Source organism: Streptomyces sp. NPDC059695 (genome assembly GCF_042733785.1).
Lineage (GTDB): Bacteria > Actinomycetota > Actinomycetes > Streptomycetales > Streptomycetaceae > Streptomyces.
This window is the reverse complement of sequence record NZ_JBHWFF010000014.1, coordinates 54,986-110,257: the sequence shown is the minus strand read 5'-3', so window position 1 is coordinate 110,257 and position 55,272 is coordinate 54,986. Positions and strand designations below refer to the sequence as shown.

The following is a 55,272-nucleotide window of genomic DNA, read 5'->3' as shown; positions in this document are numbered from 1 at the left end:
GGGCGCGGGGAGCGCTCGGGGGGCGTGAGGCCCCGCACCCGCTCGACGACGTGGCGCAGGTGCTCGGGCGTCGAGCCGCAGCAGCCGCCGACCAGGGAGAGGCCGTAGTCGCGGACGAAGTTCTCCTGCGCGTCGGCCATCTCCGGAGCGGTGAGCGGGAAGTACGCGCCGTCCTTGGTGAGCACGGGCAGGCCGGCGTTCGGCATGCACATGAGCGGTGTACGGGAGTGGCGGGCGAGGTAGCGCAGGTGCTCGCTCATCTCGGCCGGGCCGGTGGAGCAGTTCAGGCCGATCAGGTCGATGCCGAGGGGCTCCAGGGCGGTGAGCGCCGCGCCGATCTCGGAGCCGAGCAGCATGACGCCTGTGGTCTCGAAGGCGAGCGAACAGATCAGCGGCACGTCCACGCCGAGGGCGTCCATCGCGCGGCGCGCGCCGACGATGCTCGACTTGGTCTGCAGGAGGTCCTGGGTGGTCTCGACGATCAGGGCGTCGGCGCCGCCGGCGAGGAGGCCCTCGGCGTTCTGCTGGTAGCCGTCGCGCAGCACGTCGTACGCGATGTGGCCGAGCGAGGGGAGCTTGGTGCCGGGGCCGATCGAGCCGAGCACCCAGCGCTGGCGGCCGTCCTTGGCGCCGAACTCGTCGGCGACCTCGCGGGCGATCCGGGCACCCGCCTCGGAGAGCTCGAAGATCCGGTCGGCGATCTCGTACTCACCCGCGGCCGAGTGGTTGGAGCCGAACGTGTTGGTCTCGACGCAGTCGACGCCGACCTCGAAGTACGCCTCGTGGACCGAACGGACGATGTCGGGCCGCGTGACGTTGAGGATCTCGTTGCATCCTTCGAGGTCCTGGAAGTCCTCGAGGGTGGGGTCCTGGGCCTGGAGCATGGTGCCCATGGCTCCGTCGGCGACGACGACTCGGCTGGCGAGTGCCTCGCGGAGGGCGGCGGCGCGGGTCCGGCTGTCAGCGGAAGGGGTCGGCGACGAGGCCATGGATGAGCTCCCTGGGATGCGACGGCTGTCGGCTTTGCGCCCTCGGTGGAGGGTGCACGGGGCCAGCGTAACCGCGTGCGGGCCGGGGTGGACACGGCGTCCCACGGGCCGGACGGCATCCTGTGTGCGGGGACTCCCGGTTCTGCCCCTCCTTGGCCGACACTGTGTGGTGTGACGCAAGGTCGGCATCGACCGATAGTGTTCAGCATTGTCGAACAGTGTGAGAAGGGTGAGGGGCCGGGCGATGGCGAAGAACATCCAGTCGCTTGAAAGGGCGGCGGCCATGCTGCGACTGCTCGCGGGCGGCGAGCGCCGGCTCGGCCTGTCCGACATCTCGTCCTCGCTCGGGCTCGCCAAGGGGACGGCCCACGGCATCCTGCGCACCCTCCAGGCGGAGGGCTTCGTGGAGCAGGACGCGGCCTCGGGCCGCTACCAGCTGGGCGCGGAGCTGCTGCGGCTCGGCAACAGCTACCTGGACGTCCACGAGCTGCGGGCGCGCGCCCTGGTCTGGACGGACGACCTGGCGCGGTCCAGCGGCGAGAGCGTGCACCTGGGGGTGCTGCACCAGAAGGGCGTGCTGATCGTGCACCACGTCTTCCGGCCGGACGACAGCCGTCAGGTCCTGGAGGTGGGGGCGATGCAGCCGCTGCACTCCACGGCGCTCGGCAAGGTCCTGTCGGCGTACGACCCGGTGGCGCACAGCGAGGTCCTGGAGGTCGAGCGGGAGGCGTTCACGCCCCGGACGACCACGGAGCTCGTCGACTTCGAGTCGCTGCTCGACATGACGCGGGCCCGGGGCTGGGCGGCGGACGTGGAGGAGACCTGGGAGGGCGTGGCGTCGGTGGCGGCGCCGATCCACGACCGGCGGCGGATGCCGGTGGGCGCGGTGGCGGTCACGGGCGCCGTGGAACGGGTGTGCCCGGCCGGGGAGCTGCGTCCGGAGCTGGTGGCCGCGGTGCGGGACTGCGCCCGCGCCGTCTCCCGGGACCTGGGGGCCGGCCGCTTCTGACCAGCCCCAGGAGCGGCGGCCCGCCCCTCCCCGTACAGAACCGAACCCGCCGGTAACGATCGCGTTATCGGCGGGTTTTTCACTTCCCAGACCCTTGACGTGCTGTTAACCCGGGGGCAAAACTTCCGTTCATCGGTCGGCATTGTCGAACAGCTAACGGCAATACACGCTATGGTGTGGCAGTGCCAAGGGCCGGCAACGCCCTCACACGAGGGCGCGGACCACCGGAGGGACCCGGGGTTCGCCTTCCCCTGGACGAAGGACAAAGGAGTCGCGGGTGTCCAGCTCCGACATCTTCCTCGGCGAGACCATCGGTACCGCCGTTCTCATTCTGCTCGGCGGCGGTGTGTGCGCCGCCGTCACGCTCAAGAGCTCCAAGGCCCGCAACGCGGGCTGGCTCGCGATCACCTTCGGGTGGGGCTTCGCCGTCATGACGGCGGTCTACATGACCGCTTCCCTCTCGGGAGCCCATCTGAACCCCGCCGTCACGGTCGGAATCGCGATCAAGGACGGGGAGTGGGACAACGTCCCCGTCTACATCGCCGGCCAGATGCTCGGCGCGATGATCGGTGCGGCGCTGGTCTGGGTGGCCTACTACGGCCAGTTCCGGGCCCACCTCACGGACCCGGAGACCGTCGGCGAGAAGCCGATCGAGGGCCCCGGCCCGGTGCTCGGCATCTTCTCCACGGGCCCCGAGATCCGTAACACCTGGCAGAACCTGGCCACCGAGATCATCGGCACGGTCGTGCTGGTCCTCGCCGTGCTCACCCAGGGCCTCAACGACAGCGGCAAGGGTCTCGGCGTCATCGGCGCCCTGATCACCGCCTTCGTCGTGGTCTCCATCGGCCTCTCGCTCGGCGGCCCGACCGGTTACGCCATCAACCCGGCCCGTGACCTCGGCCCGCGCATCGTGCACGCCCTGCTCCCGCTGCCGAACAAGGGCGGCTCCGACTGGAGCTACGCCTGGATCCCGGTCGCCGGTCCGCTGATCGGTGGCGCCGTCGCCGCGGGTATCTACAACATCGCGTTCGCCTGAGCCGTCCTTCTTCCAGACCTCCCTTGGAGCACACCGTGACCGACGCACACACCTCCGGCCCGTTCATCGCGGCCATCGACCAGGGCACCACGTCCTCGCGCTGCATCGTCTTCGACAAGGACGGCCGGATCGTCTCGGTCGACCAGAAGGAGCACGAGCAGATCTTCCCGAAGCCGGGCTGGGTCGAGCACGACGCCGCCGAGATCTGGGCCAACGTCCAGGAGGTCGTCGCCGGCGCCCTGAGCAAGGCGGAGATCACCGCCGCCGACGTCAAGGCCATCGGCATCACCAACCAGCGCGAGACCACGCTGCTCTGGGACAAGAACACCGGTGAGCCCGTCCACAACGCCCTCGTCTGGCAGGACACCCGCACCGACTCGCTCTGCAAGGAGCTCGGCCGCAACGTCGGCCAGGACCGCTTCCGCCGCGAGACCGGCCTGCCGCTCGCGAGCTACTTCTCCGGCCCGAAGGTCCGCTGGCTGCTCGACAACGTCGAGGGCCTGCGCGAGCGCGCCGAGCGCGGCGACATCCTCTTCGGCACCATGGACTCCTGGGTCATCTGGAACCTCACCGGCGGCGTCGACGGCGGCCACCACGTCACCGACGTCACCAACGCCTCCCGCACCATGCTGATGAACCTCCACACCATGGGCTGGGACGAGAAGATCCTGCAGTCCATGGAGATCCCGGCCACCGTGCTGCCGGAGATCCGCTCCTCCGCCGAGGTGTACGGCACGGTCAGGGGCGGCGTCCTCGACGGCGTCCCGGTCGCCTCCGCGCTCGGCGACCAGCAGGCCGCCCTGTTCGGCCAGACGTGTTTCGCCGAGGGCGAGGCGAAGTCCACGTACGGCACCGGCACCTTCATGCTGATGAACACCGGCGACAAGATCATCAACTCCTACAGCGGCCTGCTGACCACGGTCGGCTACCAGATCGGCGACGCGAAGCCGGTCTACGCCCTGGAGGGCTCGATCGCCGTCACGGGTTCACTCGTGCAGTGGATGCGCGACCAGATGGGCCTCATCAAGTCCGCCGCCGAGATCGAGACCCTCGCCTCCTCGGTCGAGGACAACGGCGGCGCCTACTTCGTGCCGGCCTTCTCCGGCCTGTTCGCCCCGTACTGGCGCTCCGACGCGCGCGGTGTCATCGCCGGCCTCACCCGTTACGTCACCAAGGCGCACATCGCACGCGCCGTCCTGGAGGCCACCGCCTGGCAGACGCGCGAGATCACCGACGCCATGACGAAGGACTCCGGCGTCGAGCTGACCGCGCTCAAGGTCGACGGCGGCATGACCTCCAACAACCTGCTGATGCAGACCCTCTCGGACTTCCTGGACGCGCCCGTCGTGCGTCCGATGGTCGCCGAGACCACCTGCCTCGGCGCCGCCTACGCCGCCGGCCTGGCCGTCGGCTTCTGGCCGGACACCGACGCGCTGCGCGCCAACTGGCGCCGGGCGGCGGAATGGACCCCTCGCATGGACGCCGACAAGCGTGATCGCGAGTACAAGAGCTGGCTCAAGGCCGTCGAACGCTCCATGGGCTGGCTCGAAGACGGATCTGACGAGGAGTAGATCGATATGACCACCCTGCAGAGCGTCCCTGCCCTCGGGACGCACCCGGCTGCCGGTTCCCTGCCGAGCCGCGCCGAGACCCGGGAACAGCTTTCCAAGGCGACGTACGACCTCCTGGTGATCGGAGGCGGCATCCTGGGCATCTCCACCGCCTGGCACGCCGCGCAGTCGGGCCTGCGGGTGGCCCTGGTGGACGCCGGCGACTTCGCCGGCGCCACCTCCTCCGCCTCCTCCAAGCTCCTCCACGGCGGCCTGCGCTACCTGCAGACCGGCGCGGTGAAGCTGGTGGCGGAGAACCACTTCGAGCGGCGTGCGGTCTCCCGTCAGGTGGCACCGCACCTCGCCAACCCGCTCACCTTCTACCTGCCCGTCTACAAGGGCGGCCCGCACGGCGCGGCCAAGCTCGGTGCCGGTGTCTTCGCGTACAGCGCCCTCTCGGCGTTCGGCGACGGCGTCGGTCACCTGCTCTCCCCCGCCAAGGCCGCGCAGGACGTGCCGGAGCTGCGCACCGACGACCTGAAGGCCGTCGCCGTCTACGGCGACGACCAGATGAACGACGCGCGCATGGCGCTGATGACGGTCCGCGCCGCCGTCGACGCCGGTGCCACCGTCCTCAACCACGCCGAGGTCACCGGCCTGCGCTTCACCCGCGGCCGGGTCACCGGAGCGGAGCTGAAGGACCGCACCACCGGCGACGAGTTCGGTGTGGACGCCCGCCTCGTGCTCAACGCCACCGGCCCGTGGGTCGACCACCTGCGGAAGATGGAGGACCCCGGCGCGGCCCCCTCCATCCGCCTCTCCAAGGGCGCGCACCTGGTCCTCAAGCGGACCTCGCCGTGGAAGGCAGCACTGGCCACCCCGATCGACAAGTACCGCATCACCTTCGCCCTCCCCTGGGAGGACATGCTGCTCCTCGGCACCACCGACGAGGAGTACGAGGGCGACCCCGGCCAGGTCGAGGTCACCGAGAAGGACACCGCCCAGATCCTGGACGAGGCCGCCTTCTCCATCCGCGACCAGCAGCTCTCCCGCGACCTGATCACGTACTCCTTCGCCGGACTCCGGGTGCTCCCCGGCGGTCCCGGCGACACCTCCAAGGCCAAGCGCGAGACGGTCGTCACCGAGGGCCGCGGCGGCATGCTGTCCGTCGCCGGCGGCAAGTGGACGACCTTCCGCCACATCGGCCGCACGGTGATGAAGAAGCTGGAGCAGCTCCCCGGCCGCCCGCTCGGTGAGGACTACGAGCCGGTGTCCGCCCTGCCGAAGCGGCTGCCGCTGCCCGGCATAGCCAACCCGAACGCGGTCGCCCACCGGCTGCTCGTCGACGGTCCGGCGCCCGGCCCCCGGATGGCGGCCGACACCGCCCGGCACCTGGCGACCCACTACGGCTCGCTCTCCTTCGACATCGCCCGGATGGCGAACGAGAACCCGGAGCTGGCCCGCCGGATCCACCCGGACGCGCCGGAGATCTGGGCCCAGGTCGCCTACGCCCGTGACCACGAGTGGGCCGAGACGGCGGACGACGTGCTGCGCCGCCGTACGACGCTGACCATCCGCGGTCTCGCGACGGACGAGATCCGCGCCGGCGTCGAGTCGATGCTGCGCAAGTAACCCGCCTGCGGGCGCGGGCGGTTCCTCTCCGGAGGGCCGCCCCTCAGGCGTGCCACGCGCCGTCCACACGCCCGCAACACTCGGCGCGCAGAGTGGGGGCATGAAGTTTCAGGTGCTCTCGATCGTCCACCACTCCCCGCACCCGCTCACCGGCGAACTGCTGTCCGCCGCCGACCGGCTGGAGCAGGTCGTCACGCTCGGCGAGACCGCCGAACGGCTCGGCTTCGACGCGTACGCGGTCGGCGAGCGGCACGCGGGCGCGTTCCTCTCCTCCTCCCCGACCGTGCTGCTCGCCGCGCTGGCCGCCCGCACCCGCCGGATCAGGCTGCTCACCGGGGTCACCGTGGTCGCGATCCTCGACCCCGTGCGGGTCGCCGAGGACTACGCGACCCTCGACCAGCTGTCCCGCGGGCGGCTCGAACTCGTCGTCGGCAAGGGCGCGGAGGCCGGACACTTCGACCTCTTCGGCCTGGACGAGGAGCGGCAGTGGGACCTCCAGAAGGAGAAGTACGAGCTACTCCGCCGCCTCTGGACGGAGGAGGGCGTCGACTGGGAGGGCGAGTTCCGGCCCGCGCTGAAGAACGTCACCACGGTCCCCCGTCCGTACGCCGGTGCCCCGCGGATCTGGCACGGCTCGGCCACCAGTCTCAACTCCCCCGAGCTCGCGGCGAAGCACGGCGATCCGCTCTTCACCGCGAACGCGATCCAGCCGCGCGAGGCGTACGCGAGGCTGATCGCGCACTACCGCGAGAAGTTCGAGGAGTACGGGCACGATCCGGCACGCGCGCGCGTGGCGGCCGGTTCCGGCGGGCTGCTCATCGCCGACACGCCCGAGCAGGCCGTCGGACGGTACAAGGAGCTGTACGAGGCGAAGGTCCGGCAGAGCTTCAAGCCGCACCTGGAGGGCAGGGCCGGATACAACACGCCGTTCCGCACGATCGAGGACGCGATCGCCGACGGCCCCCAGCTGATCGGCTCGCCGCAGCAGATCATCGACAAGATCCTCGGCTACCACGAGCACTACGGGCACGACCTCCAGTCGATCACGGTCGACACCTTCGGCCAGTCGACGGCGGAGCAGGAGGAGACCCTCCAGCGCTTCGCCGAGGAGATCGCCCCGGTGGTCCGGAGGGAGGCGCCGAGCACCCTGTGGGAGGAGTGACTCCGCCGTGTGCGGAGGTGAGTTCCTGGGTAGTCGATCAAGGCCGCACGGGTTTTCGGGGATGTCCGGGGACTGCGGGCGGCCCGCCGGAAAGCCGTAAGGTGGGGCCGTACGACAGGAACTTCGAATAAGGAGGCGCTGGGTGATCGAGCTCGAGGGGGTACCCGAGCTGATCGACCCGGTCATGGTGGCAGCGTTCGAGGGCTGGAACGACGCCGGCGACGCCGCCTCCACCGCGGTCGCCCATCTCGACCGGGAATGGAAGGGCGAGGTCTTCGCGGCGCTCGACGCCGAGGACTACTACGACTTCCAGGTCAACCGCCCGACGGTCTTCCTGGACAACGGGGTCAGAAAGATCACCTGGCCGACGACCCGGCTCTCGGTGGTCCGGGTCGGCGGCGACAAGCCCCGTGACCTGGTGCTCGTGCGCGGGATCGAGCCCTCGATGCGCTGGCGCTCCTTCTGCAACGAGCTGCTCGCCTTCGCGCACGAGCTGGGTGTGGAGATGGTGGTGATCCTCGGCGCGCTGCTCGGGGACACCCCGCACACCCGGCCGGTCCCGGTCAGCGGGGTCACCTCGGATCCGGATCTGGCCCGGACGATGGACCTGGAGGAGACGCGGTACGAGGGCCCGACGGGCATCGTGGGCATCCTCCAGGAGGCGTGCACGCACGCGGGCGTGCCCGCGGTGAGCCTGTGGGCGGCGGTGCCGCACTACGTGTCGCAGCCGCCGAACCCGAAGGCGACGCTGGCGCTGCTCAACCGTCTGGAGGACCTGATCGGGCTGCGCATCCCGCTGGGTGAGCTGCCGGAGGACGCGCGGGCCTGGCAGGTGGGCGTGGACCAGCTGGCCGCCGAGGACAGCGAGGTCGCGGAGTACGTGCAGACCCTGGAGGAGGCGCGGGACACCGCGGAGCTGCCGGAGGCCTCGGGCGAGGCGATCGCCCGGGAGTTCGAGCGGTATCTGCGGCGGCGTGAGCCGGGCACGGGCCCGGGCGCCGGTCCGGGGGTCGCGACGGAGGGCGGTGACACGTTCCTGCGGGACCCGGGGAGCGGCCGGACGCGCCCGCCGAGACGGGATCAGCCGGCCCCGGAGCCGGGCTCGGGGACGGACCGCTCGGAGACGGGGCCCGAGGCGGGCCCGGACACGGACCCCGAGGCGGGCCCGGAGGCAGGCCCCGAGGCGGCTCCGGAGGCGGATGCCTCCGAGGGATCCGACGGCCCTCCCGGTGACGGGGAGGGCGGCGGACCCGAGAGGTCTGGCGACGGATCGCCCGGCGGGGACGGCGGAGCCGGGTCGTAGCGGCCCGAGCGGCGGACGGAACGGGAGGGGTGCCCGAGGGCGCCCCTCCCGTTCCGTGCGTCAGGCGCAGCCGAACCGGGCCGCCGCCCAGTCGCCGTGGTCGCCGCTCTTCGAGCCGTTGGTGTCCGTGACCTTGAGCCGGACGTGCCGGGCGCCGGTCACGTCGACGTTCACCGGCAGGGTCGCGGAGGCCCCGGTCAGCCGGGGCGAGGTCCACAGGACCCGGCCGTCCGCCTCGACGGAGAAGGCCACGTCCCCGTAGCCGTTGATCTCGTCGTCGATGCCGACGTCGGCGGTGAAGGTGGTGCAGCGGCCGCCGAGGTAGACCTCGATGTCGGAGTCGGCGTGGGCGCCGATGCCCTTCTCGTAGGTCTTCCCGGCCAGGGTGAGCGCGCGGCCGTCGGCGGCGCCGGACTCGCCGTTGGAGCGGTCGCGTTCCGGCGGTCCCCAGCCGTTGGTGGCGCGCAGCCAGGTGAGGTCGCTCGCCCAGGCGTCGGTGGTGGGCGCCGGGGGCATCACGCCGACCGCGAACCGCTGGACGGCGGTGCGGTCGGTGCCCGCGGCCCGGTGCCGGACGGTCGCCGTGAGGGTGGTGTCGCCGGTCTTCGCGCCGGCCGCCGGGGTGACGGCGACCTGGACCCGGCGGGTGGTGCCGGCCGGGAGGCGGGTGATCGGGGCGGCCGGGGTGACCTGCCAGCCGGCGGGGGCGTCGAGGGAGACGCGGACGTCGGTGGCGTCCCGGGTGCCCGCGGTGACGTCCACGGCGACGGTGCCGGGGGTGCCGGCGCCGAGCTCCTGACCGGTGGGGGCGGCGAGGACGGCGGAGGCGCCGGGTACGGTCCCGCCGACGGCGCTGGTGTCGGTCAGGCGCAGTTCGAAGGCGCGGTCGGTGGACCGGTCGGCGGTCTTGATCCGGACCACTCCCCCGCGGTCGTCGCGGTCGTACCACCAGCCCTCGGAGGCCGCGTCGAGGGCGGCGCGGGAGGTGAGGGCGGTCAGCTTGCGCCCGTCGAGCTTCACCGTGCCGGGCGCGTCGCCGGTGTGGACGGTGAAGGCGTACGGCCGGGCGGCGGGCTTTCCGGTGTACGAGCCGGTGCTGGCTCCGACGCGGACGGTGACGTCGCCGGGGCCGGACTGCGGGGCGCGGACCTCGGCGCGCTGGGTGGCGTACTTCCCGGTGCGGTGCGCGCGGGTGACGCCGTCGTCCTCGTACAGGTCGAAGGACGAGGTGCCCTTCGGGTAGACGTCCCAGGCGATCGGGTCGCCGGGGGCGCGGTCCTGGTAGGAGCGGACGGAGCCCGGCCACATGGGGACGGTGGCCCCGGCCCGTACGAACAGGGGCAGGGTGTCGAGCGGGGCGCTGTAGTCGTCGACGGTGACGGGGCCCTGGTAGGTGCGGCCGCTCCAGTAGTCGATCCAGGTGCCGGCGGGGAGGTAGATGCCGTCGCGCTCGACGGCGTCCTGGTAGACGGGGGCGACGAGGAAGTCCTCGCCGCTGAGGAACTCGTACTTCGCCGCGTCGCTCGCGGCCTTCGGGTCGTCCGGGTATTCGAGGGCGAGCGGGCGGGCGAGGCCGACGCCGGTCTTCGTGGCCCGGTGGGCGTGGCTGTAGATGTACGGGAGCAGGGCCTCGTGGAGCTTGAGCGAGGCGCGGTTGATGCTGGTGTAGGGCTCCCCGTACCGGAAGGGCTGCTTGTCGTTCGCGGCCCAGCCGTCCATGGTCATGGTGACGGGCAGGAAGGTCTTCCACTGGAGGTCGCGGGTGTAGGTCTTGGCGCTGCCGCCGAAGATGCCGTCGACGTCACCGGTGGTGTAGGCGAGTCCGGACATGGACGCGCCCGCGTAGGTGGGGATCTGCCAGCGGATGTACTCCCAGCTGCCGGACTGGTCTCCGGACCACTGGACGCCGCAGCGCTGGGCGCCGGACCAGCTCTCGGGGGCCCAGGTGAAGCCGCGGGCGTCGCTGTTGGCCTCGATGCCGGCGTGGGCGTCCTTGCAGCCGTCGAGGGCGAACTTGTAGCCCTCGCCGACCCAGGCGACGTCGAGCTTGGCGACCCGCTGGCCGGCCTTGACCTGGTCGGCGAGCTTGTCGATGCCGTCCTCGGTCCACAGGCCGAGCTTCATCCTGCGGTCGGCGAGTCCCGCCGTGGTCTCGGCGAGGTTCTCGTAGCCGCAGCCGTAGCCGTCGTTGACGAGCATCCAGCCGTTCGGCATGTCGTTCTCGACGTAGCCGTCGGCGACGTCGAGGGCGTCGAGGGTGTGGCGCTCGCCGCGGTTGGCGTTGTGGAGGTAGCAGTCCGAGTCGCCTATCTCCAGGCCGTACACGGGCGGCATGAAGGGCTTGCCGGTGAGCTCGGTGTACTGCCCGATGACGTCCTTGAGGGCGTCCTTGCCGTCGCCGGCGAAGTAGTAGGCGTCGAAGCGCTGTTCCTTGGCGCTGGTGGTGACGGGTTCGGTGAACGCGTAGGTGTTGGGCGCGTAGGTGTTGCGGTACACGCCGTATCCGGCGGAGGAGAGGTAGAAGGGGACGGAGTTGGGGTGGCCGCCGTCGTTCCAGTTGTAGTCGACGCCGACCTCGACGGTCTTGCCGCGGTGGGAGGTGTTGCCGCGGCCGTTCTGCATGCCGGCGCCGTAGAACTGCTCGTCGGCGCCGCGGGCGAGGGTCTGGACGGTGCGGTCCTGGTTCCAGGTGAGGCCCTGGGTCTCGCTCCAGAGCACGGTGCCGTCGGCGCGTACGGCCGAGAAGCGCAGCGGTGACTTGGTGGCGCGCAGGGTCACCTTGGCGGTGGCGAGTTCGTAGCGGTCGCCGAGGTCGCGCCAGCGGGTGGCCGGGGGCGGGCCCTGGGGCAGGGTGATGTCGGTGCCGGTGGGGTCGGTGAACTTTCCGTCGGGAGCGAGTTCGATGCGGAAGGTGTCGGCGGTGACGAAGGAGACGCGGGCCTCCGTGTGGCCGGCGGTCAGCCGGTAGACGGGCCCGTCGGCGGCGAAGCCGGTGACATCGCCGACGGTGGTGTCGGACGGGACGGCCGACGCGGTGGAGCCGGGTCCCGCGAGGGCCGCGAGGAGCCCGAGGACGGCTCCGGCGAGTGCAACTTTCATGCGCGATGATGATTGCATGGAGGTTGTTTAGCGCAGGAACGAGCATGTCCGCCAGGACAAAACGGAACCGCCCTCGGACTTCGACGAGAAGTCCGAGGGCGGTTGCCTGAAAGCGCGTTGCGCGGTCCTGCTCGTTACAGGGCGACACCGAGCAGTGCGTCGACGGCGCGGGAGACGAGACCGGGTGCGGAGTCGTCCGTGCCGCCCCCGGCCGTCTGGAGCGCGGCCCAGCGGTCGACCGCGGCGAGCGCGGTGGGCGTGTCGAGGTCGTCGGAGAGCGCCTCGCGGAGCTCTTCGACGAGCGCGTCGGCCGACGGGCCGTCGGGGCGCGAGACGGCGGCGCGCCAGCGGCCGAGCCGCTCCACGGCCGTCTCCAGGATCTGGTCGGTCCACTCCCAGTCGTCGCGGTAGCGGTGCGAGAGCAGCGCCAGCCGGATGGCGGCCGGGTCGACGCCGTCGCGGCGCAGCCGGGAGACGAAGACCAGGTTGCCCTTGGACTTCGACATCTTCTCGCCGTCCAGGGCGACCATGCCGGCGTGGACGTACGCCTTGGCCATGGGGAACTCGCCGGTGAGGGCCTGGGCGTGGGAGGCGCCCATCTCGTGGTGCGGGAAGATCAGGTCGGAGCCGCCGCCCTGCACGTCGAAGCCCATGCCGAGGTGGTCCAGGGCGATGGCGACGCACTCGATGTGCCAGCCGGGGCGGCCGGCGCCGAGGCTGCCGCCGTCCCAGCTCGGCTCGCCCTCGCGGGCGGCCATCCAGAGCATCGGGTCGAGCGGGTTCTTCTTGCCCGGACGGTCCGGGTCGCCGCCGCGCTCGGCGGACAGGTGGCGCATCAGCTCGGTGTCGTAGTGCGAGACCTGCCCGAAGTGCGGGTCGGCGTCGACGGAGAAGTAGACGTCGCCGTCGAGCTCGTAGGCGGCGCCGGAGTCCCGGAGGCGCTCGACGAGCGGGACGATGCCCGGTATGGCCTCGACCGCGCCGATGTAGTGCTGCGGGGGCAGCATCCGCAGGGCGGTCATGTCCTCGCGGAAGAGGGCGGTCTCGCGCTCGGCGAGGCCGACCCAGTCGACGCCGTCGCGGATCGCGCGCTCCAGGAGCGGATCGTCCACGTCGGTCACGTTCTGGACGTAGTGCACCTGCCGCTTCGTGTCGAGCCACACGCGCTGAACGAGGTCGAACGCGTTGTAGGTCGCCGCGTGACCCATGTGGGTCGCGTCGTACGGCGTGATGCCGCAGACGTAGATACGGGCGACGGGGCCGGGGGCGAGGGTGACTCGTCCACCGGTCGCGGTGTCGTGGATCCGGAGGTCGCGGCCCTTGCCGGGCAGGGCGGGGACCTCAGAAGCGGGCCAGGCATGCATGACCCGAGCGTAACCGGACAGGTGTTCCGGATACGAACCGGATCCGGGATCTTGACCGATTAGGCGCTCTTGCGGGTGAGAGGCGTGCGTGCATACCCCCCAGGGGTGCTCACCCCTCCGAGGACCCTGGCCGAAACTTTTCGGTCGGGGATCAGACCGGCGGCCAGGGGATCGCGGGCCACTGCCCCGAGGGCTCCGGATGCCGCCCGGTGGCCAGCAGCGCCTCCACGCGGGCGCGTACGGCCGCGACCTCGGCACCCGTCAGGAGTTCCGCCAGTCGGGTGGCGAGCGGCGCTCCCGGGGCCAGGGAGCGGCCGAGCGAGGTCAGCACGGCGGCCGCCTCGGCGGGCAGCTCCTCGCCCGCCCAGCCCCACAGCAGGGTCCGCAGCTTGTCGTCGACGTGGAAGGTCACGCCGTGGTCGATGCCGTACAGGTGTCCGCCCGGGGCCGGCAGCAGATGCCCGCCCTTGCGGTCGCCGTTGTTGATGACGGCGTCCAGGACGGCGAGCCGGCGCAGCTCGGGGGTGTCCGCGTGGACGAGGAGCGCGGTGCGGTCCTCGTCGATCTGCGCGGGCCCCACGGCCTTCCAGCCCTCGCCCGCCTCCTCGTCCTCGGTGAGCGCCAGGAGCCGCGCCGCGGGATCGGCCTCGATCCACAGCTGGACCATGCCCTCCCCGTACGGCCCGTCGCGGAGCACCGTCGGCGGGACCAGGCCCCAGCCGGTGGCCTCGGAGATCTCGTACGCGGCGACCTCGCGCTGGGCCAGGGTGCCGTCGGGGAAGTCCCACAGGGGCTGCTCCCCCGCGACCGGCTTGTAGACGCAGGCCGCCTCCCGGCCCTCGTGGGCGACGGAGCAGTACAGCACGGCGTTGGAGGCCTCGCGGACCCGGCCGCGCACGGTCAGCTCACCGCGCGCGAGCAGCTCCGTGTCGCGTGCGCTCTCGGGGCTGGTCATGCTCCGCGGCGGTATCCGTTCTGGCGCGGGCAGACGTGCCCCTCGGGGTCGAGCGGCAGGCTGCACAGCGGGCAGGGCGGCCGGCCGGCGTTGACGACGTCCAGGGCGCGCTTGGCGAACGCCCGGGCCTGGGCCCCGCTGAGGCGGACCCGGAGCATCGGCGGGCCGTTCTCCTCGTCCTGGAGCAGCCGCTCCTCGGCCTCGGCGAGGTCCTCCTCGGAGTCCGCGTCGAGCTCGACGAGCGCCTGCGCCTCGACGATCATGCGCTGCTCCTCGCCGTCCCAGGCGAGGGCCATGGTGCCGACCCGGAACTCCTCCTCGACGGGCGCGTCGAGGGGGGCGGTGTCCGCGATCTCGGCGGGGGCGACCGCGGGCACCGGAGCGTTGCCCCCGGTGCGGCGGACGACCTCGTCGAGGAGTTCGTCGATGCGCTCGGCGAGGGCCGCGACCTGGGTCTTCTCCAGGGCGACGCTGGTGACCCGGCCGGACGCGGACGCCTGGAGGAAGAACGTCCGCCGGCCAGGCAGCCCGACCGTGCCGGCCACGAAACGCTCCGGTGGGTCGTAGAGGAACACCTGACGGGACACGTTCCCGGCTCCCTTGCGTCTCGACAGTCGTACTACAGCGGCGCGTCCACCCTACTGCGCGTGGGGATCACGGTGCGCCCGCACCACCACCGACCTCCGCCGCCCCGCTGCCCCCGGGGTGCTCCCGGGGGGCGAACCCGGCGAAGTCCCCCGTGTCGCCGAGGCGGAGGAGGAAGGGGCGCAGGCGCGTGTAGCGGATCGCGGTGACCGAGCAGGGGTCGACGTGGATGCGCTGGAAGAGGTCGAGGTGGAGCCCGAGGGCGTCGGCGACGATCGCCTTCACGATGTCGCCGTGGGAGCACATGAGGTACGTGGCGTCCTCGCCGTGCTCCGCCTCGACGCGGGCGTTCCACTCCCGGACGGCCTCGACGGCGCGGTGCTGCATGGCACGCATGGACTCGCCGCCGGGGAAGGCGGCGGCGGAGGCGTGCCCCTGGACGACCTCCATCAGCGGTTCGTCGCCCAGCTCGGCCAGCTTGCGGCCGGACCAGTCGCCGTAGTCGCACTCGTTGATCCGCTCCTCGACGTGGAGCGGAAGCCCGGGGCGGGCGTCCAGGAGGGGCCGCAGGGTCTCCCGGCAGCGCTGGAGGGGGCTGGTGACGGCGGCCGCGAGCGGGACGTCCGCGAGGCGCCCGGGGAGCGCGGCGGCCTGGGCGGCCCCGCGCTCGTCGAGCGCGATGCCGGGCGTGCGCCCGGCGAGGACACCGGAGGTGTTGGCGGTGGAGCGTCCGTGCCGGACGAGGATCAGGGTGGCCATGCGGGCCAGCCTAGGCTGCCGCACGCGTGCGTGTCGGGGCCGTTCGGGGGAGAATGCGCGGCGTGATCGTCGACTCTGCCATCTACCGGGACGGGCGCCGCACGGACGGACCCGCCGACCTCTCCGACGCCCTGGAGGAGGCGCGGGCGACGGGCGACGCGTTCCTGTGGGTGGGGCTGCACGAGCCGTCGGAGGCGGAGTTCTCCCACGTCGCCTCGGAGTTCGCGCTGCACCCGCTGGCCGTCGAGGACGCCTTGAAGGCCCATCAGCGGCCCAAGCTGGAGGTCTACGACGACTCGCTGTTCGTGGTGCTGAAGCCGATCGTGTACGAGCCGGAGAGCGACCGGGTCTCCTCGGGCGAGCTGATGGTGTTCATGGGCGACTCGTTCGTCGTGACGGTCCGGCACGGCGAGGGCGCGCCCCTCGCGGAGGTCCGCCGGCGTCTGGAGGCCGAGCGGGAGGTCCTGAAGCACGGGCCGACGGCGGTGCTGTACGCGGTGAGCGACGCGATCGTGGACCACTACCTCGACGTGACGGGCGAGCTGCAGGTCGACCTGGAGGAGCTGGAGGCGGACGTCTTCGCGCCCAGCGGGGGCAATCCGGCCAACACCGCGGAGCGGATCTACACGGCGAAGCGGCAGGTCCTGGAGTTCCGGCGGGCGAGCGGTCCGCTGGCCGGGGTGATGGCCCGGCTGACGGCCGGTTCCGTGCCGTTCGTGAACGAGCGCTCGCAGCCCTTCTTCCGCGACGTCAACGACCATCTGCTGCGCTCCAACGAGCAGGTGGAGGGCCTCGACCGGCTCCTGTCCGACGTGCTGTCGGCCCATCTCGCGCAGATGGGGGTCCGGCAGAACGACGACATGCGGAAGATCTCGGCGTGGGCGGCCATGGCCGCGGTCCCCACGATGGTCGCGGGGATCTACGGGATGAACTTCGACCACATGCCGGAGCTGCACTGGGTGGGCTCGTACCCGGTGGTGATCGTGGTGATGGCGGGCGTCGTCGTCGCGCTGTACCGGATGTTCAAGCGGCGCGGCTGGATGTAGGCGCGCGGGCGGCTCCGCTCAGAAGGCGGGAGCGGGGGTCGCGGGGCCGCCGAGGGCGTTCAGCCGCTGGGGCATCCGCAGGTCGACCATCTTGTGCCAGCCGGCGGCGCGCTCGTACGCGTACGTGGCGTGGATCCCGGCGGCGAGGACGGCCGCCTTGGGCTTCGGCCAGTCCAGGATGCGGCCCATGTGCCGCATCACGGCGAGGCTGACGTCGCGGTAGACCCGGATCTCGGCGAGGGCGGAGTCGCGCAGGGTCCGCTGGATGAGCCGGCCGTGACCCTGCCGGGCGAGCCGGAGCAGTTCCTCGTGGCAGTAGGCGAGGTGGTTCGCCTCGTCGTTGTCGATCATGTGGATGGCCTTGCCCAGCTCCGGGTGGTCCCCGAAGTACGTGACGAGCATGTCCATCTGGTCGGCGGCGCGCTGCTCGGTGACCCGGCTGTGGGCGAGGTAGACGACGACGTCCGCCTCGGTGAGCGGCCGGTCGGCGCGGAGCTTCTCGTGCGCGAGGCCGATGCCGCGGTGCTCCAGGAGCATCGTGTAGTCGGTGTCGGGAGGCACCGGGACGGGTTCGAGGCCGCGTTTCCTCATCAGCGCCCGGAAGATCCGGCCGTGCTTGTCCTCGTCGGCGCCGTGCCGCGTGATCTTGGGCGCGAGGGAGCGCATGCCGGGTGCGACGAGGGCCGCGATCCGGGCGTTCTCCCAGCCGCCCTGGGACTCGCCGCTCGCGGCGATGGAGCAGAAGAGCCGGAAGGACTCGTCGTTGTCGATGATTTCCTGGAACAGGCCCTTGGCCGTGAGCATCCGCCACCTCCGTGCGGACGCACGCACTCCGGTACGTCCGGGAGACCGAGTCAAGTCCGGTCCCGGGCGGCGGGCAACAGGAGGGCCGGAACGGCTCGGCCGAAAGAGTGAGTCCCCAGGGCGTAACCGGGGGCCCGGTGGAGCGTTGTGCTGCATGACGGCCGTGGCGGGGAAGACCCCCGAGCCCCCACCACGGCCGCGGGTTTCCGGCCCGGGGCGAAGCCCTAGAGTCCGGCGCGCTCCATCGCTTCCACGCCCGCCCGCAGGGCCGCCACCCGCTCGTCCAGGGTGAAGCCGGCCGGGGCGAGGGTGAGGGTGGTGACCCCCGCCTCCGCGTAGGCCGTCATCCGCTCGGCGATGCGCTCGACGGAGCCGAGCAGCGTGGTCTGGTCGATCAGGGAGTGCGGCACGGCGGCCGCGGCCCCGGCCTTGTCGCCGGCCAGGTACTTGTCCTGGATCTCGGCGGCCTCCTTCTCGTACCCCATGCGCCGGGCGAGCTGGTTGTAGAAGTTCTGCTTGCGGCTGCCCATGCCGCCGACGTACAGCGCGGTGTACGGGCGGAAGACGTCGGCGAGCGCGTTCACGTCGTCGCCGAGGGCGAGCGGCAGGGTGGGACAGACGTCGAAGCCGTCCATGGTCAGGCCGGCCTTCTCGCGGCCCGCGCGCAGGTGCCGCAGCGCGGTCTCCTCCAGGTGGTCGGCGGACGGGAAGATCAGCAGGGCGCCGTCGGCGATCTCGCCGGTCTGCTCCAGGTTCTTCGGCCCGATCGCGGCGATGTAGAGCGGGATGTGCTCGCGCTGCGGGTGGACGGTGAGCTTGATGGGCTTGCCGGGGCCGCCGGGGAGCGGCAGGGTCCAGTGCTCGCCGTCGTAGCTGAGCCGCTCCCGGGTCATGGCCCTGCGGACGATCTCGACGTACTCGCGCGTCCGGGCGAGCGGCTTGTCGAACTTCACGCCGTACCAGCCCTCGGAGACCTGCGGTCCGGAGACGCCGAGGCCGAGGCGGAAGCGGCCGCCGGTGAGCGAGTCGAGGGTGGCGGCGGTCATCGCCGTCATGGCGGGCTGACGGGCCGGGATCTGCATGATCGCGGAGCCGACGTCGATCCGCTCGGTCTTCGCCGCGACCCACGCGAGGACGGTGGGGGCGTCGGAGCCGTAGGCCTCGGCGGCCCAGCAGACGTCGTAGCCGAGGCGGTCGGCCTCCTGCGCGACGGCGAGGTTGTCGCCGTCCATACCGGCGCCCCAGTAGCCGAGGTTGATGCCGAGCCGCATTCCACGCACCCCTTACCCATCGGTAACGTCACTTGGGGCGGACTCTAGCGCGCGCGTGGGCCATCCGTCAGGACGCGGTTGTCCACAGGCTCTCTCCGCGTGGTGCCCTGGCCAGTACTCTCGCGGCCATGGAGCAGAGGCATCTCGGACGTACCGGCCTGCGTGTGTCGCGCATCGGACTCGGCACCCTCACCTGGGGCCGGGACACCGACGAGCACGACGCCGCCGAGCAGTTGAAGTCGTTCTGGGACGCGGGCGGCACGCTCGTGGACACCGCCGACGTCTACGGCGGCGGCGAGGCGGAGTACCTGCTCGGGCGCCTGATGGAGCGCCTGGTGCCCCGGCAGGACCTCGTGCTGTCCACGAAGGCGGGCAGCGTCCCGGACCCCGACCGGCGCACGGACGGCTCGCGCGGGCACCTGCTCGCCGCGCTCGACGCCTCCCTCGCCCGCCTGGGCACCGACCACGTGGACCTGTGGCAGCTGCACGCCTTCGACCCGCACACGCCGCTTGAGGAGTCGCTCCAGGCCCTCGACATCGCCGTACGCAGCGGCCGGGCGCGCTACGCGGGCGTGGCCAACTTCTGCGGCTGGCAGCTCGCCAAGGCCGGCACCTGGCAGCTCGGCGGCGACCGGACCCGGCTCGCCGGGGCCCAGCTGGAGTACTCGCTGCTCCAGCGGGGCGTCGAACGGGAGGTGCTGCCGGCCGCGCGGGACCTCGGCATAGGCCTGCTGCCCTCCTCACCGCTCGGGCGCGGTGTCCTGACGGGGAAGTACCGCAGCGGCACGCCGACGGACTCGCGGGGCGCCTCGGAGCGGATGGCGCCCTTCGTGGAGCCCTATCTGGACGAGGCGGCGAGCCGGATCGTGGACGCGGTGGCGACGGCGGCCGACGGACTCGCCACGACCCCACTGCACGTGGCGCTCGCGTGGGTCCGCGACCGGCCCGGAGTGACCGCGCCGATCGTCGGCGCGCGCACGGCGCGGCAGCTCACGGCCGCGTTGTCAGTGGAGGCGCTTAGTCTTCCTGACGAGATCTGTCGGGCGCTGGACGATGTGTCGGCGCCCGTGCACCGTTATCCGGATCACGACTGGAGCACCTTGTGACCGAGCCTTCCGGGGAGACCGCGCCCGAGGCCGTACCCCCCGCCGACCGGCCGGGACCGGCCGCAGAACGGGACGCGGAGGACAAGCCGGGGACGGCAGGCCGCCCGGGCGCGGACGACGGGGCTGCCACGCCCGAGGAGCCCGGCACGACCGAGCACCCGGGGGCGGCCGAGGCCCCGGACGAGAACCCGGATCCGGCCGGGACGCCCGGCGCCGACGGGGAGCCGGAGTCGGCCCGGAAGCCCGACCCGGCCGAAGAGCCCGAGACGGCCGAAGAGCCGGACACGGACGAGCCCGTGGCGGACGCGGAGGCGCGGGCCGGGGCGGACGCGGAGCCTGTGGCCGGCTTCGGGGACGGCTCGGAGGCCGGCACGGACACCGCGGCCGGCACGGGCGACGCGGGGGACACCGACACCGCGGCCGCCCCGAGCGACGCGCAGGCCGAGCTCGCCGCGCAGCGGGAGCTGCGGGCGAAGATCGCGGCCCGCAAGGCCGAGAAGGGCGGCCCCCTCGCGAGCGGCGCCAAGCTGAGCGGCACCGCGGCCGACCTCCTCGCGGCCGTCCGGGCCGTCGAGGGCGGCACGGCCTCGGGCAGCACGCTCTACGAGGCCCCCGAGCCCGCCCCCCGCCGCCCCGACTCCGAGGCGGCCCCCGCGATGACCGTGCGGCCCCCCGCCCCGCAGCGCCCCGCGGCCCCGGCTCCCGGCACCACGGCCGCCGTCCGCGAGGTCCTCGCCGAGGGCGGCGCCCCGGAGGCACTGGCCGGCCCGGTCGCCGCCGCGCTCGGCGAGGGCGCGGCCGCCGTGCTCCGCGAGGACCCGTGGCAGCTGCTCGCGGTGGCCGGGGTGCGGCCCGAGCAGGCCGACGGCTTCGCGCGCGCCCTGCTGGGCCCCGCCTGCGGCCCCGGTGACCCCCGCCGCACGGTCGCCCTGACGGTGTGGCTCCTGGAGCGGGCCGCCGTCCAAGGACACACGGCCCTGGAGATCCAGGCCGTGCGCGCGGGACTCGCCGGGCACGCGGTGCCCGATCCGGACGAGGCCGTCGAGACGGCGGTCTCCGAGGCCGCGGTCCTCGTCTTCCAGGAGGAGGAGACGGCACAGGAGCCCGAGGACGACGAGGGTGCCGGCGACACCGCGGAGGAGGCCGCCGCGCCCGGCGCGGAGCAGGAGCCCGCCGCGCCCGTGCTGCTCGGACTCGACCGGTACGCGCTGGCGGAGGAGAGCCTCGCGGACGGTCTCGCCCGGCTGGTGAGGACGGCGACGGCCGACACGTGGGAGGGCGGCGAGCTGGAGCGCGCCGCCGGGGCGCACGGCCTCGTCCTGCACACCGGCGGCGAGGCCTCCCGCGCCGAGCCGGTCGCGCTCGCCGCGGCGGCCCGTGAGCGCGGGCTGCGCACCCTGGTGGCCGTCCACACGGACAGCGGGCGCCGCGACGCGGGCGCGGACGCGGTGACGGTCGCCGCCCTGCTGACCGGCGCGGCCGGTCCCGGCCGGGACGAGGACGGGGCCTTCGCCCTGGACCTGCTCGTGGTCCTGGACGCGCCGCAGCTGGACGTGGAGACCGGCGCGATGCTCGTGGAGTCGCTGCCGGACGGCTGCCGCCTGGTGCTCAGCGGGGACCCGGAGGTGCTCGGCGCCCCGGGCGCGGGCCGGGTCTTCGCGGACGTGCTCGCGGCCCGGGTGTGTCCGCGGATCGCGTCCCGCGTCCCCGACCCGGGCCCGCTCGGCGAGCTGGTGTCGGGCATCGGGGTGGGCGAGCTGAACCAGGTCGAGGCCCCCGGCAAGGAGATCGTGATCGTCCCGGTGCGGGACGCGGGCGAGGCCGTGCACCGCGCGGTCCAGCTGGTGGCGGACTCGGTGCCCCGGGCGATCGGGGTGCCGTCGGAGCAGACGCAGGTCGTCACGGTCGGCCACGGCGGCTCGGCCGGTACGCGCGCGCTGAACGCCGCCCTCAAGCAGCGGCTCAACCCCGGACCCGGCCGGTTCGGCGGCTACGACCCGGGGGACCGCGTGGCGTACGCGCCCGCGCCGGGCCGCACGGTGACGGGCACGGTCCTGTCGGCCGACGCCGAGGGGCTGCGGCTGCGCTGCGGGGACGACGAGGTCCTCGTACCGAGGGAGCGGGTGGAGCCGGCGCTGCGGCACGGCTGGGCGCTCACCGCGCACCAGGCGGCCGGGGCGCGCTGGCCCGCCGTGGTCGTGGTGCTGCCCGGGGACGCCGCCGGCGGCCTGAGCCGGCCGTGGGTGTACACGGCCTTCGGCCGGGCGGAGCGCCATCTGTCGGTCGTGCACGGCGTGGACCAGGCGCTGGCCCGCGCGGTGGCCGAGGGCGTGGCCCCGGAGCGGACGACACGACTGCGGCCGCTCCTGGAGGGGCTGCTCGCCCCCGAGGAGCAGTAGGCGAGGCGTGGGCACGGAGGGCCCGGACACCGCACGCGGTGTCCGGGCCCTCCCGCGTCCCGTCAGGCGTCCGCGCCGCCGACCGCCGCGTCGACGGGCTCGTCCCCGCTCTCCTCGTCCTCCTCCTCGTCGAAGACCGAGCTGACGTCGAAGCGGCAGACGATCCGCTCGGGATCGGCGTGGTCGAAGGGGGCGCCCAGCCACTCCCCCGGTTCCGGGAGCTCCTCGGCGGCGGTGACCCAGAGCGTGGAGTCGCCCTCCTCCAGGCCGAACTCCTTGTGCCGGGAGGCGATCTCGTCCGGTTCGTACTCGCCGAAGAGCACACCGAGCGCGGCGAGCGGCGAGGCTCCGGCCTTGGCCGCCGCCGCGGTGTCGGCGGCGTCGCCGAGCTCGGCGACGCGGCGGGCCTGGGCGAGCAGGCGTTGCGGTTCGGCGACGGCGTAGTCGCGGCGGATCAGGAGGCTGACGGCGTGGGGTTCGTCGGGTCCGGTGTACGGCGGCAGGCTGCCGTCGGCTCCGGGGATCTCGAAGGGGGTGACCTCGTCGTAGCGGTCGTAGAGGAGTTCGTCGTACGCCTCGGCCGCCGTGGCGAGGGCGTTGAAGGCTTCGTAGACGTCCGTGTCGTCGTCTCCCGTGCGGCGTTCGACCGCCGCGAGGTGACGGTCCAGTGCGGCTTTGACCGCCTCGGCGGCGGCGCGTACCTCGGCAGCGGTGGGCTGCGCAGCATCAGACATGGGACAGACGCTATCCGTACAGGGCCGGTGCCCGCACAATAGATGCGATGCCGGAATACGAATTTGTCGACGTGTACGTGCCGCGCGGTGTCTCCCGCAAGGAGGCGACGCGGCTGCTGACCGACCATGCCGAGTACGGACACTGGGAGTTGGACCGGCTGAGCCTGCACCGGGACGGGAGCCGCAGAGTGCGGTTGAAGCGGCGGATCATCCGCCAGGTCAGGGCGACCTGGTAGGGAACGGGACGACAGGAAGACACGAAGGGGCCCCGCGGAGTGCGGGGCCCCTGTGCGTGGTGCCGGACCGGCGCGGATCAGGCGGCGCGGCGGGCGCGGCGGTAGATCAGCGAGCCGGCGAGCAGCAGGCCGGCGCCGGCGGGGACGATCACGCCGAGCGGACCGGAGCCGGTCTCGGCGAGCTCCTCGACGGCGCGGGGCGGCGTGACGCCGTGCGCACCGGGAGTGTTCGGCCCGTGCTCGCCGCCGGGGGTGCCGGGGGTCCCCGGAGTGCCGGGCGTACCCGGGGTACCGGGGGTCCCCGGAGTACCGGGCGTACCAGGAGTACCGGGCGTACCAGGGGTTCCCGGAGTGCCCGGCGTACCGGGAGTGCCGGGGGTCCCCGGAGTACCGGGCGTCCCCGGAGTACCGGGCGTCCCCGGGGTGCCGGGCGTGCCCGGTCCCTCCTCGCCGTACCCCGTGTCGCCGCCGTCTCCGGTGTTCGCGCAGTCGTTGCCCGTGACGGCGTTGCCGAGGCCCACGCCGGTGACGCCGTTGCCGCACACGTTCACCGGGACGTCGACCGGCACCTTGACGTTGTTGCCGGACGCGACGCCCGGCGAGTTGCTCGTGTGGCCCCCGGCGGACGAGCCGCCGCCCTGCGCGGAGACGTTGGCGCACTTGTTGGCGAAGGCCGGATTGAGCACTCCGACGACGTTGACGGTGTTTCCGCAGGCGTTCACCGGTACGTGCACCGGGACCTGGACGGAATTGCCGGACGCGACGCCCGGGGAATTCATGGCCGTACCGTTCGCGCCGGAATCGGCGTGCGCATATCCGCCGCCGACGGCGGCGAAAACGCCTCCGGCGGCCACGACGGTGATAAGGCCCTTGCGCGTGACCTGTCGCATAGCTTGTTCCCTGCCTGCTCGGCTTCGAAAGAGTGCCACCGGGCGGTCGGCCCGGGGCGGAAATGGCCACCGGCCCCGGAGTGCATGGCACGCACTCCGGGGCCGGACCGGCTCACACCCTCACGGGGCGAGGCACAACGTCAGGCGTTGACGCAGGTGTTGCCGAAGGCGGGGTTCAGCAGGCCGATCACGGAGACCGTGTTGCCGCACACGTTCACGGGGACGTGAACCGGCACCTGGACGACGTTGCCCGAGAGCACGCCGGGGGAACCGATGGCGGCACCCTGGGCACCCGCGTCGGCAACGGCCATGCCGGCACCCGCGAGAACGAGACCGCCGGTGGCAGCCGCAGCAGCGACGACCTTCTTGATCATTATTCCTCCTAGTTGGCAATGCGGCCCCAGCCGCGGACCGCATCACCTGTAACGAGGGGGAATGGTGGGGGCTACGAGCGCCCGAGTTCATTCACTCTTTCCGGTCACATGCAAACGTGCGGACGAATTCGGCGGTGCCGTCAGCAGGCGTCGAGGAACCGGTCCAGGACACGGACGCCGAACGTGAGGCCGTCCACCGGGACCCGCTCGTCCACGCCGTGGAACATGCCGGCGAAGTCGAGCTCCGGCGGCAGCTGGAGCGGTGCGAAGCCGAAGCAGCGGATGCCGAGGTCGTCGAAGGACTTGGCGTCGGTACCGCCCGAGAGCATGTACGGCACGGCGCGGGCGATCGGGTCCTCGGCGCGGAGCGCCAGCTGCATGGCGTCGACCAGGGCGCCGTCGAAGCTGGTCTCCAGGGCCTTGTCGCCGTGCACGTCCTCGCGCTTCACGCGGGGGCCGAGGATCCGGTCGAGGTCGGCGAGGAACTCCTGCTCGTAGCCGGGCAGGAAGCGGCCGTCGACGTGCGCGGTGGCCTGGCCGGGGATCACGTTCACCTTGTAGCCGGCGCCGAGCATCGTGGGGGCGGCCGAGTTGCGGAGGGTGGCGCCGACCATCTTGGCGATGCCGCCGAGCTTGGCGAGGGTGCCGTCCATGTCCTCGGGGTCGAGCGGGGTGCCCAGGGCGTCCGAGAGCTCGTCGAGGAAGGACCGCACGGTCTTGGTGACCCTGACCGGCCACTGGTGGCGGCCGAGGCGGCCCACGGCCTCGCAGAGCTCCGTGATGGAGTTGTCGTTGTTGGTCATGGAACCGTGGCCGGCCGTGCCCTCGACGGTCAGCCGCATCCAGTGCATGCCCTTCTGGGCCGTCTCGACCAGGTAGAGCCGCAGGTTCTCGTTGACGGTGAAGGAGAAGCCGCCGACCTCGCCGATCGCCTCCGTGACCCCGTCGAAGAGGTCGCGGTGCTTGTCGACCAGGTGCCGGGCCCCGTAGGTGCCGCCGGCCTCCTCGTCGGCGAGGAAGGCGAGGACGATGTCCCGCGGGGGCTTGCGGCCGCTGCGCAGCCGGTCGCGGACGACCGCGAGGGTCATCGCGTCCATGTCCTTCATGTCGACGGCCCCGCGGCCCCAGACGCAGCCGTCGGCGATCTCGCCCGAGAAGGGGTGGTGGGTCCAGTCCTCGGCGTTGGCCGGGACGACGTCGGTGTGGCCGTGGATGAGCAGGGCCGGACGCGACGGGTCCTCGCCCTCGATCCGGGCGACGGTGGAGGCCCGCCCCTGGTGCGACTCGATGATCTTCGGCTCCAGGCCGACCTCGGCCAGCTTCTCGGCGATGTACTCGGCCGCCGCCCGCTCGCCCGGCCCCGAGTGGTCGCCGTAGTTGCTGGTGTCGATGCGGATGAGGTCGCGACAGAGGTCCACCACCTCGTCCTCGCCGCTGACGGTCCGGACCGTGTTCGACTCGCTCACGCTGCTTCCTCCCACTACGTGCCCCATGCGCTTCCTGGTGATCTCCCCATCCTCCCGCGTGGCCCCCTCGACACCCAAGGGCGCCGGCCGGCCGACACGCTGCCGTCACATGCCGGGGGCCCACCGGGGGTGGTGATCGACCACTCCGAATGTTTGCTATGGTTTTCCTCGTCGGAAGGGCCCAGCGGCCGGGAAGACAGACACCTTGTCCGGGTGGCGGAATGGCAGACGCGCTAGCTTGAGGTGCTAGTGCCCTTTATCGGGCGTGGGGGTTCAAGTCCCCCCTCGGACACCAGCGAAAGACCCCACATCTTGTGGGGTCTTTCTTGTTGCGGCAGCAGGAATCACGGCGGTACCGGTGCGACGCAGATCCAGGGGCCCTTCCTCCCCCCTCCCCCAGCGGCTCGGGATCGATCCCGTGCGGGTGCGGTTCCCGGAGGATCCCGAGGGGGGTCCTGCCACCGTCGGGGAGTACCTGGTCGGGCGGTACGGGGGTGCCGTCGGGGTCGGGCGGGTCGAGGAGATGCTGCGGGACGGGCGGTTCGTCGGGGTCGACGGGCCCGTCGACGGGAGCGAGCCGTACGTCGCGGGGCGGTACCTCTGGTTCCACCGGGACTTTCCCGCCGAGACTCCGGTGCCCTTCGCGATCGGGGTCGTGCACCGGGACGAGCGGATCGTGGTGGCCGACAAGCCGCACTTCCTGGCCACGATGCCGCGCGGGCGCCATGTGACGGAGACCGCGCTCGCCCGGCTGCGGCGCGAGCTGGAGCTTCCGCACCTCCAGCCCGCGCACCGGCTGGACCGGCTGACGGCGGGGCTCGTGCTGTTCGTGGTCCGGGAGGAGGACCGGGGGGCGTACCAGACGCTGTTCCGGGACCGGACGGTGCGCAAGGAGTACGAGGCGGTGGCGCCGTACGACCCTGCGGTGGAGCTGCCGGTGACCGTGCGGAGCCGGATCGAGAAGGAGCGCGGGGTGATGGCCGCCCGGGAGGTGCCGGGCGAGCCGAACGCCGAGAGCCGGATCGAGCTGACGGGCCACGCCGGAGGGCTCGGGCGGTACCGGCTCGTGCCGGTGACCGGGCGGACCCATCAGCTGCGGGTGCACATGAACCGCCTGGGGCTGCCGATCCTCGGCGATCCGGTGTATCCGGTCGTGCGCGAGGACGGGCCGGAGGACTTCTCGCGTCCGCTGCGCCTGCTCGCGCGGACACTGGAGTTCACCGACCCGTTCACGGGCGACGCCCTGGGGTTCGAGAGCCGGCTGCGGCTCAGTGGCCCCGCTTGATCCATTCCTCCAGGTGCGGAGCCTCGGCGCCGATCGTGGTGGTGTCGCCGTGGCCGGTGCGGACCACCGTCTCCGCGGGCAGGCCGAGGAGCCTCTCGCGGATCGAGCCGACGATCGTCGGGAAGTCCGAGTAGGACCGGCCGGTCGCGCCGGGGCCGCCCTGGAAGAGGGTGTCCCCGGTGAAGACGGTGCCCAGCTCGGGGGCGTACAGGCAGACCGCTCCCGGGGCGTGGCCCGGGGTGTGGAGGACCGTGAGGTCCGTGCCGGCGATGGTGAGGACCTGGCCGTCGGCGAGCTCGCCGTCCGGGCTGTGGTCGGGGTGGGTGAGCTTCCACAGCGGCTGGTCGGCCGGGTGGAGCAGGATGCGGGCACCGGTGGCGGCCGCGAGGGCCGGGGCGGCGTCGATGTGGTCGTCGTGGGCGTGGGTGCAGACGATGGCGCGCAGGGCGCGGCCGTCGAGCGCGGCGAGGATCGCCTCGGCGTCGTGGGCGGCGTCGATGACGATGGCCTCGGTGTCGTCGCCGACGATCCAGACGTTGTTGTCGACGTCCCAGGTGCCGCCGTCGAGGCTGAAGGTGCCGGAGGTGACGAGGTGGTCGATGCGGGCGGCCATCAGAGGACCACCACCGAGCGCAGGACGTCGCCCTCGTGCATGCGGGCGAAGGCCTTCTCGACGTCGCCGAGGCCGATGGTCTCGGTGACGAAGGCGGCGAGGTCGATGCGGCCCTGCTGGTGCAGGTCGATGAGCATCGGGAAGTCGCGGGACGGCAGGCAGTCGCCGTACCAGGAGGACTTGAGCGAGCCGCCGCGGCCGAAGACGTCGAGGAGGGGGAGTTCGAGCTTCATCTCGGGGCTGGGGACGCCGACGAGGACGACGGTGCCGGCCAGGTCGCGGGCGTAGAAGGCCTGCTCGTACGTCTCCGGGCGGCCGACGGCCTCGATGACGACGTCGGCGCCGAAGCCGCCGGTGAGTTCGCGGATCGCCTCGACGGCGTCGGCGGTGCGGGAGTTGACCGTGTGGGTGGCGCCCATCTCCTTCGCCTTGGCCAGCTTCCGGTCGTCGATGTCGACGGCGATGATCTTCGCGGCTCCGGCGAGGCGGGAGCCGACGACGGCCGCGTCGCCGACGCCGCCGCAGCCGATGACGGCGACGGTGTCGCCGCGGCCGACGTCTCCGGTGTTGATCGCGGCGCCGATGCCGGCCATCACACCGCAGCCGAGGAGGCCCGCGACCTCGGGGGCGACGGCCGGGTCGACCTTGGTGCACTGGCCGGCGGCGACCAGGGTCTTCTCGGCGAAGGCGCCGATGCCGAGGGCCGGCGAGAGCTCCGTGCCGTCGAGGAGGGTCATCCGCTGCTTCGCGTTGTGGGTGGCGAAGCAGTACCAGGGGCGGCCGCGCAGGCAGGCGCGGCAGGTGCCGCAGACGGCGCGCCAGTTGAGGATCACGAAGTCGCCGGGGGTGACGTCGGTGACGCCCTCGCCGACGGACTCGACGATTCCCGCGGCCTCGTGGCCCAGCAGGAAGGGGAACTCGTCGTTGATCGCGCCCTGCTTGTAGTGGAGGTCGGTGTGACAGACGCCGCAGGCCTGGATCTTCACGACGGCCTCGCCGGGGCCGGGGTCGGGGATCACGATGGTCTCCACGCGTACCGGTTCGTTCCTGCCCGGGGCGATGACCCCCTGGACGTGCTGCGGCATCGCGAACTTCCCTTCCTGCGACCGGATCTTGTAAGGCTCTTGCGTACCACTATCTCCTGACAAAAGGCGAGTCCCCCGCAGGCCGTGCCTGCGGGGGACCTTCCTTCTCCCGTGGGGGGAGCCTCAGTCCCGGTGCGCCGCGGAGGTCGCGCGGACCCGTCGGCGGACCAGGAACCAGCCGCCGGTGAGCGCGGCCGCGATGAGCGGCAGGCAGTTCACGGTCGTGCGGCTGATGCCGCCGTCCATCCACATCAGGACGAGGACGGAGGCCAGGAAGCCCAGGGTGACGATCTGGGTGTACGGGGCCCAGGGCAGGTTGTAGCCGGGGCGGGCGACCTTGCCCTGCTCGGCGCTGCGCCAGAAGAACAGCGAGCAGACCATGATCATGGCCCAGGTGCCGATGATGCCGAGGGAGGCGAAGTTGAGGACGAGCTCGAAGGCCTCGCCGGGCATCACGTAGTTGAGGGCGACGCCGAGGACGCCGAAGCCGGCGGTGAGCAGGATGCCGCCGTAGGGGACGCCGCCCCGGTTCATGACACCGGTGAACCTGGGCGCGGAGCCGGCGAGCGACATGGAGCGCAGGATGCGGCCGGTGGAGTACAGGCCGGAGTTGAGGCTGGAGAGGGCGGCGGTGAGGACGACGAGGTTCATCACGCCGGCGGCCCCGGGGATGCCCAGCTTGTCGAAGACGGTGACGAAGGGGCTCTGGTCTCCGGAGTACGCGGTGTACGGGAGGATCAGCGCGAGCAGGACGACGGAGCCGACGTAGAAGAGGCCCACGCGCCACATGATCGAGTTGATCGCCTTCGGCATGATCTTCTCGGGGTTCTCGGTCTCGCCGGCGGCGACGCCGCAGAGCTCGACGGAGGCGTAGGCGAAGACGACGCCCTGGATGAGCAGCAGCATCGGCATCACGCCCTGGGGGAAGATGCCGCCGTTGTCCGTGATGTTGGCGAGGCCCGGGGTGTGGCCGCCGACGTCGTGCGAGGTGACGACGAGGAAGATGCCGACGAGCATGAAGGCGACCAGGGCGGCGACCTTGATGATGGCGAACCAGAACTCCATCTCGCCGAAGTACTTCACGGAGATGAGGTTGGCGGCGAGGACGACCGCGAGGGCGATCAGGGCGAGGACCCACTGCGGGACGTCGCTGAACATGGCCCAGAAGTGGGCGTAGGTGGCGGCCGCGGTGATGTCGGCGACGGCGGTGGTCGACCAGTTGAGGAAGTACAGCCAGCCGGCCGTGTAGGCCCCCTTCTCGCCCATGAACTCGCGGGCGTAGGAGACGAAGGCGCCGGAGGAGGGGCGGTAGAGCACCAGCTCGCCGAGGGCGCGCACCACGAAGAAGGCGAAGACGCCGCAGACGGCGTAGGCGATGAAGAGGGACGGGCCCGCCTGGGACATCCGGCCGCCGGCGCCCAGGAAGAGGCCGGTGCCGATGGCGCCGCCGATGGCGATCATGTTGATGTGCCGGGACTTGAGGTCCTTGCGGTATCCGGCGTCGCCTGCGTCGACGTGGGGGACGGCGGCCGTGTCCGCCGGGGCGGCGGACAGCGGCTCGGCCGCGGTGACGCGGTCAGTCATGGAGGTGTTCGCCTTCGTGAGGGGGCAGTGCGGTACCCGGCCGTGCCCGGCGGGGGGTGTCCCCGGCACGGCCAGCGCACATCCTCACGGCAAACGGAGCCGACAGACTGTGGCGCATGTCACTGAACGCCCATATTTGAGCTAGTTCAGAGCTTTACGGGGTGGCTTATGCCCCCTAGGGGGCGAGGACGTCCAGTTCCTGGAGGGCGCCCACCGCGATCTGGCGGGTGAGCTCCTCGGCGCGGGCCGCGTCCCGCTCACGCACGGCCTCGGCGACCTGCACGTGGAGGGTGACCGCGGCCGGGTCGGGGTCCTCGAACATCACGTGGTGGTGGGTGCGGCCGGTGAGGACCTCGGCGACGACGTCGCCGAGGCGGGCGAACATCTCGTTGCCGGAGGCGTTGAGCACGACCCGGTGGAAGGCGATGTCGTGGACGAGGTACTCCTCCAGGCGCCGGCCGCGCGAGGTGGCGACCATGCCGAGGGCCTGCTCGGTGAGCTCACGGCACTGTTCGGGGGTGGCGTTCAGGGCGGCCAGGCCGGCGGCGACCGGCTCGACGGCCGAGCGGAGCACGGTGAGCGAGCGGAGCTGGCGGGGGCGGTCGGCGCCGGCCAGCCGCCAGCGGATGACCTGGGGGTCGTACACGTTCCAGCTGGCCGTGGGGAGCACGGTCACGCCGACGCGGCGGCGGGACTCGACGAGGTGCATCGACTCCAGGACGCGGACGACCTCGCGGACGACGGTCCGTGAGACGTCGAAGCGCTGCGCGAGCTCGTCGGTGCGCAGCACGGTGCCCGGCGGGAACTCCCCGGCGGTGATCGCGAGACCCAGGGTGGCCAGGACGTGTGAGTGGAGCCCCTGGGCCGGTGTCGTCATGCCGATCAGCCTATGCGCGCGGGCCCGGGTGATCACATCCGGGAATGAAAAGTATGACTTTTATGTCACAGGCTCTTGAATACGTCGTACCCAATGGGTTTCATGAGCGCGACGGATTCACCGAATCGATGTCGATGAAGACAGCGAGGCACCCCCCATGAGCACCACCCCCCTCTCCGCTCCCCCGGTCGTCGTCGTGATGGGCGTCGCCGGGACCGGCAAGACCACCATCGGTCCGCTGGTCGCGGAGGCGCTCGGCCTTCCGTACGCCGAGGGCGACGACTTCCACCCGGCGGCCAACGTCGCCAAGATGTCGGCCGGCACGCCGCTGGACGACACGGACCGGGGGCCGTGGCTCGACGCCATCGGGGAGTGGGCGCACGGCCGGGCCGGGCTCGGCGGGGTCGTGAGCAGCTCCGCGCTGAAGCGGACCTACCGGGACCGGCTGCGCACCGCCGCGCCCGGGGTCGTCTTCCTGCATCTGACCGGTGACCGGGAGCTCATCGAGGGGCGGATGGCCGCGCGCCGGGGCCATTTCATGCCCACCGCGCTCCTCGACTCCCAGTTCGCCACCCTGCAGCCGCTGCAGGAGGACGAGGCCGGCGTCGCCGTCGACGTCTCCGGCACCCCGGAGGAGATCACCGCCCGCGCCGTCGCCGCCCTGCGCGGCCTGGCCGGCTGACCCTCCCCCGTACCCCCCGCACCCCCGTCCCCCTTCTTGCCCGTACGAAGGACTCCACCGTGACCAGTCTCAGCGTCGAGATCCTGGCAGCGGACGCCGCCGAACCGATCACCTCGGCAGGCAACGCCCAGCTCGGGATCGCCGTGCTCGCCGGCATCGCCGTCATCGTCCTGCTCATCACCAAGTTCAAGCTGCACGCCTTCCTCGCGCTGACCATCGGGTCGCTGGCGCTCGGCGCGTTCGCGGGCGCGCCGCTCGCCGACACCATCAAGTCGTTCAGCACCGGGCTCGGCGCCACCGTCGCCGGTGTGGGCGTGCTCATCGCGCTCGGCGCGATCCTCGGCAAGCTGCTCGCCGACTCCGGCGGCGCCGACCAGATCGTCGACACGATCCTCGCGAAGACCGGGAAGCGGGCCATGCCCTGGGCGATGGTCCTCATCGCCTCGGTGATCGGTCTGCCGCTGTTCTTCGAGGTCGGCATCGTGCTGCTGATCCCGGTGGTGCTGATGGTCGCCAAGCGCGGCAACTACTCGCTGATGCGGATCGGCATCCCGGCGCTCGCCGGCCTCTCCGTCATGCACGGGCTCATCCCGCCGCACCCCGGCCCGCTCGTCGCGATCGACGCGGTCGGCGCCAACCTGGGCGTGACGCTCGCGCTCGGTCTGGTCGTCGCCATACCCACGGTGATCATCGCCGGCCCGGTCTTCTCCCGGTACGCCGCCCGCTGGGTGGACATCCCGGCCCCCGAGAAGATGATCCCCTCGCGTCCCTCCGAGGACCTGGAGAAGCGCCCCGGCTTCGGCGCGACCGTCGCGACCATCCTGCTGCCGGTCGTCCTGATGCTGGTCAAGGCGCTCGTCGACATCGTGGTCGACGACCCCGAGAACGGCGTGCAGAAGGTCACCGACGTCATCGGCTCTCCGATGATCGCCCTGCTCGCGGCCGTGATCGTCGGCATGTTCACGCTGGGCCGCGCGGCCGGATTCACGAAGGAGCGCCTGAACTCGACCGTCGAGAAGTCCCTCGCCCCGATCGCGGGCATCCTGCTGATCGTCGGCGCGGGCGGCGGCTTCAAGCAGACCCTGATCGACATCGGCGTCGGCCAGATGATCCTCGACCTCTCGAAGAACTGGTCGATCCCGGCCCTGCTGCTCGCCTGGCTGATCGCGGTCGCGATCCGGCTCGCGACCGGTTCGGCCACGGTGGCGACGATCTCGGCGGCCGGCCTGGTGGCCCCGCTCGCCGAGGGGATGTCGACCGGCGAGGTCTCCCTGCTCGTCCTCGCCATCGGCGCCGGTTCGCTCTTCTTCAGCCATGTCAACGACGCCGGCTTCTGGCTGGTGAAGGAGTACTTCGGCATGAGCGTCGGCCAGACGGTCAAGACCTGGTCGGTGATGGAGACCATCATCTCGGTCGTCGGCATCGTGTTCGTGCTGCTGCTGTCGCTGGTGCTGTAGGCGGTCTCGCACGCGCGGAGGGGCCCCGGATCTCCGGGGCCCCTTTTCCGCGCTCAGCCCCGCAGCAGGTCCAGGACCCTGCCCCCGAGCTCCAGCGCCTCGTCGGGCGATCCGACCGACTGCTGGAGGTCGACGAAGCAGCCGTCGGCTCCGGTGTCGCGCACGCCGGAGAGCACCCCGGCGATCGCGTCCGCCGTGGCGCCGGGGGCGGGGTTGAAGCGGATCTGCCGGCGCAGCGCGTCCGGGTCGCGGCCCGCCTCGTCGGCGGCGCGCCGGGCCACGTCCCACAGGCCCTCGGCCGCTCCGGGCGGCAGGACGGCGCCGACCCACCCGGCGGCCCGGCGGCCGACCCGGCGCAGGGCGGCCGGGCTGAAGCCGCCGAGGTAGACGGGCGGTCCGGCGGGCTGGACGGGGCGGAGGCCGACGTACGAGACGGGGATGGTCCAGCGGGGCCCCTCGTGGCCGAACTCCTCCTGCGTCCAGACGCCGTCCAGGACGTCGAGCAGCTCGTCGAGGAGGGCGCCCCGCCGGCCGAAGTCGGCGCCGACGGCGGTGTACTCGTCGCGCAGCCAGCCGATGCCGAGGCCGACGTCGAGGCGCCCGTCGCTGACCTGGTCGAGCGAGGTGAGGGAGCGGGCGAGGAGGGCCGGCGGGTACCAGGGGCCGTTGAGGGTGCTCATGCCGAGCCGGGCGCGGGAGGTCGCGCCGGCGGCGACGGTGAGCACGGTCAGCGGGTCGAGGAAGGTCTTGTACTGGTGGGGGTACGGGTTCTCCGGCGTGTACCCCGGATAGATGTCGCTGGGGGCGACCGGGGTCAGGGCGCGGTCGCCGACCCAGAACGAGTCGAACCCGGCGTCCTCGGCGTCCCGCGCGAAGGCCGCGATGCGGCCGGCGCGGGCGTGGGTGCCGTACTGGGGCAGTGCGATGCCTATCTCCATGCCCTCATCCTGGCCAGTGGGGCGGCCCACGACACGAAGGGCCGGGTGTGTGAGCCGCGCCACGTGCCGGGTGGACCTCAGCTCACCGCGCGCGCCGCCGCCCGGCCCGCCGCGCGGCCCGAGAAGATGCAGCCGCCCAGGAAGGTGCCTTCGAGGGAGCGGTAGCCGTGGACTCCGCCGCCGCCGAAGCCGGCCGCCTCCCCCGCCGCGTACACGCCCTCCAGGGGTTCCCCGCCCTCCGTCAGGACGCGGGAGTCGAGGTCGGTCTCCAGGCCGCCGAGCGACTTGCGGGTCAGGATGTTGAGGCGGACGGCGATCAGCGGGCCCGCCTTCGGGTCGAGGATGCGGTGCGGCGCCGCCGTGCGGATCAGCTTGTCGCCCAGGTACCTGCGGGCTCCCCGGATCGCGGTGACCTGGAGGTCCTTGGTGAAGGGGTTGGCGATCTCGCGGTCGCGGGCGGTGATCTCGCGGCGCAGGGCGGTCTCGTCGATCAGGGGTTCGTCGGTGAGGGCGTTCATGCCGCGGACGAGGGCGGGGAGGTCGTTCTCGACGACGAAGTCGGCGCCGTGGTCCATGAAGGCCTTGACCGGCGCCGGTACGTCGGCGCGGGCGCGGCCGAGGACGTCGCGGACGGACTTGCCGGTGAGGTCCGGGTTCTGTTCGGAGCCGGAGAGCGCGAACTCCTTGCCGATGATCCGCTGGTCGAGGACGAACCAGGTGTGGTCGTGGCCGGTCCGCATGATGTGTTCGAGGGTTCCGAGGGTGTCGAAGCCCGGGAAGAGCGGCACGGGCAGGCGCTTGCCGGTCGCGTCCAGCCAGAGGGAGGACGGGCCGGGCAGGATGCGGATGCCGTGGCGGGCCCAGATCGGGTTCCAGTTCTCGATGCCCTCGGTGTAGTGCCACATCCGGTCGCGGTTGATGTGGTGGGCGCCGGCCTTCTCCGTGATGCCGAGCATGAGTCCGTCGACGTGGGCGGGGACGCCGGAGAGCAGCTTGGCGGGCGGGGTGCCGAGCCGCGCGGGCCACTGCGCGCGGACGAGGTCGTGGTTGCCGCCGATGCCGCCGGAGGTGACGATCACGGCCTGGGCCCGGAGTTCGAAGGCTCCCGTGACCTCGCGGCTCGACGCGGTGCCGCGGGCGGCGGTGGAGGGGGCCAGGATCTCGCCGGAGACCGTGTCGACGGCTCCGGCCGTGCGGGTGAGTCCGGTGACCCGGTGGCGGAAGCGGAGGTCGACGAGGCCGCGGGCGGCGCCCGCGCGGACCGTGCGCTCGAAGGGGGCGACGAGGCCGGGTCCGGTGCCCCAGGTGATGTGGAAGCGGGGTACGGAGTTCCCGTGGCCGTTCGCGTCGTAGCCGCCGCGCTCGGCCCAGCCCACGACGGGGAAGAAGCGCACCCCGCGCGCGTGGAGCCAGGCGCGCTTCTCGCCGGCCGCGAAGTCGACGTACGCCTCGGCCCACTTCCTCGGCCAGTGGTCCTCGGTGCGGTCGAAGCCGGCGGTGCCGAACCAGTCCTGGAGGGCCAGGGCGCGGCTGTCCTTGACGCGCATCCTGCGCTGCTCGGGCGAGTCGACGAGGAACAGGCCGCCGAAGGACCAGTGGGCCTGGCCGCCGAGGGACTGCTCGGGTTCCTGGTCGAGGAGGATCACGGTGCGGCCGGCGGCGACCAGTTCGGCGGTGGCGACGAGGCCGGCGAGGCCCGCCCCGATCACGATCACATCAGCGTCGTAGGACATGGACCGCATCTTGGATACACGGATGTATCGAGTCAACCGTCCGCCCTGTTTTCCCGGTCTTTCGCTTTTCTAATGTCGAGCATTAATATGGGGGCATGGCGAGGACGTCGGGACCCGAGACCCGGGAGAAACTGATCCGCGCGGCGGAGGAGCTCTTCGCCGCACAGGGCGTCGACGGCGCACAGCTCCGGGACGTCGTGGCCCTGGCCGGACAGGCCAACCCCTCCGCGGTGCAGTACCACTTCGGCTCGCGCACCGGGCTCCGCGACGCCGTCATGGCCGGTCGCCAGGCCCGCACGGAACGGGTGCTCGCGCCCCTCCTCGACGCCGCCGGCGACGACCTGCGGCCCCTCGTCGCCGCGCTCGTCACCGCCGAGGCCAGTGAGCTGCGCACCGAGCGGGGCCGCCGCTGCCTGCGGATCTCGGCGCAGCTCAGCCACGAGAGCGGCGTGCGCACCCGCACCCCCCATCCCACGCTCGCCGGCACCGTCTACTGGCGCCTGATCGAGCGGATCGCGGACCGGCTGGCCGCCGGCGGGCTCCCCGAGCCGCTGCTCCTGGAGCGCCTCGACCTGGCGCTGACCGTGGTGGGCGCGGCCATGGCGGACCGGGCCCGGCAGTACCTCGGCGGCACCGAGCCCCTCACGGACGAGCCGCTCTTCCTCGCCGATCTCGTCGAGACCACCACCGCGCTTCTCCGGGCCGCACAGCCCCGGAGCGTCTGAACAGAATCCCGCAGACCCCCGAAGGGACCCCCTCTCATGAACGACCTCACCGGCAAGACCGTGCTCATCACCGGCGGCGCCCGCGGCCTGGGCGCCGAGGCCGCGAAGCTGGCCGTGGCGGCCGGCGCGAACGTCGTGGTCACCGACGTGCTCGACGAGGACGGCAAGGCCACGGCGGAGGCGCTCGGCGAGCGGGCCCGCTTCTTCCACCACGACGTGACCTCCGAGGAGGAGTGGGCGGCGGCCGTCGCCTTCGCGGTGGCGGAGTTCGGCGGCCTGCACGGCCTGGTGAACAACGCGGGCATCTCCACCGGCGCGTTCCTGGAGACCGAGTCCGTCGAGCACTTCCGCAAGGTCCTCGACATCAACCTGACCGGTGTCTTCATCGGCATGAAGGCCGCGATACCGGCGATGAAGGAGGCCGGCGGCGGCTCGATCGTCAACATCTCCTCGGCGGCCGGCCTGATGGGCCTGGCCCTGACCGCCGGCTACGGCGCCTCGAAGTGGGGCGTGCGCGGCCTGACGAAGATCGGCGCGGTGGAGCTCGGCACGGCGGGGATCCGCGTCAACTCCGTCCACCCCGGCATGACCTACACCCCGATGACGGCCTCCGTCGGCATCGAGCGCGGCGAGGGCAAGTACCCGAACACGCCGATGGGCCGGGTCGGCGAGGCCGACGAGATCGCGGGCGCGGTCGTCTTCCTGCTCTCGGACGCCGCCTCGTACGTGACGGGCGCGGAGCTCGCCGTGGACGGCGGCTGGACGACCGGTCCGACGGTCAAGTACGTCATGGGGCAGTGATTTCATGGGCGCATGAGCGCCTCTGAAGAGATCCTCGACGTCGTCGACGAGCAGGACCGGGTGATCGGGCGGGCCCCGCGCGGTGAGGTGTACGCGCGGGGCCTCATCCATCGCTGCGTCTTCGTCCGGGTCCGGGACGCCGAGGGCCGGGTCTTCGTCCACCGCAGGACACCGACGAAGCTGCTGTTCCCCTCCCAGTACGACATGTTCGTCGGCGGCGTCGTCGGCGCGGGCGAGTCCTACGACGAGGCCGCGCTGCGGGAGGCCGAGGAGGAGCTCGGGGTGTCCGGGCTGCCCCGGCCCGTACCGGTGCTGCGCTTCCTGTACGACTCCGGGGGCGTGGCCGGCCGGTGGTGGTCGGCGGTCTACGAGGTCCGCTGCGAGCTGCCGGTGAGCCCGCAGGCGGAGGAGGTCGCCTGGCACTCCTTCCTCACGGACGGGGAGCTGGAGGAGCGCCTCGGCTCCTGGGACTGGGTCCCGGACGGGCTCGCCGCGTACGAGCTGCTGCGCGGTGCGCACCCGGCGGGGTGATCCACCGGCCGTTAGGGTGCACGAGTGAGCGATTTCGTGCAGAGCCTGCGGCTGTGGTTCGCGCCGCAGCGGATCCGGGACGAGGGAGAGACCCCCGACTACCGCTTCTCCCTCGCGAACGAGCGGACCTTCCTGGCCTGGATCCGGACCGCGCTCGCCCTGGTCGGCGGCGGGTTCGCCGTCGACCAGTTCCTGCCGGACCTGCGCTGGGGCGTCCGCGTGGGGCTGGCGCTCGCGCTGCTCGTCGGCGGGGTGCTGTGCGCCCTGCGGGCCGTGAACCACTGGGTCCGCTGCGAGCGGGCGATGCGACGCGGCGAGGACCTGCCGGTGTCCCGCTTCCCCGCGGTGCTCAGCCTCGCGGTGGCCGCGGTGGCTCTGGCCATGGTGGTGCTCGTGGTCTTCGGCCGGGCCGGGCGGTGAACCCGGCGGCCGAGGCGCGGGATCCGGGGCTCCAGCCGGAGCGGACCCGGCTCGCGTGGCGGCGTACGACCCTGTCGTGCACGGTCGTCGCGGTCCTCGCCGTGAAGCTGACGGTGAGCGACGAGATCACGGCCAAGGAGCTGACCGGACTCGCGCTGTCGTCCCTGGTGTGGGTCGCGTTCCTGGCCGTGGCCCACCGCCGGATCCGTTCGCTGGGCGCGGCCCGGCCGCTCCCGCTCTCGCACCGCGGCGCACTGCTCGCGGCGGGGTGCACGATCGCGCTCGCCGTCTTCGGGGCGGCCGTCATCTGGTGATCCTCGGCGCCCAGGGGGTGTCGTCACCCTCCCGTCGTCGGCCGGCGGGGCGGACGGAAGCGTGACGACAGGCCCTACGGGACGGTGACCACGACCTTGCCGTTCAGGCCGCCCGCCGCGTTGGCGCGCTGGGCCTCGGCCGCCTGCTCCAGGGGGAACGACCTGGCCACCCGTACGGACAGGACGCCCTCGTCGGCCAGGTCCGCGAGCGCCGCGAGGTCCTGGGCGTCGGGACGGACCCAGAAGTAGCTGCCGCCGAGCGCGAGGACCTCGCCGTCGGCGATCGAGGCCAGCCGGCCTCCCGGGGCGATGAGCGGGGCGGAGAGCGTCAGGAACGTGCCCCCGATGGTGTCGAGGACGGCGTCCACGCCCAGCGGGGCGAGGGCGCGGACCTGGTCGGTGAAGGTCTCCTCGTCGTACCGGACGGGTTCGGCGCCGAGCTCCGCGACCCGCTCCAGGCCGGCCTCCCTGGCCGCGCCGATGACCCGGCAGCCGAGGTGGCGGGCGATCTGTACGGCCATCGAGCCGACCCCGCCGGCCGCCGCGTGGACGAGGACGGTCTCGCCGGGGCGTACCGCGAGGGCCTGGGGCCGGTGGAGGACCTGGTACGCGGTGAGGCCGGCGAGCGGAAGGGCCGCGGCCTCCTCGAAGTCGAAGGTGCGGGGCTTGCGGGCGAGGGTGCGGACGGGGGCGGCGACGTACTCGGCGAAGGTGCCCCGGGAGAGGAAGTCCTCGCGGACGTACCCCATGACCTCGTCGCCCACGGCGAACTCGGGCACGGAGACCCCGAGCCGGACGACGACGCCGGAGACGTCCCAGCCGGGGACGACCGGGAACACCGCGTCCATCATGCCGTCGAGGTATCCGGCCTGGCACTTCCAGTCGACCGGGTTGACGGCGGCCGCCCGCACCTCGATCAGGACCGCGTCCGGTCCGACCTTGGGCTCGGGCAGCTCGCCGTACTCCAGGACCTCCGGGCCGCCGTACCGGCTGTAGCTGATCGCCTTCATACCCCGACCCTCGGTGTCTCCGGGCCGGCCCGCAAGCCGGGGGGTCAGCCGCCGAGCGCCGCCGGCGGCGGGAGCATGGCGCGCGGGTCGCGGCCCGAGGTCCAGAGGCCGATGAGGAAGGCGGTGGCCGCCTCCAGGAGGTCGGCGTGCGCGAGCGGGCCGGCCACGAAGGGGGCGCAGCCCAGGTCGGCCGCCAGGGTGGCGACGAGCGTCAGGGCCTCCTCGTCGTCCCCGCAGAGGGGGACGGCGACCGGTCCGTCCGCGAAGACGGGCGGGGTGCGGCTCCACACGGCGGGCGTGAGGTGGTTGAAGGCCTTGACCACGCGGGCGCCCGTCGCGGCGGCGAGCGTCCGGGCGGCTCCCGGGCCCTCGCCGGTGGTGAGGACGGGCCCGGGGCCCACCGCGTTGGTGCAGTCGATCAGGATCCGTCCGCCGAGCGCGCCGTCGGGGGCCACCGCCCCGAGGACCGGCAGGACCGCGTCGTACGGCAGGGCCAGCAGGGTCGCCCCGCCGAAGCGGGCCGCCTCGGCGAGGGTGCCCGGCCGGGCGCCGGTGCGCGCGGCGAGCGCGGCGGTCCGGTCCGCGTCCCGGCCGCCGACGAGCACCTCGTGGCCCGCCCGGACCCATCCGCCGCCGAGCGCCCGCGCCATCGCTCCCGTACCCAGTACTCCCACCCGCATGGGGCGTCCTCCTTCACGTACCGTTGTGCGTGCTGTCGTGAACGACCGTAGGCGGGGGGCGACTTACCGAATGGTTCCCGACCGGCTTCTCGCGGACTGCCGGGCGCGGCTCGGTTTCGACCTGCTCGCCCACACCTGGAACGGGGTCGTCCTGTACGCGCTCGCGGACGGGCCGCGCCGTCCCGGCGAGCTGCGGGCGGCGATCGGCGGGATCAGCGCGAAGGTGCTGACGGAGACGCTGCGGCGCCTGGAGGGGTACGCGCTGGTGGAGCGGCGGGCGTTCGAGGAGACGCCGCCCCGGGTCGAGTACGGCCTGACGGCGCTGGGGCGTTCGCTGCTCGGGCCGATCGAGGCGCTGGGGCGGTGGTCGGCGGAGCACGGGGACGCGTTCGTGGCGGCGCAGGGCTGGGACGGGGACGAAGCGGGGTGAGCGGTTCCGGGTTTTCAGCGGCGGGCGGCGGCTGGCACTCTTCCCCTGTCCAGTCGGGCTCTCATCCGGGGGAATCCCTTTGTCTGCCACCGATCCCTATGTGGTCACGCTCGCTCCGCACGTGCACGCCTTCGTCCAGCCCGACGGCGGCTGGTGCCTGAACAACGCCGGTTTCGTCGGCCACGCGGGCGAGTCGCTGCTCGTCGACACCGCCGCCACCGAGCGGCGGGCGCTTCTGCTGCGCGAGGCGGTGCTCGCCGAGGGGCTGCCGCTGCCGCGGACCATCGTCTCCACCCATCACCACGGCGACCACACCTACGGCAACGGGGTGTTCCACCCGGAGGCGCGGATCGTGGGGCACGAGAACTGCCGGTCCGAGCAGCTCGCGGCCGGCCACCAGCTCCATCTGATCTGGCCGCGCACCGACTTCGGGCGCGTCGACATCCTGCCGCCCTCCGTCACGTACAGCGACCGGCTCACGCTCCACGTCGGCGGGATCGAGGTGCGGGTGCTCCATCCGGGGGCGGCGCACACGACGGGCGACTCGATCGTCCATCTCCCCGAGCAGGGCGTGGTGTTCACCGGTGACCTGGTGTTCCAGGGCGGGACGCCGTTCCTGCCGATGGGTTCGCTCGCCGGTTCACTGCGCGCGCTCGACCTGCTGCGCTCCCTGGACGCGCCGACGGTGGTGCCGGGGCACGGCCGGGTGACCGACCCCTCGGCGTACGACACCACGGAGCGGTATCTGCTCTGGGTGCGCGAACTGGCCGTGGAGGGCTACGCGAAGGGGGCGACCCCGCTGGAGACGGCGCGGCGGACGGAGCTCGGCGAGTTCGCCGCGTGGCGCGAGAGCGAGCGGCTCGTGGCGAACCTGCACCGGGCGTACGCGGAGCTGGAGGGCCTGCCGGAGGGGTCGCCGCTGGATCCGGTGGCGGTGTTCGGGGACATGGCGGCGATGAACGGCGGTGTACCGGTGGCCTGTCACGCCTAGTGAGGGGGCCGGGCCCGAATCGACAGGTCCGGCGGGCCGCGAGAGGATGGAAGGACTTGAGGTCCCTCAGGGCCGCCACGGATCGGGTCGGCAGCCGTACGAGGACGGGACCGGGGCCGTGGACGGCCCTACCGCTCGCGTCGAAGAGACGCGGATTCCTGTTCGCCGCTGCACTCCTCCGTGCCTTCAACCTCTCGGCCCGTGCCCGAGGTGCGGGCCTGCCACCGGAGGGAAGAAAAGTGAACAGGAAACTCCGCATGGCCGTACTGGCTCCGCTGACGGTCTCGTCGCTGCTGCTCGGGTCCGTGGCGCTCACGGTGGGTTCGGCACAGGCCGCGCCGTCCGCCACGTGCACGGTGAAGCAGAGCACGCAGGCGGGCAAGTTCAACGTCTCGGGCAAGGACTTCAAGCCGGGCAAGACCATCCTCGTCGAAGGCGGCAACAGCACCGCGACCCTGAAGGCGAACGCCAACGGCGAGTTCTCGGTCACGGACTTCTTCCCCGCGGGTGAGGTCACGGCGGTCCAGATCGGCGGCCATTCGGTCACCTGCGGCACGGTCAAGCAGACCGAGCAGAAGGACGCGCAGAACCAGTACCGGATGGGCTACCGGCAGGGTGTCGCCGACACGAAGGCGGACTGCAAGAAGAACGCGCCCAAGCAGGGCGTGGCCGCGCTGGACCCGAACTACGAGAAGGGTTACAACGCGGGGGCGGCGGCCGTACTGGCGTCGGCGCTCTGCAAGGGTTAGACGCGACGGGAGGCCCGTGCCGGACACCGTTCCGGCCCGGGCCTCACGCATGCCCGCCGGGTCGAGGGCGGCGCCCCGGTCGTCCGTACCGGCCCACGTGTGGAAGAGGTGCGCGCCGTGCTCGACCTCGTCCCGGACCCCGCCTCCGAGCAGGGCGTGGACGGGCCGGGCGAGGTCGGGACACACGCTGTCGCCGTACGTCTCCCCGAGCCCGCCCCACCCCTCCCGCGGTGACCATGCGGACACGCTTCACCCTCCCCCTCTGGACGACATACCGACTGGTCGGTCATCATGAACGCCGACCGAAGCCGATCCGGAGGTACGCCCGCATGAGCTCCGCCCCGCCGCCAGGACTCGACCCCGAGCGGCTGCGCCGCCACCTCGACCGTGCGCGCCCCGGACTGGTGTCCGGCCCCCTCGAAGCCCGGCTGATCGAGGGCGGCCGGTCGAACCTCACGTACGTCGTGACCGACGGCACCGGCCGCTGGGTGGTCCGCCGGCCGCCGCTCGGCCACGTCCTCGCCACCGCCCACGACATGCGGCGCGAGCACCGCGTCATCAGCGCCCTGCACGCCACGGACGTGCCCGTGCCCGGGACGGTCCTGCTCTGCGAGGACGAGTCGGTGCTCGGCGCGCCGTTCTACGTCATGGAGTTCGTCGACGGGACGCCCTACCGCTCCGCCCGGGAGCTCGCCCCGCTGGGCCCCGAGCGCACCCGTGCCGCCGTCCTCGGCCTCGTCGACACGCTGGTCGACCTGCACGCCGTCGACCCGGAGGCGGTCGGGCTCGGCGACTTCGGGCGCCCCGAGGGCTTCCTCGACCGGCAGCTGCGCCGCTGGGGCAAGCAGCTCGACGCCTCGCGCGGCCGCGAGCTGCTCGGGATCGACGAGCTCCACGCGGCCCTCGGGCGCGCCCTGCCCGCCTCGCCCCCGCCCACCGTCGTCCACGGCGACTACCGCCTCGACAACGTCCTCGTCGGCGAGGACGACCGGATCCGGGCCGTCCTGGACTGGGAGATGTCCACCCTCGGCGACCCGCTCACCGACCTCGGCCTGCTCGTCATGTACAGCACGCCGCTCGACCTGCCGAACTCCCCCATCTCCACCACCGCCACGGCCCCGGGGCACCCGAGCGCCGCCGAACTGGCCGAGCGCTACGCCGCCCGCTCGGGCCGCGACACCTCCGCGCTCGCCTGGTACACGGCCTTCGCCTGGTTCAAGCTCGCCGTGATCCTGGAGGGCATCCACTACCGGTGGACCCTCGGGCAGACCGTCGGCGCCGGCTTCGACCGCATCGGCGAACTCGTCCCCGTCTTCATCGAGCACGGCCTGACCACCCTTCAGGAGGGCTGACCACCATGGACTTCGCTTTCGACCCCCGCACCGAGGAACTGCGCGCGAAGCTCCTCGCCTTCATGGAGGAGCACGTCCACCCCGCCGAGGCCGTCGCCGAGGAGCAGCGCGCCCTGCTGGCCTCCCCGTGGGACACCCCGCCGGTGGTGGAGGAGCTCAAGGCCGAGGCCAGGCGGCAGGGCCTCTGGAACCTCTTCCTTCCCGACGCCGAGTACGGAGCCGGGCTCACCAACCTCCAGTACGCGCCGCTCGCCGAGATCACCGGACGCAGCCCGCAGCTCGCCCCGACCGCTCTCAACTGCGCCGCCCCGGACACCGGGAACATGGAGCTGCTCGCCCAGTTCGGCGACGAGGCGCAGAAGAAGCAGTGGCTGGAGCCGCTCCTCACCGGTGAGATCCGCTCGGCCTTCGCGATGACCGAGCCCGAGGTCGCCTCGTCCGACGCGACGAACATCGAGACCCGGATCCGGCGGGACGGCGACGCGTACGTCGTCGACGGACGCAAGTGGTACATCTCCGGGGCGATGAACCCCGACTGCGCGGTCTTCATCGTCATGGGCAAGACCGATCCCGACGGGGCGGACCCGCGCCGCCAGCAGTCGATGATCCTCGTGCCGCGCGACACCCCGGGCGTCGAGATCCGGCGCGCGATGCGGGTGTACGGGTACGAGGACCATTATCACGGCGGCCACGCCGAGGTGGTCTTCGACGGGGTCCGGGTCCCGGCGGCGAACATCGTCGGCGAGGAGGGCGGCGGCTTCGCCATCGCGCAGGCCCGCCTCGGCCCCGGCCGCATCCACCACTGCATGCGGCTCATCGGCATGGCGGAGCGGGCGGTCGAGCTGATGTGCCGGCGCGCCGTCTCCCGTACGGCCTTCGGCAAGACGCTGGCCCAGCAGGGCGTCGTGCAGAACTGGATCGCCGACGCGCGGGTGACGATCGAGCAGCTGCGGCTCCTCGTCCTCAAGACGGCCTGGCTCATGGACACCGTCGGCAACCGGGGCGCGCACACCGAGATCCAGGCCATCAAGATCGCGACTCCGCGCGCGGTCGTCGACATCATCGACAGGGCCGTGCAGGCGCACGGGGCGGGAGGCGTCTCGCAGGACCACCCGCTGGCCGAGCTGTGGGCGGCGGCACGGACGCTGAGGCTGGCGGACGGGCCGGACGAGGTGCACCAGCGGTCGCTGGCGCGGCGGGAGCTGAAGAAGTACCTGTAGGGCCGGTCAGGGACGCAGGGCCCGCAGCAGGAGGTCGGCGAGGTGGTCGGCGACCTGCTGCGGGGTCAGCGGGCCGTCCGGGCGGTACCAGGTGGACAGGTGGTGCACCGAGCCGAAGTGGTAGTCGACGACGAGGTCGGCGGGCGTGGCGGAGGAGAACACCCCGGCCCGCTGTCCCTCCTCGACCAGGGCCCGGAACCGCTCGTGGTAGCGGCGCCGCTCGGACCGCACCTGCTTGTTCTTCTCCGGGCTCAGGTGGTGCATGGAGCGGAAGAAGATCGCGGCGTCGTCGAGGTTCTCGATGGTGGTGACCACCACGTCGGCGGCGGCGTCGCGCAGCCGGGCCTCGATGGGGGCGTCGGCGTCCGCGTAGGCGTCGAGGCGCTCCTGCTGGAGGCGCAGGACGCGGGAGTAGACCTCCTGGAGGAGGTCCTCCTTGGAGCCGAAGTAGTGGTACAGCGCGCCCTTGGTGACCCCGGCGGCCTCGACGATCTCCTGGACGGAGGTGCGGTCGTAACCCCGCTCGGCGAAGAGCCGGGTGGCGGCGGCGAGGAGTCGCTGGGGGACGGGGGCGCCGCTCCCGTCCGTCGTCCTGGCCATGCTCCGCCGCCTTCCTCGCTGATCGTTTCCGGTCACGCCAACGCGTTCCCGTCCGTAGATCTTCCCATCCGCCGGGACCTAGGGCCGACCGGTGCCCTTCTCCCAGGTCCGCTGGACGTGGTTCATCGTGGTGAGCCAGCGTTCCGGGTCGGTGGCGCGATTGCGGTAGTAGCCGGCGACCTCGGGGTGGGGCAGGACGAGGAAGCGGTCGGCCGCGATGGCGTCGACGAGGGCGTCTGCGACGTCCTCGGGCTCGATGGCGGTGGGGGCGAGGACGAGCTCCCCGGCGGATCCGGCGGCGGTGAGCATGTCCGTACGCACGCCCTGCGGGCAGATCGCGTGGACCTTCAGGCCGCGGTGGCGGTAGGTGAGGGAGAGCCATTCGGCGAAGGCGTACGCGCCGTGCTTGGAGACGCTGTACGGCGCCGCGCCGATCATGGTGAGCAGTCCGGCGGCGGAGACGGTGGAGACGAAACGGCCGCTGCCGCGCTCCAGCCACTCGGGGAGGAGGGCGCGGGCCGCGCGGACGTGGGCCATGACGTTGACGTCCCAGGCGGCGGCCCAGACGTCCTCGTCGGCGAACGCGTCGCCGGGCGAGGACAGTCCGGCGTTGGCGCACCAGACGTCGACGGTGCCGCCGAGGGCCTCGCGGGCCTCGTCGACGACGGCGGAGGCGTCGCCGGGGACGGCGACGGCGCCGATCTCCTCGGCGACGGCCTTGGTCCGCCCGGGATCGAGGTCGTTGACGACGACGCGCGCGCCCTCGGCCGCGAAACGACGGGCGAGGGCGGCGCCGATGCCGCCGCCCGCGCCGGTGACGACGACACCGGCGCCCTGGAGCTCGTTCGCTTCCGCGGTCATGGACCCACCTCTCGGCTGTGACGGCGCGGGTGACACCGCGCCCCGAAGACCGGCACAGACTAACCGGTCGGTATGGAGCGGCGGAAGACCCGTTCCGCACGCCTCGTTCCCCGGGGAGGTCAGGAGCGCTAGCGTGCGGGGCCATGTCACTCCCGAGGAGGTCCCGCATGAGCCTGTCGCGACGGAGTCTGCTGGCCGCCGGAGGCGCCCTCGGGGCGGCGACGGCCACCTCCGCCCCGGCGTCCGCCGCGCCCGCCGCGCCCGGACACGGTCGGGTGCGGACCGGTTTCGAGCGGCTCGCGGCCGACGGGTACGCGCTCCTCGCGGGCGAACGGGTCGGCGTCGTCACCAACCCCACCGGCGTGACCCCGGACGCGCGTCACGTCGTGGACGTCATGCACGCCGACGAGCGGGTCGACCTGGTCGCCGTCTTCGGCCCCGAGCACGGCTTCCGGGGCACCGCCCAGGCGGGCGGCTCGGAGGGACGGTACGACGACCCGGCGACCGGGCTGCCGGTCTACGACACGTACCTGAAGAGCGGGCAGCCGCTCGCGGACGTCTTCACCGCCTCCGGCGTGGACACGGTCGTCTTCGACATCCAGGACGCCGGCGCCCGCTTCTACACCTACATCTGGACGCTGTACGACTGCATGGCGGCCGCCGCCCTCGCCGGGAAGCGGTTCGTGGTCCTGGACCGGCCGAACCCGGTGACCGGGCGGGCGGCCCTCGGACCCGTCCTGGACCGGGCGTTCGCGACGTTCGTCGGGCGGGAGCCGATCGCGCAGGCGCACGGCATGACGGTCGCCGAGCTGGCCGGGCTCTTCGACGGCGAGTTCCTGGCGAAGCCCGTCGGTGTCGAGACCGTCCGCATGACGGGGTGGCGGCGGTCGGACTTCTTCGACGCGACGGGGCTGCCGTGGGTGCCGCCCAGCCCGAACATGCCGACGGCGGACACCGCGCTCGTCTACTCCGGCACGTGCCTCTTCGAGGGCACCAACCTGTCCGAGGGGCGGGGCACCACCCGCCCCTTCGAACTCCTCGGCGCGGAGGGGATCGACCGGCGGTGGGCCGAGGCGGCGAACGCCCTCGGTCTGCCCGGAGTCCGGTTCCGCGAGGCGTACTTCGCCCCGACCTTCTCCAAGTTCCAGGGGAAGACGGTCGGCGGGGTGCAGCTGCACGTCCAGGACCGGGAGTCCTTCGACCCGGTGCGCACGGGGATCGGACTCCTCGTCACCGCCCGGAGCTCCTGGTCCGGTTTCGCGTGGCGACCGGACAACTGGATCGACAAGCTGACCGGCTCGACGCGGGTGCGGACCCTGATCGACGCGGGGGCGGACGTGGACGAGGTCGTCGGCGCGTGGCAAGCGGATCTGGCGGCCTTCCGGGCGGTCCGGAAGGAGTATCTGATCTACCGGTGACGGGGGGGGGTGGCCACCGTACGGGACGGGGGACGGCGGGATGTCCCCCGTCGGGTTCCGCCGAGGACGCTTGCCCCATGAACCTTTCCTTGCGCCGCCGTCGTCTGCCGCTCGTCGGGCTCCTCCTCGCCGCCTGTCTGGGTTCCCTGGCGCCCGCCGCGGGCGCCACCGCCCCGGCCGGCCCCGATCCCCTACGCGAACTCGCCCGCTCCGCCCGGCCCCTGACCGATCTGCGCCCCCTGGACCGGATGATCGGCACGGCCGAGGTCGTCGGGATCGGCGAGGCCACCCACGGCTCGGCGGACTTCTTCACCACGAAGCACCGCGTCTTCGCCCACCTCGTGGAGTCGCGGGGCTTCACCGCCTTCGCCCTGGAGGCCCCCTGGTCCACCGGCCTCCTCGTCGACGAGTGGGTCCGCACCGGCCGGGGCGACATCCGGGCGATCATGCGGGACGAGTTCCAGGACTCGTACCGCCTCTGGAACACCGAGGAGTACCTCGACCTCTTCCGGTGGATGCGGAGGTACAACCGCCTGCACCCCGATCGCCCGGTCCGCTTCATGGGCAACGACCTCGGATACGCCGGAGGGAACCTCTTCGACGCCGTGACCTCGTACGTCGCCCGCGTCCACCCGGAACTCCTCCCCCGCTTCCGGGAGCTGTACCGGGACTCGCGGCCCACCGGCGGGGTGGAGACATGGACGAGGGAGTACATGGAGCGGCCGCGCGCCGAGCGGCAGCGGATGGCCGGCGAGGTGAACCGCGCCCTCGCCCTCCTGGAGCGGCAGAGCCCCGGCAGGGGCCCCGGGGCGCGGGACGCGCACCTGTGGGCGGTGCAGCACGCGCGCGCGATCGCCCAGGTCGGGACCGAGTACGCCCACGACATGGCGACGCCGGAGGGAGTCGCCGAGGCGATGCTCTACCGCGACCGGATCATGGCCGACAACACCGTGTGGTGGCAGCGGACGACCGGCGACCGGATGGTGCTCTCCGCGCACAACGGGCACGTCGGCTACGAGACGGTGACGCCGGACCAGTACCCGCGGACCCAGGGCGCGTTCCTCCGGGACGCCCTCGGCCGGGACTACGTGAGCGTGGGCGCCTCCTTCGGGCAGGGCTCGTTCAACGCGCACGACACCACGGCCCCCGGCGAGCCGCTCCGGGCCTTCACCGTCGCCCCGCTCGGCCCCGGCAGCAGCGCCGCGACCCTGGACCGGGTCGCGTCCGGGCCCTTCTTCCTGGACCTGAGGCGCACGGGTCCGGCGGCGCGCGCGTGGCTGGAAGCACCCCGTCCGACCCGGCACATCGGGACGGCGTTCCCCTGGGAGGGCGACGTCGCGTCCGTGCGGTACTCCACCGCGTACGACCTGCTGATCCACTTCCCCCGGATCTCGGCCGCGCGGCTGCGCTGACACGTCTGGGCGGCCCTGTGCGCGGGCATGCTCGCCAAGGAGCCGCCGCCCGCGCACGGGGCGCACCCGGCGTCGCGGCCCCCTCGACGTGGAGGGACGGTCTGGCCGTGACCGGGATGAGTGTGGAGCCGTACCGGGAGATCACCTTCGACAAGGACGGCGACGGGCCGCCGGGCCAGGCCTCGGAGCTCGCCGCGCTCGCCCGGCAGGGCGTCGGCGACCTGGTGGTGTTCGCGCACGGGTGGAACAGCTCCCCGTCCGGCGCGACCCGCCTGTGCTCCGACTTCTTCGCGCCCTTCCCCGAGCTCCTGGCACCCGGGGTGGAGGTGGGGTACGCGGGCCTGATCTGGCCGTCGATGATGTTCTCGGGCGAGCCGGTGCCCGACTTCCGGGCCCTGGTGACGGTCCTCCCGGAGAAGGAGCCGGTCGTCGGGCGGCTCACGGAACTGCTCGCCGCGGCACCGGCGTCCGAGGCGGCGTTCGCCGAGTTCGGGGCGCTGCTGCGGGAGCTGACGGACGTGGACGCGGAGTCGGTGGCGCTTCCGGAGTCGGTGCCGGAGTTCCTCGTCGCGGACCCGGTGGCGGTGTGCGCGCGGTTCACCGGGGCCCTGCAGGACGCGGACGCCCTCCCCTCGGACGCCGTCACCTCGGAGGCCGTCTCGGCCGGGGTCCTCTCCGCCGGGGCCTTCGGCGGGGGACTCGAGACGTACTGGAAGGGCGCCAAGGAGGTGCTGCGCCAGGCCACGTACTACGTGATGAAGAAGCGGGCCGGGCAGGTCGGCGAGCACGGACTCGGGCCGCTGCTCGGCGAGGTCGCACGCGCCGCGCCCGGGCTCCGCGTCCACCTGGTGGGCCACAGCATGGGCGCCCGGCTCGTGGCGTACGCGCTGCGGGGACTGCCCGCCGGCGCGCGGCCGGTCGCCTCCGTGACGCTCCTTCAGGGTGCCTTCTCCCACTACGCGTTCGCCGCGCGACTGCCGCACGACCCGGGCCGGTCCGGCGCGTTGCGGGACCTCCAGGGGCGGGTCCGGGGTCCGGTGGTGGCCTGCTACTCGCGGCACGACACGGCGCTGGGGGTGATGTACCCGCTGGCGTCCCGGCTGGCGAACGACTCCGCGTCGCTGGCCGGCCCCGCGGAGGGGCTGCTCGGGGCGGACGATCCGCGCTGGGGCGCGATCGGTCACGACGGCGTGCAGGCGGTGCCGGGGGTCGTGCGGCTGAGTCTCGCGGAGGCCCTGCGTACGGGGGTTCCGGGCTCGGGGTGCGTGAGCGTGGACACGGCCGAGGTGGTCCGCTCGCACGGCGACATCCGGCGGCCCGAGCTCGCGGAGGTCGTGGTCGCGGCGTCCCGGACGGGCCGGTAGGAGGCCCGGCGAACCCCACCGGACGCCCTGGTTCCGGTGGGTGCCGGGCGTCACTTCCACGCCATTGATGGCTCCCATCGGAATTTCGATGGAACACGACGGGGCTCCCGTTCGTCCCTCTGTTAGCGCGGAAGGACCAGCGGCGGAGGTGGCGAGTGATGGCCGGTTTCCGGAGTCTCGCGAGACAGGTGCGCGATCCGGGGTGCGACACGGCACTGCGCAGGTACTCACTGCGCAAGTGCCTGGAGAGGTTCGCGCCCTACGGGCACCGCGCGACCTGGGACCATCTGTGCCGCAGGCACAGGTTCGGTCCCGAGGACCGGGAGCTCGACCCGGGGCGGCTGGTGGCCGCGCTGGAGGAGTTGGAGGAGGCGCGGGCCGTGTGGCTCGCGTACGAGGAGCGGTTCGCGGCCCGGCGGCGGCGCGAGAAGCACGAGGGGCTGCGCGGACTCGGCGCGCTCGACGACTGGCACCGCCGGGTCTGGGGCGGGAACGGCGTGGTCCGCTGCGGCGACCCGTCGGTGCATCCCTCGGACCCGCTGCCCGAGGTGCTGCGGCGGCTGATCGGCGCACTGGAGCGCGGGCCCGGCGAGGCCTGTCCGGTGTGCGCGGGGCCGCGGATCGAGTGGACCGGGCCGGGCGACCCGTACGAGCCGTGGCTGGGTCCGGTGTGCGGGGACTGCGGCGTGGGTGTCCCGCGGGCGGTGCTGACCTCGGGGGCGCTGGCCCGGGCGCGCGGGGAGCGGCGCACGCCGCTGGCCTCGGCGGCGTGAGGCGCGGGACGCCCGCCGTGCTCCAGGTGTGCCTCAACGGCTCGCGGGAGCCCGTGGAATCGGCGGCGGTCCCGATGTCGCCGGAGTCCCTCGCGGAGTCCGCGGCGCGGGCGGTGGCGGCGGGGGCCCGGGAGGTGCGGGTGCATCCCCGCACGCCCTGCGGCCGCACCTCGCTGTCGCCCCGGGTGCTCGCGCCGGTCCTGACGGAGATCAGGTCGGCGCTCGACGCCCCGGTGCCGGTCACCACGGCGGCGTCGGCCGAGCACGACGCGGGCCGCAGGGCGGAGCGGATCCGCTCCTGGACGGTGCTCCCCGACCTGGTGTCGGTCGAGTGGCACGAGCCGGGCGCCGAGGAGGTGGCCGCCGCGCTCCTGGAGCGCGGGGTCGGCGTGGAGGCCGCGCTGTGGTCCGGCACGGACGGGCCCGGCCGGTTCGCGCGCTCCCCGCTCGCGCCGGCCGTGCGGCGGGTCCTGGCGAAGGTCACGGGCCCGGACGACGCGCCCGAGGCCCGGGCCCTCGCCCTGCTGGCGGCGCTCGCCGTCCCGGCGGCCGGGGTGCCGGTACTGCTCCACGGCGAGGAGGGCGGCGTCTGGCCGGTGCTGCGGCTCGCCCGGCGGCTGGGCGCGGACGCCCGGATCGGCCTGGAGGACACGCTGCTCCTGCCGGACGGCACCCGTGCGCGCTCCAATGCCGAACTGGTGGCGGCGGCCCTGCCGTACTAGGTGGCCTCCTCCGCCGCCGGGCGGCTCACCGGGAGGAGGCGGGAGCCCGCCATGCGCTCGCCGAAGCGGTCGTCGGGGTTGGACAGGACGCAGGTCTCCAGGGAGAGGCAGCCGCAGCCGATGCAGTCCGTCAGGTGGTCGCGGAGGCGCCCGAGCTGCTTGATGCGCTCGTCGAGCTCGGTGCGCCAGGCCCCGGAGAGGCGGGCCCAGTCCTCGTTCGTGGGCGTGCGCTCCTCGGGGAGCTGGGCGAGCGCCTCCCGGATGGTGGCCAGCGGGATCCCGACCCGCTGGGCGGCCCGGACGAAGGCGACCCGGCGGAGCGTGTCGCGGCCGTAGCGGCGCTGGTTCCCGCTGGTGCGGCGGCTGCTGATGAGCCCCTTCGCCTCGTAGAAGTGCAGGGCGGAGACCGCGGCCCCGCTCCGGGCGGAGAGCTGGCCGACGGTGAGTTCGTGGATCTTCTCTGGAATCTGCGGCACCCGGGGAACCCTACTGGTCCGTCGGCGACGGCCGTTGACAGCGGCCACCGCACCCCACATGCTGAGCAAGCGCTTAGATACCGACCACCAGGTATGCCGTACGAGAAGGGACGAGCGAACATGGCCGAGCCGAGGATCTTCACCTCCGCCGAGGAGCTGCGCGCGGGGGTCGGCGAGCAGCTGGGGCACAGCGACTGGGTGGAGATCGACCAGAAGCGGATCGATCTCTTCGCGGAGGCGACCGGCGACCACCAGTGGATCCACGTGGACCCCGAGCGCGCCGCCGCCGGACCGTTCGGCTCGACGATCGCGCACGGCTATCTGACGCTGTCGCTGCTTCCGCTGTTCGTGCCGCAGGTGCTGCGCGTCGAGGGCATGAAGATGGGCCTCAACTACGGGACGGAGAAGGTGCGTTTCCCCGCCCCCGTCCCGGTCGGCTCGCGGCTGCGGGCCACCGCCGTCCTGACGAAGGTCGAGGAGGCCGGCGGCGGCGTGCAGGTGACGGCGGCGGTGACCGTGGAGCGCGAGGGCTCGGAGAAGCCCGTCTGCGTCGCCGAGTCGGTCTCCCGCTACTACTTCTGAGCGCCGGCCATCCGCAGCACGAGGTCGGCGTAGAGCGCGCCGACCTCGTCGGCCGACCGGCGGCCCTGGGTGTTGAACCAGCGGGAGACGTCGATGCAGAGCGAGAGCACGGCGACCGTCGTGCCGGGCACGTCCGACACCTCGAACTCGCCCGCCGCGACGCCCTCGTTGATGATGCGCCGGATCACGGCCTCGGACTCGCGGCGCAGCTCGACGATCTCGGCGCGGTGCTCGGGACCGAGCGCGTCGAGCTCGTACTGGACGACGCGCGCGGTCGTGTGGCGCTCGGCGTGCCAGCGGACGAAGGAGCGCACGGCGTCGGCGAGCCGCTCGGCGGGGGTGCCGTCGCCGTCGGCCGCGGCCGAGAGGATCTCCAGGGCCCGGTCGTGACCGATGCGGCTGATCCGGTGGAGCAGCTCTTCCTTGGTCTTGTAGTGGATGTAGAGGGCGGCGGGGCTCATCCCGGCGCGGCCCGCGATGTCCCGGGTGGTGGTGGCGTGGTAGCCGCGCTCGGCGAACGCCTCGACGGCGGCCACGAGCAGCCGCCGGGCCGCCTCGGGCGTGACCTCGCCCCAGGGCACGTCCTCGCCCCCGGGCGTCTCCTCCGCCGCGCTCATCCCACACTCCCTCTCGGACCCCGTCAGGACGAACACCATACAACGAGGGTGAGCAAGCGCTTAGAGCCTCCCGTCGCCCTTCAGAGCTTCTGGAACGGATCGTGCTCGGCGAGGAGCTTCTCCAGGCGGGCCTGGTCGACCCGGCTGACGATCTGGCCGGCCTCCTGGCGGTCGCGGACGACCTTGGCGAGGGTGAAGGCCGAGGTCGTGAGGTAGAGGACCGAGACGGCGAGGAAGGCCCGCACCCAGGCGCTGGCGTCGAGCTGGTAGACGCCGATGGCCACGGCGGCGACCGCGATCCCGAAGGAGATGACGGCCTGCATGTAGTAGGCGGCGGTGTTCTGCTGCTTGACCGGTGTGTCGCTCATGCCGCCCAGCATCGGACGGACGTGGCCGGTGCCACATCCGTCCGCGTACTCACCGACGTACTCAGAAGGCCGAGATCCCCGTCAGCGCCCGGCCGATGATGAGCTTCTGGATCTGGCTGGTGCCCTCGTAGAGGGTCATCACGCGGGCGTCGCGCACCAGCTTCCCGACCGGGTACTCGTCGATGTAGCCGTATCCGCCGAAGACCTGGAGGGCGTTGTTCGCGGCGCGGACCGCGGCCTCGGAGGCGTACAGCTTCGCCTGGGAGGCGGCGGTGGCGAAGTCCCGGCCCCGGTCGATCAGGTCGGCGACCCGCCAGGTGAGCAGCCGGGCGGCGTCCACGTCGACGGCGATGTCGCTGAGGAGCTCCTGGACCAGCTGGTACGAGGCGATGGGCCTGCCGAACTGCTCCCGCTCCCCCGCGTACCGCACGGCGGCGTCGAGGGCGGCCTGGGCGATGCCGACACAGCCGGCGGCGACCGACATGCGCCCCTTGGCGAGGGCGGACATGGCGACGGCGAAGCCCTTGCCCTCGGGGCCGAGGAGGGCGGAGGCCGGGACGCGGACGTCCTGGAGGACCAGTTCGGCGGTGGCCTGGCCGCGCAGGCCGAGCTTGCCGTGGACGGGGCGACGGGTGAGGCCCGGGGTGTCGGCGGGGACGAGGAAGGCGGAGACGCCCTTGTGGCCGGGGGTGTCGTTCGTGCGGGCGAAGAGCAGCACGACGTCGGCCCAGGTGCCGTTGGTGATGAACATCTTGCCGCCGTTGACGACGTACGCGTCCCCGTTCCGTACGGCGCGGGTGGCCAGGTTCCCCGCGTCGGAGCCGGTGCCGGGT

Annotated in this window: 55 protein-coding genes and 1 tRNA gene (2 of these 56 only partly in view); 30 read left to right on the top strand and 26 right to left on the bottom strand. The window is 72.8% G+C overall.

Going from position 1 to position 55,272, the window contains the following annotated elements; translation table 11 throughout:
* A protein-coding gene (gene metH / locus ACFV2S_RS19380; protein ID WP_385560208.1) for a methionine synthase crosses the window boundary here: on the bottom strand, nt 1–989 show its start. Its footprint begins 2,521 nt before the window's first position; only the first 989 of its 3,510 coding nucleotides appear in the window; its start codon is at nt 987–989; the stop codon falls past the left edge of the window.
* A 244-nt stretch (nt 990–1,233) separates the two neighbouring features.
* Between metH and ACFV2S_RS19375 the strand changes: the two genes are divergently transcribed.
* From ACFV2S_RS19375 to ACFV2S_RS19350, 6 genes are all read left to right on the top strand, one after another.
* Nucleotides 1,234–1,998: an IclR family transcriptional regulator gene (locus ACFV2S_RS19375; protein ID WP_383794040.1), complete on the top strand. Its 765-nt coding sequence runs from the start codon at nt 1,234–1,236 to the stop codon at nt 1,996–1,998.
* Between the two features lie 277 nt (nt 1,999–2,275).
* Nucleotides 2,276–3,034, top strand: a complete 759-nt coding sequence (locus tag ACFV2S_RS19370; protein ID WP_383794042.1) for an MIP/aquaporin family protein — start codon at nt 2,276–2,278, stop codon at nt 3,032–3,034.
* 35 nt (nt 3,035–3,069) lie between these two features.
* Nucleotides 3,070–4,605, top strand: a complete 1,536-nt coding sequence (gene glpK, locus ACFV2S_RS19365) for a glycerol kinase GlpK (RefSeq protein WP_385560203.1) — start codon at nt 3,070–3,072, stop codon at nt 4,603–4,605.
* Between the two features lie 6 nt (nt 4,606–4,611).
* Entirely contained in the window at nt 4,612–6,216 is a 1,605-nt protein-coding gene (locus tag ACFV2S_RS19360; RefSeq protein WP_385560200.1) for an FAD-dependent oxidoreductase, read from the top strand.
* Between the two features lie 100 nt (nt 6,217–6,316).
* Nucleotides 6,317–7,378, top strand: a complete 1,062-nt coding sequence (locus ACFV2S_RS19355) for an LLM class flavin-dependent oxidoreductase (protein WP_385560197.1) — start codon at nt 6,317–6,319, stop codon at nt 7,376–7,378.
* A 142-nt stretch (nt 7,379–7,520) separates the two neighbouring features.
* Complete coding sequence (locus tag ACFV2S_RS19350; RefSeq protein WP_385560194.1) at nt 7,521–8,681, top strand: PAC2 family protein; 1,161 nt, start codon at nt 7,521–7,523, stop codon at nt 8,679–8,681.
* Nucleotides 8,682–8,741: 60 nt separating this feature from the next.
* Here ACFV2S_RS19350 and ACFV2S_RS19345 read toward each other — a convergent pair whose 3' ends face one another.
* The 5 genes from ACFV2S_RS19345 to ACFV2S_RS19325 all read right to left on the bottom strand — a co-directional run bounded on the left by ACFV2S_RS19345 (nt 8,742) and on the right by ACFV2S_RS19325 (nt 15,443).
* The gene (locus ACFV2S_RS19345) at nt 8,742–11,798 is read right to left on the bottom strand and encodes an NPCBM/NEW2 domain-containing protein (protein WP_385560191.1); all 3,057 of its coding nucleotides are present in this window, start codon (nt 11,796–11,798) and stop codon (nt 8,742–8,744) included.
* Between the two features lie 116 nt (nt 11,799–11,914).
* Complete coding sequence (gene mshC / locus ACFV2S_RS19340) at nt 11,915–13,144, bottom strand: cysteine--1-D-myo-inosityl 2-amino-2-deoxy-alpha-D-glucopyranoside ligase (protein WP_383794058.1); 1,230 nt, start codon at nt 13,142–13,144, stop codon at nt 11,915–11,917.
* Nucleotides 13,145–13,295: 151 nt separating this feature from the next.
* A complete protein-coding gene (locus ACFV2S_RS19335; protein WP_385560415.1) occupies nt 13,296–14,132 on the bottom strand; it encodes an SCO1664 family protein in 837 nt (278 codons plus the stop codon).
* Nucleotides 14,096–14,686 carry a DUF3090 domain-containing protein gene (locus ACFV2S_RS19330; RefSeq protein ID WP_383794061.1) on the bottom strand — a complete coding sequence of 197 codons (591 nt, stop codon included), beginning with the start codon at nt 14,684–14,686 and terminating at the stop codon, nt 14,096–14,098. Before ACFV2S_RS19330 ends, ACFV2S_RS19335 begins: the two co-directional genes overlap by 37 nt.
* 67 nt (nt 14,687–14,753) lie before the next feature.
* Nucleotides 14,754–15,443: a histidine phosphatase family protein gene (locus ACFV2S_RS19325; protein ID WP_383794064.1), complete on the bottom strand. Its 690-nt coding sequence runs from the start codon at nt 15,441–15,443 to the stop codon at nt 14,754–14,756.
* Between the two features lie 53 nt (nt 15,444–15,496).
* Between ACFV2S_RS19325 and ACFV2S_RS19320 the strand changes: the two genes are divergently transcribed.
* Nucleotides 15,497–16,489 carry a magnesium and cobalt transport protein CorA gene (locus ACFV2S_RS19320; RefSeq protein ID WP_385560187.1) on the top strand — a complete coding sequence of 331 codons (993 nt, stop codon included), beginning with the start codon at nt 15,497–15,499 and terminating at the stop codon, nt 16,487–16,489.
* Between the two features lie 18 nt (nt 16,490–16,507).
* On the opposite strand, the gene ACFV2S_RS19315 is transcribed toward ACFV2S_RS19320, so the two are convergent.
* Both ACFV2S_RS19315 and ACFV2S_RS19310 read right to left on the bottom strand, forming a co-directional pair.
* Complete coding sequence (locus ACFV2S_RS19315; protein WP_385560184.1) at nt 16,508–17,293, bottom strand: ferritin-like domain-containing protein; 786 nt, start codon at nt 17,291–17,293, stop codon at nt 16,508–16,510.
* A 224-nt stretch (nt 17,294–17,517) separates the two neighbouring features.
* Complete coding sequence (locus ACFV2S_RS19310) at nt 17,518–18,564, bottom strand: LLM class F420-dependent oxidoreductase (protein WP_383794072.1); 1,047 nt, start codon at nt 18,562–18,564, stop codon at nt 17,518–17,520.
* A gap of 128 nt (nt 18,565–18,692) precedes the next feature.
* Here ACFV2S_RS19310 and ACFV2S_RS19305 point away from each other — a divergent pair, with 128 nt between their 5' ends.
* Together ACFV2S_RS19305 and ACFV2S_RS19300 are read left to right on the top strand one after the other, a co-directional pair.
* Entirely contained in the window at nt 18,693–19,670 is a 978-nt protein-coding gene (locus ACFV2S_RS19305; RefSeq protein ID WP_383794075.1) for an aldo/keto reductase, read from the top strand.
* Nucleotides 19,667–22,069, top strand: a complete 2,403-nt coding sequence (locus tag ACFV2S_RS19300; protein WP_385560179.1) for a helix-hairpin-helix domain-containing protein — start codon at nt 19,667–19,669, stop codon at nt 22,067–22,069. The genes ACFV2S_RS19305 and ACFV2S_RS19300 overlap by 4 nt, the downstream gene beginning before the upstream one ends.
* 62 nt (nt 22,070–22,131) lie before the next feature.
* On the opposite strand, the gene ACFV2S_RS19295 is transcribed toward ACFV2S_RS19300, so the two are convergent.
* Complete coding sequence (locus ACFV2S_RS19295; protein ID WP_385560177.1) at nt 22,132–22,803, bottom strand: hypothetical protein; 672 nt, start codon at nt 22,801–22,803, stop codon at nt 22,132–22,134.
* Nucleotides 22,804–22,850: 47 nt separating this feature from the next.
* On the opposite strand from ACFV2S_RS19295, the gene ACFV2S_RS19290 reads away from it, so the two are divergent.
* Nucleotides 22,851–23,039 (top strand): DUF5703 family protein, encoded by a 189-nt coding sequence (locus ACFV2S_RS19290; protein WP_015032473.1) that lies wholly within the window; start codon nt 22,851–22,853, stop codon nt 23,037–23,039.
* 77 nt (nt 23,040–23,116) lie between these two features.
* Here the strand turns inward: ACFV2S_RS19290 and ACFV2S_RS19285 are convergent, their stop codons facing one another.
* The 3 genes from ACFV2S_RS19285 to ACFV2S_RS19275 form a co-directional block, all read right to left on the bottom strand.
* Nucleotides 23,117–23,929 carry a chaplin gene (locus ACFV2S_RS19285; protein ID WP_385560173.1) on the bottom strand — a complete coding sequence of 271 codons (813 nt, stop codon included), beginning with the start codon at nt 23,927–23,929 and terminating at the stop codon, nt 23,117–23,119.
* A gap of 140 nt (nt 23,930–24,069) precedes the next feature.
* On the bottom strand, nt 24,070–24,303 hold the full coding sequence (gene chpH / locus ACFV2S_RS19280; protein WP_015032475.1) for a chaplin ChpH: 234 nt from the start codon (nt 24,301–24,303) through the stop codon (nt 24,070–24,072).
* A 140-nt stretch (nt 24,304–24,443) separates the two neighbouring features.
* Entirely contained in the window at nt 24,444–25,769 is a 1,326-nt protein-coding gene (locus tag ACFV2S_RS19275) for a M20/M25/M40 family metallo-hydrolase (protein WP_383801614.1), read from the bottom strand.
* Nucleotides 25,770–25,976: 207 nt separating this feature from the next.
* Here ACFV2S_RS19275 and ACFV2S_RS19270 point away from each other — a divergent pair.
* Nucleotides 25,977–26,064: transfer RNA gene (locus ACFV2S_RS19270), tRNA-Leu, on the top strand.
* A 63-nt stretch (nt 26,065–26,127) separates the two neighbouring features.
* A complete protein-coding gene (locus ACFV2S_RS19265) occupies nt 26,128–27,054 on the top strand; it encodes a pseudouridine synthase (RefSeq protein WP_385560170.1) in 927 nt (308 codons plus the stop codon).
* Here ACFV2S_RS19265 and ACFV2S_RS19260 read toward each other — a convergent pair.
* The 4 genes from ACFV2S_RS19260 to ACFV2S_RS19245 form a co-directional block, all read right to left on the bottom strand.
* The gene (locus ACFV2S_RS19260) at nt 27,038–27,667 is read right to left on the bottom strand and encodes an MBL fold metallo-hydrolase (protein WP_329855830.1); all 630 of its coding nucleotides are present in this window, start codon (nt 27,665–27,667) and stop codon (nt 27,038–27,040) included. The genes ACFV2S_RS19265 and ACFV2S_RS19260 overlap by 17 nt on opposite strands.
* The gene (locus ACFV2S_RS19255; protein WP_385560167.1) at nt 27,667–28,752 is read right to left on the bottom strand and encodes an S-(hydroxymethyl)mycothiol dehydrogenase; all 1,086 of its coding nucleotides are present in this window, start codon (nt 28,750–28,752) and stop codon (nt 27,667–27,669) included. The genes ACFV2S_RS19260 and ACFV2S_RS19255 overlap by 1 nt, the downstream gene beginning before the upstream one ends.
* Before the next feature lie 123 nt (nt 28,753–28,875).
* A complete protein-coding gene (locus ACFV2S_RS19250; protein WP_385560164.1) occupies nt 28,876–30,336 on the bottom strand; it encodes an amino acid permease in 1,461 nt (486 codons plus the stop codon).
* 175 nt (nt 30,337–30,511) lie between these two features.
* Nucleotides 30,512–31,213 (bottom strand): FadR/GntR family transcriptional regulator, encoded by a 702-nt coding sequence (locus ACFV2S_RS19245; RefSeq protein WP_093876919.1) that lies wholly within the window; start codon nt 31,211–31,213, stop codon nt 30,512–30,514.
* A gap of 157 nt (nt 31,214–31,370) precedes the next feature.
* Between ACFV2S_RS19245 and ACFV2S_RS19240 the strand changes: the two genes are divergently transcribed.
* Complete coding sequence (locus tag ACFV2S_RS19240; RefSeq protein WP_383797209.1) at nt 31,371–31,895, top strand: gluconokinase; 525 nt, start codon at nt 31,371–31,373, stop codon at nt 31,893–31,895.
* A gap of 59 nt (nt 31,896–31,954) precedes the next feature.
* A complete protein-coding gene (locus ACFV2S_RS19235) occupies nt 31,955–33,352 on the top strand; it encodes a gluconate:H+ symporter (protein WP_385560160.1) in 1,398 nt (465 codons plus the stop codon).
* Between the two features lie 53 nt (nt 33,353–33,405).
* Here ACFV2S_RS19235 and ACFV2S_RS19230 read toward each other — a convergent pair whose 3' ends face one another.
* Together ACFV2S_RS19230 and ACFV2S_RS19225 are read right to left on the bottom strand one after the other, a co-directional pair.
* Complete coding sequence (locus ACFV2S_RS19230) at nt 33,406–34,290, bottom strand: TIGR03619 family F420-dependent LLM class oxidoreductase (protein ID WP_385560157.1); 885 nt, start codon at nt 34,288–34,290, stop codon at nt 33,406–33,408.
* Nucleotides 34,291–34,367: 77 nt separating this feature from the next.
* Nucleotides 34,368–36,023 (bottom strand): FAD-binding dehydrogenase, encoded by a 1,656-nt coding sequence (locus ACFV2S_RS19225; protein WP_385560153.1) that lies wholly within the window; start codon nt 36,021–36,023, stop codon nt 34,368–34,370.
* Nucleotides 36,024–36,118: 95 nt separating this feature from the next.
* On the opposite strand from ACFV2S_RS19225, the gene ACFV2S_RS19220 reads away from it, so the two are divergent.
* Genes ACFV2S_RS19220 through ACFV2S_RS19200 form a run of 5 tightly spaced genes read left to right on the top strand, consistent with a single transcriptional unit; the run spans nt 36,119 to nt 38,814 of the window.
* A complete protein-coding gene (locus ACFV2S_RS19220; protein ID WP_385560150.1) occupies nt 36,119–36,748 on the top strand; it encodes a TetR/AcrR family transcriptional regulator in 630 nt (209 codons plus the stop codon).
* A 36-nt stretch (nt 36,749–36,784) separates the two neighbouring features.
* Nucleotides 36,785–37,549, top strand: a complete 765-nt coding sequence (locus tag ACFV2S_RS19215; RefSeq protein WP_385560147.1) for a glucose 1-dehydrogenase — start codon at nt 36,785–36,787, stop codon at nt 37,547–37,549.
* Between the two features lie 12 nt (nt 37,550–37,561).
* A complete protein-coding gene (locus ACFV2S_RS19210) occupies nt 37,562–38,080 on the top strand; it encodes an NUDIX domain-containing protein (RefSeq protein WP_385560144.1) in 519 nt (172 codons plus the stop codon).
* Between the two features lie 24 nt (nt 38,081–38,104).
* A complete protein-coding gene (locus ACFV2S_RS19205) occupies nt 38,105–38,500 on the top strand; it encodes a YidH family protein (protein ID WP_385560141.1) in 396 nt (131 codons plus the stop codon).
* Entirely contained in the window at nt 38,497–38,814 is a 318-nt protein-coding gene (locus tag ACFV2S_RS19200) for a DUF202 domain-containing protein (protein ID WP_383794695.1), read from the top strand. The genes ACFV2S_RS19205 and ACFV2S_RS19200 overlap by 4 nt, the downstream gene beginning before the upstream one ends.
* Before the next feature lie 74 nt (nt 38,815–38,888).
* Here ACFV2S_RS19200 and ACFV2S_RS19195 read toward each other — a convergent pair whose 3' ends face one another.
* On the bottom strand, nt 38,889–39,824 hold the full coding sequence (locus ACFV2S_RS19195) for an NADP-dependent oxidoreductase (protein WP_385560137.1): 936 nt from the start codon (nt 39,822–39,824) through the stop codon (nt 38,889–38,891).
* Between the two features lie 44 nt (nt 39,825–39,868).
* Nucleotides 39,869–40,504: an NADPH-dependent F420 reductase gene (locus ACFV2S_RS19190; RefSeq protein WP_383794701.1), complete on the bottom strand. Its 636-nt coding sequence runs from the start codon at nt 40,502–40,504 to the stop codon at nt 39,869–39,871.
* A 70-nt stretch (nt 40,505–40,574) separates the two neighbouring features.
* Between ACFV2S_RS19190 and ACFV2S_RS19185 the strand changes: the two genes are divergently transcribed.
* From ACFV2S_RS19185 to ACFV2S_RS19165, 5 genes are all read left to right on the top strand, one after another.
* A complete protein-coding gene (locus ACFV2S_RS19185) occupies nt 40,575–40,934 on the top strand; it encodes a winged helix-turn-helix transcriptional regulator (protein ID WP_383794704.1) in 360 nt (119 codons plus the stop codon).
* A 79-nt stretch (nt 40,935–41,013) separates the two neighbouring features.
* Nucleotides 41,014–41,925, top strand: a complete 912-nt coding sequence (locus ACFV2S_RS19180; protein WP_385560132.1) for an MBL fold metallo-hydrolase — start codon at nt 41,014–41,016, stop codon at nt 41,923–41,925.
* 257 nt (nt 41,926–42,182) lie between these two features.
* Nucleotides 42,183–42,674, top strand: coding sequence for a hypothetical protein (locus ACFV2S_RS19175; RefSeq protein WP_385560129.1), 492 nt, complete (start codon nt 42,183–42,185; stop codon nt 42,672–42,674).
* Between the two features lie 329 nt (nt 42,675–43,003).
* Nucleotides 43,004–44,026, top strand: a complete 1,023-nt coding sequence (locus ACFV2S_RS19170; protein ID WP_385560125.1) for a phosphotransferase family protein — start codon at nt 43,004–43,006, stop codon at nt 44,024–44,026.
* A 5-nt stretch (nt 44,027–44,031) separates the two neighbouring features.
* A complete protein-coding gene (locus ACFV2S_RS19165; protein WP_385560122.1) occupies nt 44,032–45,246 on the top strand; it encodes an acyl-CoA dehydrogenase family protein in 1,215 nt (404 codons plus the stop codon).
* 6 nt (nt 45,247–45,252) lie between these two features.
* On the opposite strand, the gene ACFV2S_RS19160 is transcribed toward ACFV2S_RS19165, so the two are convergent.
* The gene (locus ACFV2S_RS19160) at nt 45,253–45,846 is read right to left on the bottom strand and encodes a TetR/AcrR family transcriptional regulator (RefSeq protein WP_385560119.1); all 594 of its coding nucleotides are present in this window, start codon (nt 45,844–45,846) and stop codon (nt 45,253–45,255) included.
* A gap of 78 nt (nt 45,847–45,924) precedes the next feature.
* Nucleotides 45,925–46,707, bottom strand: a complete 783-nt coding sequence (locus tag ACFV2S_RS19155; protein ID WP_385560116.1) for an SDR family oxidoreductase — start codon at nt 46,705–46,707, stop codon at nt 45,925–45,927.
* Between the two features lie 167 nt (nt 46,708–46,874).
* Here ACFV2S_RS19155 and ACFV2S_RS19150 point away from each other — a divergent pair, with 167 nt between their 5' ends.
* From ACFV2S_RS19150 to ACFV2S_RS19130, 5 genes are all read left to right on the top strand, one after another.
* On the top strand, nt 46,875–48,125 hold the full coding sequence (locus tag ACFV2S_RS19150; protein ID WP_385560113.1) for an exo-beta-N-acetylmuramidase NamZ domain-containing protein: 1,251 nt from the start codon (nt 46,875–46,877) through the stop codon (nt 48,123–48,125).
* A 77-nt stretch (nt 48,126–48,202) separates the two neighbouring features.
* Nucleotides 48,203–49,537, top strand: coding sequence for an erythromycin esterase family protein (locus ACFV2S_RS19145; RefSeq protein WP_385560110.1), 1,335 nt, complete (start codon nt 48,203–48,205; stop codon nt 49,535–49,537).
* Nucleotides 49,538–49,653: 116 nt separating this feature from the next.
* A complete protein-coding gene (locus ACFV2S_RS19140) occupies nt 49,654–50,901 on the top strand; it encodes a serine-threonine protein kinase (protein WP_385560412.1) in 1,248 nt (415 codons plus the stop codon).
* A 158-nt stretch (nt 50,902–51,059) separates the two neighbouring features.
* Nucleotides 51,060–51,674 carry a hypothetical protein gene (locus tag ACFV2S_RS19135; protein WP_385560107.1) on the top strand — a complete coding sequence of 205 codons (615 nt, stop codon included), beginning with the start codon at nt 51,060–51,062 and terminating at the stop codon, nt 51,672–51,674.
* 17 nt (nt 51,675–51,691) lie between these two features.
* On the top strand, nt 51,692–52,396 hold the full coding sequence (locus ACFV2S_RS19130; protein WP_385560409.1) for a 3-keto-5-aminohexanoate cleavage protein: 705 nt from the start codon (nt 51,692–51,694) through the stop codon (nt 52,394–52,396).
* Here the strand turns inward: ACFV2S_RS19130 and soxR are convergent.
* A complete protein-coding gene (gene soxR / locus ACFV2S_RS19125) occupies nt 52,393–52,872 on the bottom strand; it encodes a redox-sensitive transcriptional activator SoxR (RefSeq protein WP_385560104.1) in 480 nt (159 codons plus the stop codon). The genes ACFV2S_RS19130 and soxR overlap by 4 nt on opposite strands.
* A gap of 120 nt (nt 52,873–52,992) precedes the next feature.
* Between soxR and ACFV2S_RS19120 the strand changes: the two genes are divergently transcribed.
* The gene (locus tag ACFV2S_RS19120) at nt 52,993–53,454 is read left to right on the top strand and encodes a MaoC family dehydratase (protein WP_369143348.1); all 462 of its coding nucleotides are present in this window, start codon (nt 52,993–52,995) and stop codon (nt 53,452–53,454) included.
* On the opposite strand, the gene ACFV2S_RS19115 is transcribed toward ACFV2S_RS19120, so the two are convergent.
* The 3 genes from ACFV2S_RS19115 to ACFV2S_RS19105 form a co-directional block, all read right to left on the bottom strand.
* Complete coding sequence (locus ACFV2S_RS19115; RefSeq protein WP_385560101.1) at nt 53,445–54,071, bottom strand: TetR/AcrR family transcriptional regulator; 627 nt, start codon at nt 54,069–54,071, stop codon at nt 53,445–53,447. The genes ACFV2S_RS19120 and ACFV2S_RS19115 overlap by 10 nt on opposite strands.
* Nucleotides 54,072–54,151: 80 nt before the next feature.
* Nucleotides 54,152–54,439, bottom strand: coding sequence for a YiaA/YiaB family inner membrane protein (locus ACFV2S_RS19110; protein ID WP_383797926.1), 288 nt, complete (start codon nt 54,437–54,439; stop codon nt 54,152–54,154).
* Between the two features lie 61 nt (nt 54,440–54,500).
* Nucleotides 54,501–55,272 carry the 3' portion of an acyl-CoA dehydrogenase family protein gene (locus ACFV2S_RS19105; protein ID WP_385560097.1) on the bottom strand. It continues 380 nt past the right edge of the window, so only the last 772 of its 1,152 coding nucleotides appear in the window; the start codon falls outside the window, past its right edge — the gene reads right to left on this strand; the stop codon is at nt 54,501–54,503.

Coding starts and splice junctions, on each gene's coding strand:
- ACFV2S_RS19375 (WP_383794040.1), top strand. CDS start 1,234: ATGGCGAAGAACATCCAGTCGCTTGAAAGGGCGGCGGCCATGCTGCGA.
- ACFV2S_RS19360 (WP_385560200.1), top strand. CDS start 4,612: ATGACCACCCTGCAGAGCGTCCCTGCCCTCGGGACGCACCCGGCTGCC.
- ACFV2S_RS19355 (WP_385560197.1), top strand. CDS start 6,317: ATGAAGTTTCAGGTGCTCTCGATCGTCCACCACTCCCCGCACCCGCTC.
- ACFV2S_RS19345 (WP_385560191.1), bottom strand. CDS start 11,798: ATGCAATCATCATCGCGCATGAAAGTTGCACTCGCCGGAGCCGTCCTC.
- mshC (WP_383794058.1), bottom strand. CDS start 13,144: ATGCATGCCTGGCCCGCTTCTGAGGTCCCCGCCCTGCCCGGCAAGGGC.
- ACFV2S_RS19325 (WP_383794064.1), bottom strand. CDS start 15,443: ATGGCCACCCTGATCCTCGTCCGGCACGGACGCTCCACCGCCAACACC.
- ACFV2S_RS19320 (WP_385560187.1), top strand. CDS start 15,497: ATGCGCGGCGTGATCGTCGACTCTGCCATCTACCGGGACGGGCGCCGC.
- ACFV2S_RS19315 (WP_385560184.1), bottom strand. CDS start 17,293: ATGCTCACGGCCAAGGGCCTGTTCCAGGAAATCATCGACAACGACGAG.
- ACFV2S_RS19310 (WP_383794072.1), bottom strand. CDS start 18,564: ATGCGGCTCGGCATCAACCTCGGCTACTGGGGCGCCGGTATGGACGGC.
- ACFV2S_RS19305 (WP_383794075.1), top strand. CDS start 18,693: ATGGAGCAGAGGCATCTCGGACGTACCGGCCTGCGTGTGTCGCGCATC.
- ACFV2S_RS19295 (WP_385560177.1), bottom strand. CDS start 22,803: ATGTCTGATGCTGCGCAGCCCACCGCTGCCGAGGTACGCGCCGCCGCC.
- ACFV2S_RS19290 (WP_015032473.1), top strand. CDS start 22,851: ATGCCGGAATACGAATTTGTCGACGTGTACGTGCCGCGCGGTGTCTCC.
- ACFV2S_RS19285 (WP_385560173.1), bottom strand. CDS start 23,929: ATGCGACAGGTCACGCGCAAGGGCCTTATCACCGTCGTGGCCGCCGGA.
- chpH (WP_015032475.1), bottom strand. CDS start 24,303: ATGATCAAGAAGGTCGTCGCTGCTGCGGCTGCCACCGGCGGTCTCGTT.
- ACFV2S_RS19260 (WP_329855830.1), bottom strand. CDS start 27,667: ATGGCCGCCCGCATCGACCACCTCGTCACCTCCGGCACCTTCAGCCTC.
- ACFV2S_RS19255 (WP_385560167.1), bottom strand. CDS start 28,752: ATGCCGCAGCACGTCCAGGGGGTCATCGCCCCGGGCAGGAACGAACCG.
- ACFV2S_RS19250 (WP_385560164.1), bottom strand. CDS start 30,336: ATGACTGACCGCGTCACCGCGGCCGAGCCGCTGTCCGCCGCCCCGGCG.
- ACFV2S_RS19245 (WP_093876919.1), bottom strand. CDS start 31,213: ATGACGACACCGGCCCAGGGGCTCCACTCACACGTCCTGGCCACCCTG.
- ACFV2S_RS19240 (WP_383797209.1), top strand. CDS start 31,371: ATGAGCACCACCCCCCTCTCCGCTCCCCCGGTCGTCGTCGTGATGGGC.
- ACFV2S_RS19230 (WP_385560157.1), bottom strand. CDS start 34,290: ATGGAGATAGGCATCGCACTGCCCCAGTACGGCACCCACGCCCGCGCC.
- ACFV2S_RS19225 (WP_385560153.1), bottom strand. CDS start 36,023: ATGTCCTACGACGCTGATGTGATCGTGATCGGGGCGGGCCTCGCCGGC.
- ACFV2S_RS19220 (WP_385560150.1), top strand. CDS start 36,119: ATGGCGAGGACGTCGGGACCCGAGACCCGGGAGAAACTGATCCGCGCG.
- ACFV2S_RS19215 (WP_385560147.1), top strand. CDS start 36,785: ATGAACGACCTCACCGGCAAGACCGTGCTCATCACCGGCGGCGCCCGC.
- ACFV2S_RS19210 (WP_385560144.1), top strand. CDS start 37,562: ATGAGCGCCTCTGAAGAGATCCTCGACGTCGTCGACGAGCAGGACCGG.
- ACFV2S_RS19195 (WP_385560137.1), bottom strand. CDS start 39,824: ATGAAGGCGATCAGCTACAGCCGGTACGGCGGCCCGGAGGTCCTGGAG.
- ACFV2S_RS19190 (WP_383794701.1), bottom strand. CDS start 40,504: ATGCGGGTGGGAGTACTGGGTACGGGAGCGATGGCGCGGGCGCTCGGC.
- ACFV2S_RS19185 (WP_383794704.1), top strand. CDS start 40,575: ATGGTTCCCGACCGGCTTCTCGCGGACTGCCGGGCGCGGCTCGGTTTC.
- ACFV2S_RS19175 (WP_385560129.1), top strand. CDS start 42,183: ATGGCCGTACTGGCTCCGCTGACGGTCTCGTCGCTGCTGCTCGGGTCC.
- ACFV2S_RS19170 (WP_385560125.1), top strand. CDS start 43,004: ATGAGCTCCGCCCCGCCGCCAGGACTCGACCCCGAGCGGCTGCGCCGC.
- ACFV2S_RS19165 (WP_385560122.1), top strand. CDS start 44,032: ATGGACTTCGCTTTCGACCCCCGCACCGAGGAACTGCGCGCGAAGCTC.
- ACFV2S_RS19160 (WP_385560119.1), bottom strand. CDS start 45,846: ATGGCCAGGACGACGGACGGGAGCGGCGCCCCCGTCCCCCAGCGACTC.
- ACFV2S_RS19155 (WP_385560116.1), bottom strand. CDS start 46,707: ATGACCGCGGAAGCGAACGAGCTCCAGGGCGCCGGTGTCGTCGTCACC.
- ACFV2S_RS19150 (WP_385560113.1), top strand. CDS start 46,875: ATGAGCCTGTCGCGACGGAGTCTGCTGGCCGCCGGAGGCGCCCTCGGG.
- ACFV2S_RS19145 (WP_385560110.1), top strand. CDS start 48,203: ATGAACCTTTCCTTGCGCCGCCGTCGTCTGCCGCTCGTCGGGCTCCTC.
- ACFV2S_RS19140 (WP_385560412.1), top strand. CDS start 49,654: ATGAGTGTGGAGCCGTACCGGGAGATCACCTTCGACAAGGACGGCGAC.
- ACFV2S_RS19135 (WP_385560107.1), top strand. CDS start 51,060: ATGGCCGGTTTCCGGAGTCTCGCGAGACAGGTGCGCGATCCGGGGTGC.
- ACFV2S_RS19120 (WP_369143348.1), top strand. CDS start 52,993: ATGGCCGAGCCGAGGATCTTCACCTCCGCCGAGGAGCTGCGCGCGGGG.
- ACFV2S_RS19115 (WP_385560101.1), bottom strand. CDS start 54,071: ATGAGCGCGGCGGAGGAGACGCCCGGGGGCGAGGACGTGCCCTGGGGC.
- ACFV2S_RS19110 (WP_383797926.1), bottom strand. CDS start 54,439: ATGAGCGACACACCGGTCAAGCAGCAGAACACCGCCGCCTACTACATG.